The sequence below is a fragment of the Streptomyces parvulus genome (assembly GCF_014648855.1).
GTDB classification, from domain to species: domain Bacteria; phylum Actinomycetota; class Actinomycetes; order Streptomycetales; family Streptomycetaceae; genus Streptomyces; species Streptomyces parvulus.
The window spans coordinates 1-57,671 of record NZ_BMRX01000005.1; the positions used below are offsets into that span (position 1 = coordinate 1).

Here is a 57,671-nt window from a genome sequence, read left to right on the forward strand (position 1 = left end):
CCCACGTGTGGAACCAGACGGCCGGCACGACGACGAGGTACCGCCCGAGCAGGGCGAGAACGGCGTACAGCCCGCGCCCGACGGCGACGAGCCCCGCGCCCACCCCGGCGGCGCACCACACGATCGCCCGCCCCGCCGGAGTCAGCACCCACGTGTGGAACCAGACGGCCGGCACCACGAGCAGCACGTGCCCCAGCACGGCCAGCCCCTTGCCCAGCGGCACGACGGCATACCGCCACACCGCGACCAGCGGCCACACGAAGAGCACCCGCCCCAGCCAGGCCAGTGCCCGCCCCAGGGGACGGAGCACGGTGTCGCGCAGGAGCCGCCCGGCCACGACCAGCAGGTCCCACGCCATGCGCACCGGTACGACCAGCACCAGCACGACGATCCGCACCGGGACGCGGATCGCCGCGGCGACGCACCCCTCCGGGTCCGATCGCCGCGGCGGCGGCTCCTGCGGCGGGCCGGACGTCCGCTTCTCGAGGTCCATACCGGCACAGACGCCGAGACGTCCCGTCCGGATCCGGACGGGACGAAGGAATCGGCCGGTGAATCAGGTGAGGGGGTCGCACCCTCGGAGACGAAGACTCGCGAGACCGACGGCGAGCTGGCCGGTTCCACACGCGCAGTCGAGGACGCGTACGTCGGGCGGCAGAGAGCCCACAACATCGCCGTAGTAGACAGCGGCCGCCTTGGCGGGGATCAACCTGTCGTCCCCGATCAGCCACTACTCCCGGCCGCTGAGACTCCACCGGATTTGGTGGCGCGGCGGCCATCACCCGCCAGGACCGGTGGCGATCGGCTGGGCCGGGTCAGTCGGTAGTCAGCACCATCCGGAAGCGTGCGGCGCCCGACAGCATCTTCTGGTAGGCCCTGTCGGCCTCTGCCAGCGGAAGGGCCTCGACCATCGGGCGAATGCCGTGCAGGGCGCTGAACGCCATGGTGTCCTGCACGTCCTGCGCGGTGCCGGACGGGTGGCCGCGCACGGTCCGGCCGGGCATGATCAGCTGGAGTGGACTGATTCCCAGAGGGTCGGGGCTCACTCCGATGACGACGAGTTCGCCGCGGTGCGTCAGGCCGTCCACCGTGGCCGCAATGGCGTCGGAGCTTCCGGCCGTCGCCAGTACGACTTTGGCGCCACCCAGGGATCGAAGAGCCTCCGCGACCGGTGTCGCGCCGGTGCTGTTGACGTAGTGGTGCGCGCCCAGTTGCCTGGCGAACTCGGCCTTTTCCTCGCCTCGGGCGATGGCCACGGTCTCGAATCCCATGGCCACCGCGTACTGGACGCCCAGGTGACCGAGACCGCCAATGCCCAGGACGGCCACGAGATCGCCGGGCCGGGCGGCGCTGCGCCTCAGGCCGTTGTAAGCCGTGACACCCGCGCACGCCATAGGTCCCGCATCGGACGCCGTCAGGGCGTCGGGGATCCTGGCGAGGGCGTCAATCGGCGCGATCATGGTCTCGGCGAAGCCTCCGTCGTAGGTCATGCCGGGAATCTTGAGGTTGTCGCAGACGATGAAGTCGCCCTGGCGGCAGGGAACGCAGTGACCGCAACTCCCTCCGAACCAGCCCACCGTGACCCGGTCCCCCACGTTCCAGGTGTTCTCCTCGGCTCCTTCGCCCAGTTCCTCGATGCGCCCGGCGGCCTCGTGCCCCGGAACGAGCGGGAATCGCACGCCGGGCATGCCGGCGCCGACGAAGACGGCGTCGCTGTGGCAGATTCCGCAGGCCTCGACGGCAATGCGTACGTGCCGGGGGCCAGGTCGCGGTATCTCACGCTCGACGACTTGGAAGGAACCGTTTGCGGTGTCGACCTGTGCAGCTCGATAGGTGTTCATGCGCTTCTCCGAGTTCGGGACAGCGGCGCGGGACCTTAATGGCGCGAGCACGGGTCGTCCGCGGGGCGACCGCGGCAGGCCCGGACGCGCCTGGCGTGTTGGTGCACACCGGCATGCCGTTCAGCGACTCCAGAGGCCGGAACCCCGCGGCGCTACGACGGCAGTTCGGTGCCGGCCTGCTCACGCACCATGTATTCGGCGTACCAATCAGGCCAATCGGGGTCTTCCGCGCCGATGCGGGCCTCGTGCGCCCCGTGTGCCGCCGCGGCCCGGCGCAGCGCGCTCGACAGATCGTCGGCCGAGGCGAACGTCGTCGTCGCGGGGTCCAGGCGCCCCGGGAGCCGGCCGGTGATCTCCTGCGCGACCCAACCGTTGCCATCCGGGTCGCTGAAGGACAGGAACGAGCCGTAGCTGGTTCGCTGCGGATCCGGGCCCGGCACCCGGGCCTCTGTCCCCGCGTGGTGGAAGACGCCGCCTGCATCGTGGAACACCTCGCTCGGCCCGGCGCCGAGCCGCTTCAGCTCGTCGTGCGCCGCGTCGATGTCGTCCACCACGACGTGCAGGCCCTCGGCCGAGCCTGGAGCCTGTGAGGTGACAGAGGTGCCGAAGATGACGGACGCCGGCGACCCTGGGGGCGTCACCTGGACCACCCGGAAGCTGTCGTCGGTGGCGATGTCCGCGTCCAGCCTCCAGCCCAATCGCGTATAGAAGCCCTTGGCCCGGTCGACATCGGACACCGGCACCACCACGACTTCGAGTTTCATGTCCATGGCTGCCACTTCCTCGGCTCCTGCGAAATGCCGATATGACCAGACTCGCACGGTCAGGCCCGGGCCGCGTCCCACGCGGCTGGGAGAAGGCATGACCTGACTCGGCGAGGCCGGTTGTCGAGGGGCGGCAGCACCGGTGCCTGACTGGGTCAGGCCAATGACAGGTCGCGTCCGGACGCGGTCCGACCATTCCACCGCGCACTCGCATGCCCCGGAATGAGGCCCGGAGGGCTCAGACCCACTCCACCTGGGAGACGATCCCCGCCGCTCCCGGGCCCGGCAGCCGCGTTCGACGCGACGGCACAGGCACCGCGGGACAAGCCTCGAAGCGTCGGCCGCCGCAGCACAGCGCGGCCGGCGTCTCGTCCTCACTCACTCCCGCCAGCACCTCGATCACCCGATCGAGCGCCTGGCCAACCTCAGTGTGTGTGACCACTCGATACGGGCGCCGGACCAGCGTCCTTGACCGTGAGAGGCAGCAGCTTCTTCCCGGTCGGCCCGATCTGGATGGCCGTGTCCATCTGCGGGCATACGCCACCCCCAATCCGCTGCACTGCCGTAGTCACGATCCGTCGATCGCGTTCCGACGCCAGAGTCGCGGCAAGCGCTGCCGCCAGGGCATGGAGGCTCGGTTCCCTGCCCCCAGTTCCACACCGCCGCGCCGGGGCCTCTGCACGGCCTCGACGTACAGAGGCGTCGCCACGATCAGCCGGTGCTGCCACACGTCAGGAGGGAAGTTGCAGAGCACTCGTGCGTGACCGTGCAGGTATGCGGGCCCTTCATAGGTAGTCAGGAGCATGTCGTACGCAGACCGTGCAGCAAACTCCTTGTCACGCCGACTGGTCGCGTGGAGTGTCTCCGGTAGCGACGTGTCGCCTTGCGCTTCCCTCTCGGCCAGGTCCGCAGCCAGGTCGTGCAGCCAGTCAGAACCAGAGCCCATCCGCGTAGGCGATGCGTCGGACTGAGCCAGGACATGTCTCCGAGAACCGCACAGGATGACTTGGACCCCGGCGCATGCGTCACCGCCCCTCCCCATCACACAGGGTGGATCCTCAAACGAGGTGAACGTATAGACGCCCCGGTCGTCGAGTCCCCAGTCACGCAGTCTGGCACCGTGCCTGAAGAAGCCAGCGAACTCCAACCAATCGTGTGGAGCGAGCGACTCGCAGGAGGCCGGCAGACTGGTGTGCGCGTCACACTTCCCACGAACGTGGGCTAACACCTGCTCCAATTTCTGACCAAGACCGGCCTCACCAGTCGGAGTCTCACCTACTGCGACACGCAGGCCCGCGCCGAGAGCAGATACCTCTGTCTCCACGGCCCGATCGGTGAAGTGTGCCTTGTCCCCGGAGAAGAACTCACCCAGCTTCGCTTCCGAAAGGTAGAGCAACTCTTTCACCGCACCTCCAGGCGTACCGCGACAGCGTCTGGCACCCGAAGCCTTCCATGCCATCAACGAGGACGACGAGAGCGCGGTGAGTCCCGCGGCTCTGAGGTACGTCTGCAGAGTGCTTCCACGGCACTCAGCCGACCCGTCTCCTGCGCCGAACAAACCTTGTCACGAACCTACCCATGTGTCGGCAGGTGGCCGTCCGTCCGTCAAACCCACTCCACGTCCGACGAGACGCCCGAGGAGGCGCCAGGCGCCGGCAGGGGTGTCCTCAAAGCCTTCTTCTCCGGTTGCCGCCGATCCCTCTGCAAGCCGAGCGCGGTCAGCACCGCCACCGCATCCGACTCTGTGACGTCAGCCACAGCGTCAGCGATGCGGTGGAGCGGCTCGCTCATCCCACAGCCCCGTTTCCGCTGGTCAGTCGGACTTCTTGACCGTCAGGGGCAGCAGCTTCTTGCCCGTCGGGCCCGTTTGTGGCCATGTGTCGAACTGGGGGCACACCCCGCAGTCGAAGCACGGCGTCCAGCGGCAGTCGTCGACCTCGGTCTCGTCGAGGGCGTCCTGCCAGTCCTCCCAGAGCCACTCCTTGTCGAGGCCGGAGTCGAGGTGGTCCCAGGGCAGGATCTCCTCGTAGCCGCGCTCGCGGGTGGTGTACCAGTCGACGTCCACGTCGGTGGGGGCGAGGGCCTTGTCGGCGCAGGCCATCCATCGGTCGTAGGAGAAGTGCTCGCGCCACCCGTCGAAGCGGCCGCCGTCCTCGTAGACCGCGCGGATGACGGCGCCGAGCCGGCGGTCGCCGCGGGAGAGCAGGCCCTCGACGATGCCGGGCTTGCCGTCGTGGTAGCGGAAGCCGATGGAGCGGCCGTACTTCTTGTCGCCGCGGATCTTGTCGCGGAGCTTCTGCAGACGGGCGTCCGTCTCCTCGGAGGAGAGCTGCGGGGCCCACTGGAAGGGGGTGTGCGGCTTGGGGACGAAACCGCCGATGGAGACCGTGCAGCGGATGTCGTTGGAGCCGGAGACCTCGCGGCCCTTGGCGATGACCCGGGTCGCCATGTCGGCGATCTGGAGGACGTCGTCGTCGGTCTCGGTGGGGAGGCCGCACATGAAGTAGAGCTTCACCTGGCGCCAGCCGTTGCCGTAGGCCGTCGCGACGGTGCGGATCAGGTCCTCCTCCGAGACCATCTTGTTGATGACCTTGCGGATGCGCTCGGAGCCGCCCTCGGGGGCGAAGGTGAGGCCGGAACGGCGGCCGTTGCGGGTCAGCTCGTTGGCCAGGTCGATGTTGAACGCGTCGACGCGGGTGGACGGGAGGGACAGGCCGATCTTGTCCTCCGTGTACCGGTCGGCGAGGCCCTTGGCGACGTCGGCGATCTCGGTGTGGTCCGCGGAGGACAGGGAGAGAAGACCCACCTCCTCGAAGCCCGTCGCCTTCAGGCCCTTGTCGACCATCTCGCCGATGCCGGTGATGGAGCGCTCGCGCACCGGGCGGGTGATCATGCCGGCCTGGCAGAAGCGGCAGCCGCGGGTGCAGCCGCGGAAGATCTCCACGGACATCCGCTCGTGGACCGTCTCGGCCAGCGGCACCAAGGGCTGCTTCGGGTAGGGCCACTCGTCGAGGTCCATGACCGTGTGCTTCGAGACGCGCCACGGGACGCCAGAGCGGTTGGGGACGACGCGGGAGATGCGGCCGTCGGGGAGGTACTCGACGTCGTAGAAGCCGGGGACGTAGACGCCGCCCGTCCGGGCGAGGCGCTGGAGCAGCTCCTCGCGGCCTCCCGGGCGGCCCTCGGCCTTCCAGGCGCGGATGATCGCGGTGATCTCCAGGACCGCCTGCTCGCCGTCGCCGATGACGGCGCAGTCGATGAAGTCGGCGATCGGCTCGGGGTTGAACGCCGCGTGGCCGCCGGCCAGGACGACGGGGTCGTCGATGCCGCGGTCCTTGGACTCCAGCGGGATGCCGGCCAGGTCCAGCGCGGTCAGCATGTTGGTGTAGCCCAGCTCCGTGGAGAAGGAGAGGCCGAAGACGTCGAAGGCGCCGACCGGGCGGTGGCTGTCGACGGTGAACTGCGGGACGGAGTGCTCCCGCATCAGGGCCTCCAGGTCCGGCCAGACGCTGTAGGTGCGCTCGGCCAGCACGCCCTGCTGTTCGTTGAGTACCTCGTAGAGGATCATGACGCCCTGGTTGGGCAGTCCGACCTCGTAGGCGTCGGGGTACATCAGGGCCCAGCGGACGTCGCAGGATTCCCAGTCCTTGACCGTGGAGTTGAGCTCTCCGCCGACATACTGGATCGGCTTCTGCACATGCGGGAGCAGAGCTTCGAGCTGCGGAAACACAGACTTCACAGACTCGGCGGCTTCGGCAGGCATCTCACGGAACCTTCGTGTGCTGACAAGGGGGACCATCCAGCCTAACCCGGCCGGGACGGTCCCCCTTACCGCCCGCCGATCACCGGCGGACCGCGCTCAGGCCGACATGGGCCGTTGCACCGTGATCGACTGGAGCAGCCCGACCGCCATCCACACGGCGAACATGGAGGAGCCGCCGTAGGAGACGAAGGGCAGCGGCAGTCCGGTGACCGGCATGATGCCGAGCGTCATGCCGACGTTCTCGAAGGTCTGGAAGGCGAACCAGGCGACGATCCCGGCGGCGACGACCGTGCCGTACAGGTCGGTGGTCTCGCGGGCGATCCTGCAGGCGCGCCAGAGCACCACGCCGAGCAGGGCGATGATCAGCCCCGCGCCGAGGAAGCCCAGCTCCTCGCCGGCGACGGTGAAGACGAAGTCGGTCTGCTGCTCGGGAACGAACCGGCCGGTGGTCTGCGAGCCCTCGAAGAGGCCGGAGCCGGTCAGTCCGCCGGAGCCGATGGCGATGCGCGCCTGGTTGGTGTTGTAGCCGACGCCCGCCGGGTCGAGGGCCGGGTTGGCGAAGGCGGCGAAGCGGGCGATCTGGTAGTCGTCCAGGATGCCGAGCTGCCACACCGCGAGCGCCCCGGCGGTGCCGGCGCCGAGCAGGCCGAAGACCCAGCGGTTGCTGGACCCGGAGGCGAGCAGGACGCCCAGCACGATGATGACCATGACCATGACCGACCCGAGGTCGGGCATGAGCATCACGATCAGCATGGGCACGGTGGCCAGCCCCAGGGCCTGGAGCACGGTCCGGTGGTCCGGGTGCTGCCGGTCCCCCGCGTCGACGCGGGCGGCGAGCAGCATCGCCATGCCCAGGATGATCGTGAGCTTCACGAACTCCGAGGGCTGGAGGGAGAAGCCGCCGGGCAGCTTGATCCAGGAGTGGGCGCCGTTGATGGTCGAGCCGAGCGGGGTGAGCACCAGCAGGATCAGGAACACGGAGGCGCCGTAGAGGACCGGTACGGCGGTGCGCAGGGCGCGGTGGCCGAGCCAGACGATGCCGACCATCAGGGCGAGCCCGATGCCGGTGTTCAGCAGGTGGCGGGTGAGGAAGTAGTACTGGTCGCCCTGGTTGAGTTCGGTCCGGTTGCGGGTCGCGGAGTAGACGAGCAGCGATCCCAGCAGCGACAGCGCGACGGCGGCCAGCAGTATCGGCCAGTCGAGCCGCCGGGCCATGGAGTCCCGGGCGAAGAGGCGGGTCCAGCCGGCCTTCTCGGGGCCGTATCCGGAGACCTGGAAGCTGTTGGCGCCGGTCATGCGCGTGCCCTCCGGCTTCCCTGTGCGCCGCCGGTGCCGCGCCCGCCCGTGCCGCCGCGGCGCCGGCGGCGCCTGGTGTCGCGGTTCTCGGTGTTCTGGGTGGGCGGGGTGGCTCCCTGCTGCTGCTCCTCGACGGGGGCGTACTCCTCCTCGGGGGAGAGCTTCTCGTCGGGCTGGAGGTCCTTGACGATGTCCTTGGGCATCTTCGGGGCCGGGATGGTCCCGTCGGCCTTGATCGTCGGGAGCTTCGCCTGCGGCTGGGGCAGCAGCGCCTTCTTCTTGTCGATCGCGCCGTCGTCCGCGACGCCGTACAGGGCGTCGTAGATGTTGCGGACGGCGGGGCCGGAGGCGCCGGAGCCCGTACCGCCCTGGGAGATCGTCATGACGATGGAGTAGTCCTTGGTGTACGTCGCGAACCAGGACGTCGTCTGCTTGCCGTGGACCTCCGCGGTACCGGTCTTGGCGTGCATCGGGATCTTGTCCTGCGGCCAGCCGCCGAACCGCCAGGCGGCGGTGCCGCGGGTGGCGACGCCGGCGAGGGCGTCGTCCATCTTGGCCAGCGTGGTCTTGCTTATCGGCAGCTTGCCGTGCGACTCGGGTGCGATCGCGCTGACCTGCTTGCCGTCGGGGCTGACGACCGCCTTGCCGATGCTGGGGTCGTAGAGGGTGCCGCCGTTGGCGATGGCCGCGTAGATGGTGGCCATCTGGATGGGGGTGACGAGGGTGTCGCCCTGGCCGATGGAGTAGTTGATGGAGTCACCGGCGCGCAGCCTGTTGCCCTCGAGGCAGCCCTCGTAGGCGAGCTTCTCGACGTACGAGCCGTCCTTCTTGCCGGTCTTGCACCAGGCGTCCTTGTTGGCCTCCCAGTAGTCCTTCTTCCACTGCCGGTCGGGGACGCGGCCGGTGACCTCGTTGGGGAGGTCGATGCCGGTCTCCTTGCCGAGGCCGAACTGGTGGGCAGCCTTGTAGAAGAAGTCGTTGGGATCCTTGGGCTTCGCGCCGCCGTCCTTCTTCCACTCCTCGTGGGCCAGGCGGTAGAAGACGGTGTCGCAGGACAGCTCCAGGGCGCGGCCGAGGCTGATCGGGCCGTAGCTGGCCGACTCGAAGTTCTTGAAGACCTGGCCGCCGAGGTTGTAGGCGCTGGAGCAGTCGTACCTGCCGTCGAAGTCGTAACCGGCCTCCACGGCGGCGGCCGAGGAGACCACCTTGAAGATGGAGCCCGGGGCCGCCTGGCCCTGGGTGGCGCGGTTGAGCAGCGGGTAGTTGGAGTCCTTGCCGGTGAGCCGCTTGTAGTCCTTGGCGGAGATGCCGCCGACCCAGGCGTTCGGGTCGTAGTCGGGGTTGGAGGCCATGGCGACGACGCGGCCGGTCTTGGCCTCCATCACCACGACGGCGCCGGCGTCGGCCTCGTAGAGCCGGTTGGTGTTGCGGTCCATCTCCTTGCGGGCGGCCTTCATCGCCTCGTTCAGCTCGTACTCGGCGACCCGCTGGACGCGGGCGTCGATGCTGGTGACGAGGTTGGAGCCGGGGGTGCCCGCGTCGGACTCGGCCTCGCCGATGACGCGGCCGAGGTTGTCGACCTCGTAGCGGGTGACGCCGGCCTTGCCGCGCAGCGCCTTGTCGTACTGGCGTTCAAGACCGGAGCGGCCGACCTGGTCGGAGCGCAGGAAGGGCGAGTCGGTGTCCTGGGCCTTCTGCAGCTCCTCGTCGGTGACCGGCGAGAGGTAGCCGAGGACCTGGGCGGTGTTGGACTGGCCGGGCGCGGCGTAGCGGCGTACGGCCATGGGCTCGGCGGTGATGCCGGGGAAGTCCTCGGCGCGCTCGCGGATCTGGAGGGCCTGCTTGACGGTGGCCTCGTCGGTGACGGGGATCGGCTGGTAGGGCGAGCCGTTCCAGCAGGGCTGCGGGGTCTTGGCGTCGCAGAGCCGGACCTTGTCGACGACGTCCTGGGGCTGCATGCCGAGGACGGCGGCGAGCTTGGTGAGGACCCCCTTGCCGTCGTCCTTCATCTTCAGCAGTTCGGTGCGCGAGGCGGAGACCACGAGCCGGGTCTCGTTGTCGGCGAGCGGCACGCCGCGGGCGTCCAGGATGGAGCCGCGGGTGGCGGGCTGGACGACCTGCTGGACGTGGTTGCCGGAGGCCTCCTCGGCGTACTCGTCGCCCTGGCGGATCTGGAGGTACCAGAGCCGGCCGCCGAGGGTGGCGAGGAGGGAGAGGACGAGGATCTGGATGACGACGAGCCGGGTCTGGACGCGGGTGCTGCGGCCGGTCTCGGGAATGTTAGTCATGGGCGCAGCCCATTCGGTCGAGGGCGGTGGTGGGCGACGGGTGGGAGGTGGTCACTGGTCTGCCGCCTCCCCCTCGCGATGTGCTGGTTTCCCCGTGTGCTGCCGCGTCGTCACAGCCGCTTGACCCCCTTGATGCGTCCGGCCCGGGCCACGCGGGCCCGCGCGGTCTTGACCCGTAGCCCGGTGCGCTGTCTGCCGATGCGCAGGCCGGTGCCGCCGGAGAGCCAGCCGGAGGAGATGTCGGGGCTCTGGGCGGCGGCGTTGGTGTCGGCCAGCGGGTCGTTGTCGGCGCGCCGGGCGAGCGCCATGACGCCGGGGACGACGAACGGCGCGAGCAGCAGGTCGTACAGCGCGGCCGTGAACAGCAGGCTGGGCAGGCCGACGTGGCGGGCGGCGGTGTCGCCGACCAGGGCGCCGACACCGGCGTAGAGCAGGGTGGTGCCGACGGCGGCGGCGACGACCACGACCATGGGGCCGGTGGCCGACCTGAGCCTGCCGTTGTCGGGCTTGGCGAGTCCGGCGAGGTAGCCGATGACGCAGAGCACCAGGGCGTAGCGGCCGGCCGCGTGGTCGGCGGGCGGGGCGAGGTCGGCGAGGAGTCCGGCGCCGAAGCCGACGAGGGCGCCGCCGACGTGGCCGTAGACCAGGGCGAGGCCGAGGACGGTGAGGAGCAGCAGGTCGGGGACGGCGCCGGGCAGGTGGAGGCGGGCGAGAACGCTCACCTGGACCACCAGGGCGACGACGACCAGGGCGACGGACAGCAGGATCCGGTTGACGCGCATGGGGTGAGAACTCCTACTGCTCGGTCTGCTCGTTCTGCTCTGTCTGGTCGTTCTGCTGGTCCTGCTGGGACTGCTGGTCCTGCTGCGACTGCTCGTCCTGGCCGTTCTGCGTCAGGCCCTCCGGGTCGGCGCCGGCGGACGGGGTCGCGGTGACCGTCACGGTCGGCGTGGGCTTGGGCTTCGCCTTCTCCGGGAGCACGGTGTCGCGCGGGTCCTTCTGCGGGGCCTGGACGACGACGCCGATGATGTCGAGCTTGGTGAAGCTGACGAACGGGGTGACCTCCAGGATCCGGGTGAGGTCCCCGCCGTTGGGGTCGACGCGGGAGACGGTGCCGACCGGGACGCCGGGCACGAACGGCTTGTCGGCCTGGGAGCCGAAGGTGACCAGGCGGTCGCCCTTCTTGACGTCGGCCTTGCCGTTGAGCAGTTCGACGCGCAGCGGGCGGCTGCCCTGGCCGGCGGCGAATCCGAGTTCGTCGCCGGACTCCATGCGGGTGCCGACGGTGAAGTCCGGGTCGTTGGCGAGCAGCACGGTGGCACTGTTCGGGCCGACGGTGGTGACGCGTCCGACGAGTCCGTCGCCGTTGAGGACGGTCATGTCGCGCTTGATGCCGTCGTTGGCCCCGGCGTCGATGGTGATGGTCCAGGAGAAGCCCTGGGCGGCTCCTATGGCGATGACCTGGGCGCCCTTGATCCCGTACTGCCCGGCCCCGGCCAGGCCCAGCATCTTGTCGAACTGCTTGAGCCGGCTGCGGCCGCGCTCGTCGCTGCCGAGCTTCGCCTTCAGGGCCGCGTTCTGCGTCTCCAGTGCGGCGAGGCGGTCGTGCCGGTCGCCGGAGTCGCGGATGGCCGAGACGGCGTTGCCGACCGGGTCGACCGCGGAGGAGACCCCGTTCTCGATCGGACCGAAGACGTTGGCCGCGGCCTGCCGGGCACCGTCGACCGGGGAGTCCTCCCCACCGCGGATGTCCACCGTGATCAGCGCGAACGCGACGGCGATCAGCAGTACCAGGAGCAGCCGGCTCTCTTTCGTGTCCCTCACGTGCGGCGGCCGTGCCTTCCTCGTCGAAATTCGGGAATCTCGGAATTTACGTGGCGGTGTTCAGGAATTCAGCTGATTCGGTACGTCGCGGTACGTGCGGTGCATCGGGCGCTTCACGTACGTCCGGTACTGGAACCCTCTATATCAACGATCCGCCGCACGAGAGGAGATCGTCTCGTACGGCGGAACCGAAGTGTTACGTCATCTGCGGGGCGAGGCGTCCAGGACCTGCTGGAGCGCCTCGAACTCCTCGACGCACTTGCCGGAGCCGAGCGCTACGCTGTCCAGCGGGTCCTCGGCGATGTGGATCGGCATGCCGGTCTCCCGGCGCAGCCGCTCGTCGAGCCCGCGCAGCAGCGCGCCGCCGCCGGTCAGGACGATGCCCCGGTCCATGATGTCGCCGGACAGCTCCGGCGGACACTTGTCGAGGGTCGTCTTGACGGCGTCGACGATCGCGTTGACCGGTTCCTCGATCGCCTTGCGGACTTCGGCGGCGGAGATGACGACGGTCTTGGGCAGGCCGGAGACCAGGTCCCGGCCACGGATTTCGGTGTGCTCGTCGGAGTCGAGGTCGTACGCGGAGCCGATCGTGATCTTGATCTGCTCGGCCGTGCGCTCACCCAGGAGGAGGCTGTACTCCTTCTTCACGTGCTGGATGATCGCGTTGTCCAGCTCGTCACCCGCGACGCGGATGGACTGGGCCGTGACGATGCCGCCGAGCGAGATGACCGCGACCTCCGTGGTGCCGCCGCCGATGTCCACCACCATGTTGCCCGTGGCCTCGTGGACCGGCAGGCCGGAGCCGATGGCCGCGGCCATGGGCTCCTCGATGATGTGCACCTGCCGGGCGCCGGCCTGGGACGACGCCTCGATGACGGCGCGGCGCTCGACACCCGTGATGCCCGAGGGCACACAGACGACGACCCGCGGACGAGCCAGATACCGCCGCTTGTGGATCTTCAGGATGAAGTAGCGGAGCATCCGCTCGGTGATCTCGAAGTCGGCGATGACGCCGTCCTTCAGCGGACGCACGGCAACGATGTTGCCGGGCGTGCGCCCGATCATCTTCTTCGCTTCGGCGCCGACCGCGAGGATGCCACCGGTGTTGGTGTTGATCGCGACGACGGACGGCTCGTTGAGTACGATCCCGCGACCCCTGACGTACACCAGCGTGTTGGCGGTCCCGAGGTCGACAGCCATGTCACGGCCGATGAACGACATTGAGTTCCCCATCAGGATTCGACTGGCCTTCCCAGGAGCTTTTGAGGGCTTTTCAGGTAGGCGAAGTGGGTGCAGTGACGCGTGGAGGCTTCTATCGTAGACGCGCTTTCGCGAACACTGCGCGAGGGTCTTCGCCATTGTCAGCAGATGGCGCACCGCCTCGCTTGTGGAGACGGGCCAACGGTGGGATCCGTTCCCCCGAACAGGCGCGCATATGCCGCGGGGCGGCCGCTTTCAGGGCGACCGCCCTCCTGCTCCGCCTGGGCCGTTCGACTGACGCGCGGTCAGAAAAAAGGTGGTGCGGCGTGTCCCGGTGCGGGCTCAGACCCGGCCCGGGAAGAAGATCTTCAGCTCGCGCTCGGCGGACTCCTCGGAGTCGGAGGCGTGGATCAGGTTCTCCCGGACGATGACGCCGTAGTCCCCGCGGATGGAGCCGGGGGCGGCGGCGATCGGGTCGGTCGGGCCGGCCAGCGCGCGCACGCCCTCGATGACCCGCTCGCCCTCGACGACCAGGGCGACGACCGGGCCGGACGCCATGAACTCGACCAGCGGCTCGTAGAAGGGCTTGCCCTTGTGCTCGCCGTAGTGCTGCTCCAGGGTCTCGGCGTCCAGGGTGCGCAGTTCCAGCGCGGTGATCTGCCAGCCGGCCTTGCGCTCGATACGGCTGATGATCTCGCCGGTCAGGCCACGACGGACGGCGTCGGGCTTGAGGAGGACGAGGCTGCGCTGCGTCACGAGGGGCTCCCTTGGAGGTGTGCGGTTGTGCGGGTGATGACTGAGGTTACCGGGCGTGTCGCGGCGCCGGTCACACAGCGTCAGCCGCTGCCCCGGGCGCCCGCCGCCGGGCGCTCCGCGACGCCCGTCCCCGGCACCGTCCGGCGCCGGCTCAGGCGGCGTCCGGGGCGGCGGCCTCGCTCTGGGCGGCGAATCTCGCCTTCGCCTCGTCGATCTTGCGCCCGTAGTGCACGGAGGCCCACCACAGGGCCGCGAAGGCGACGCCCAGGAAGAACATCGCCGGGACGACGAAGCCGGAGGCGATCAGGGCGATCTGCAGCGCCCAGCCGAGGGCGACGCCGCCCGGCCGGGTCACGGCGCCGCACAGCGCCACGCACAGGAACATGGCGATGCCGCAGACCGTCCACACCGTCCCCGTGGACAGGTCCGGGTCCTTCATCGCGACCAGGCCGGCGAAGCCGATCACGAAGACCTCGCCGATCAGAGTGGAAGCACAGAGCGTACGCACGGTTTCTCAGCCCCTCCCCAGGAGCAGTCGGGCCTCGCCGACGGTGATGACGGAACCGGTGACGAGCACACCGCCGCCCGAGAACTCGCCCTCCTCCTCGGCCAGCGTGATCGCGGCCTCCAGGGCGTCCGGCAGCCGGGGCTCGACCTGGACGCGGTCCTCGCCGAACACCTCGACGGCGATGCCGGCCAGTTCGTCCGCGTCCATCGCGCGGTGGCTGGAGTTCTGGGTGACGACGACCTCGGCGAAGACCGGCTCGAAGGCCTCCAGGAAGCCCCGCACGTTCTTGTCGCCGCTCGCGCCGACCACGCCGATGAGGCGGCTGAACTCGAACGCCTCCCCGACGGCCTCCGCGGTGACCCGTGCTCCGGCCGGATTGTGGGCGGCGTCCAGCACCACGGTCGGCGAGCGGCGCACCACCTCCATCCGTCCGGGCGAGGCGACGGCGGCGAAGGCCTTGCGGACGGTGTCGACGTCCAGGGGCTCGGGCCGCTGCGCGCCGACGCCGAAGAACGCCTCCACGGCGGCCAGCGCGACGGCGGCGTTGTGCGCCTGGTGGGCGCCGTGCAGCGGCAGGTAGAGCTCGGGGTACTCGCCGCCGAGGCCGCGCAGGGTCATCAGCTGGCCGCCGACGGCGACCTGCCGGGAGACGACGCCGAACTCCAGGCCCTCGCGGGCGACGGTGGCGTTGACGTCGACGGCCTTCTTCAGCAGCACCTGCGCGGCGTCCACCGGCTGCTGGGCCAGGATGACGGTCGCGTCCTGCTTGACGATGCCGGCCTTCTCGGTCGCGATCTCGCCGGGCGTCTCGCCCAGGCGGTCGGTGTGGTCCAGGTCGATGGGGGTGACGACGGCGACGTCCCCGTCGATGACGTTGGTCGCGTCCCAGGAGCCGCCCATGCCGACCTCGACGACGGCGACGTCCACGGGCGCGTCGGCGAACGCGGCGTAGGCCATGCCGGTCAGCACCTCGAAGAAGGACAGCCGGTACTCCTGCTGGGCGTCCACCATCTCGACGTACGGCCTGATGTCCCGGTACGTCTCGACGAAGCGCTCGGCGGAGATCGCGGCGCCGTCCAGGCTGATGCGCTCGGTGATCGACTGCACGTGCGGCGAGGTGTAGCGCCCGGTGCGCAGCTCGAAGGCGCCGAGCAGGGCCTCGATCATGCGGGCGGTGGAGGTCTTGCCGTTCGTCCCCGTGATGTGGATGGAGGGGTACGAGCGCTGCGGGTCGCCCAGCACGTCCATCAGCGCGGCGATCCGGGCGACGGACGGCTCCAGCTTGGTCTCGCCCCAGCGGGTCGCCAGCTCCGCCTCGACCTCGCGCAGGGCCTCGTCCACCTCGGGGTCCTCGGGGCGCCCGGGGACGTCGGCCTGCGGGGGGCCGCCCTGGGTGCGCAGGGTGCGGCTGCCGGCCTCGATGACGGCGAGGTCGGGGTCGCGGGTGGTCTCCTCCGCGATGATCTGCTCGAAGGGGTCAGCGGGGTCGGGCTGGTCGTTGTCGCCGGGGTTGTCACTCACGGGTCCCAGTCTACGGAGGTCGCCCGCGGCGGGGTGGCTGAGGTCCCGTGGCGTGGGACGGCCCGTCGTGGCTTGTCGCGCAGTTCCCCGCGCCCCTGGGGCGCGAAGGCTCCCGGCGCTTGTATGCGCCGGGAGCCTTCATCGACCTACGGCGTTACGCCTGCGGCAGCTTCTCCAGCTGGGACTGGATGCGGGTGATGTCCTCGTCCGCCTTGGTGAGGCGGCCGCGGATCTTGTCGACCACGTTGTCCGGGGCCTTGGCGAGGAAGGCCTCGTTGCCGAGCTTGGCGTTGGCCTGGGCCTTCTCCTTCTCGGCCGCGGCGAGGTCCTTCGCGAGCCGCTTGCGCTCGGCGGCGAAGTCGATCACCCCGGAGAGGTCGAGGGCGACCTCGACGCCCGCGACCGGCAGCGTGGCCGTCGCCTGGAAGGCGTCGCCCTCGGGCTGGAGGCGGAGCAGCTGGCGCACCGCCGCCTCGTGGGCCGCGAGCGGGCTGCCCGCGAGGGTCAGCCGGGCCGGGACGCGCTGGCCGGGCTGGAGGCCCTGGTCGGCGCGGAAGCGGCGGACCTCGGTGATCACCGACTGGACGGTCTCGATCTCCCGCTCGGCGTCGGCGTCCCGGAAACCGGAGTCCGCCGGCCACTCGGCGATCACGACGGACTCACCGCCCGTGAGGGTGGTCCACAGGGTCTCCGTGACGAAGGGGACGACCGGGTGGAGCAGGCGCAGCGTGACGTCCAGGACCTCGCCCAGGACGCGCTTGGAGACCTCGGCCGCCTCGCCGCCGGCCTGGAAGGTGGTCTTGGACAGCTCGACGTACCAGTCGAAGACCTCGTCCCAGGCGAAGTGGAACAGGGCGTCGGAGAGCTTCGCGAACTGGTAGTCCTCGTAGTACGCGTCGACCTCGGCGACCACCGAGTTCAGCCGGGACAGGATCCAGCGGTCGGTGGACGACATCCGCGAGGCGTCCGGGAGCGGGCCCTCGACCGTCGCGCCGTTCATCAGCGCGAAGCGGGTGGCGTTCCAGATCTTGTTGGCGAAGTTCCGGGAGCCCTGGACCCAGTCCTCGCCGATGGGGACGTCGACGCCCGGGTTGGCGCCGCGCGCGAGGGTGAAGCGGAGCGCGTCGGAGCCGTACTTGTCCATCCAGTCCAGCGGGTTGACGACGTTCCCGAAGGACTTGGACATCTTCTTGCCGTTCTGGTCACGGACCATGCCGTGCAGGGCGATGGTGTGGAACGGCGGGGTGCCGTCCATCGCGTAGAGGCCGAACATCATCATCCGGGCGACCCAGAAGAAGAGGATGTCGTAGCCGGTGACCAGGACGGAGTTCGGGTAGAACTTCGCGAGCGACTCGGTCCGCTCCGGCCAGCCCAGCGTGGAGAACGGCCACAGGCCGGAGGAGAACCACGTGTCGAGCACGTCGTTGTCCTGCGTCCAGCCCTCGCCGGCCGGCGCCTCCTCGTCGGGGCCGACGCAGACGACCTCGCCGTTGGGCCCGTACCAGACCGGGATGCGGTGGCCCCACCACAGCTGGCGCGAGATGCACCAGTCGTGGAGGTTGTCGACCCAGTCGAAGTACCGCTTCTCCATCTCCTGCGGGTGGATCTTGACCTTGCCGTCGCGGACGGCGTCGCCGGCGGCCTTGGCGAGCGGGCCGACCTTGACCCACCACTGCATGGACAGGCGCGGCTCGATGGTGGTCTTGCAGCGCGAGCAGTGGCCGACGCTGTGGACGTAGGGCCGCTTCTCGGCGACGATCCGGCCCTCGGCGCGCAGCGCGGCGACGATGGCGGAGCGGGCCTCCAGGCGGTCCAGGCCCTGGAAGGGGCCGTGGGCGGTGATGACGGCGTGCTCGTCCATGACCGCGATGGCGGGCAGGTCGTGGCGCTGGCCGATCTCGAAGTCGTTCGGGTCGTGGGCGGGCGTCACCTTGACGGCGCCGGTGCCGAACTCGGGGTCGACGTGCTCGTCCGCGACGACCGGGATGGAGCGGTCGGTCAGCGGGAGCTTGACCTGCTTGCCGATCAGGTGCTTGTAGCGCTCGTCCTCGGGGTGGACGGCGACGGCCGTGTCGCCGAGCATCGTCTCCGCGCGGGTGGTGGCGACGACGATGGTGTCGTCCCCGTCCCCGTACTTCATGGAGACCAGCTCGCCGTCGTCGTCCTGGTACTCGACCTCGATGTCGGAGATCGCGGTGAGACAGCGCGGGCACCAGTTGATGATGCGCTCGGCGCGGTAGATCAGCTCGTCGTCGTAGAGCCGCTTGAAGATGGTCTGGACGGCCTGCGAGAGGCCCTCGTCCATCGTGAAGCGCTCACGGGACCAGGCGACCGCGTCGCCGAGGCGGCGCATCTGCCCGCTGATCTGTCCGCCGGACTCGGCCTTCCACTGCCAGACGCGCTCGACGAACGCCTCCCGGCCGAGGTCGTGCCGGGACTTGCCCTCCTTGGCCAGCTCCCGCTCGACGACGTTCTGCGTGGCGATGCCGGCGTGGTCCATGCCGGGCTGCCACAGCGTCTCGTATCCCTGCATGCGCTTGCGGCGGGTCAGGGCGTCGATGAGCGTGTGCTCGAAGGCGTGGCCGAGGTGCAGGCTGCCGGTGACGTTCGGCGGGGGGATGACGACGGTGTACGGAGGCTTCACGCTCTTGGCGTCGGCCTCGAAGTAACCCCGTTCCACCCAGCGCTCGTACAGCTTCCCCTCTACCTCGGCCGGCGCGTACTGGGTCGGCAGTTCGGTGGTGGGTGCGGGCTGCGGCTGCTGAGAGTTCTCGGTCACGGGGGTCAGTTTACGGGCGTCACGGCCCTGTCCCGAAACGCGTTTCGTTTGTAACGGTGCGCCCCCCGGTGACCTGCGCACGCCATGTCTGAGTCAGGATGTCGGCATCACGTAAGCATCTGGAGGGGAACCCAGGAATGTCTCACAACCAGCCGGGCCCGTACGGCGGGCAGCCCCAGCAGCCCGGACCGTACGGCCAGCCGGGCCCGTACGGCCAGCAGCCGCCGCAGGCCCCCCAGCCCGGCTACGGCTACCCCCAGCAGTCCCCTCCCCCGCAGCCGGGCTACGGCTACCCGCAGCAGCAGCCGCAGGGCGGCGTCCCGCCGCAGACCCCTCCCTACGGCCAGCAGCCCCCGTACGGCCAGCAGCCGCCCTACGGCCAGCAGCCCTACGGCATGCCCCAGCCCCCGGCGCCGGGCGGCGGCAAGAAGAAGACCGGCCTGATCATCGGCGCCGTGGCGGTCGTCGCGGCGATCGGCGTGGGCGCGTACTTCGTGCTGGGCGGGGGCGGCGGCGCGGGCGGCCTGGAGGACGACGGCGCGCACAAGCTGACGACGCCGGCGACGGTCCTCGGCGACTACAAGCGCGCGAGCGAGGAGTCCGCCGAGACCGACGAGAGCACGGTGGAGGACCTCAAGAAGAGCGGGGTGGAGAACGGCACGAGCGTGACCGGCTTCTACACCACCGCCGACCTGACCGGTTACGACCCCTCGGACCCGGAGACCGCCCCCGACCCGAGCGAGATGGCGACGGCCAAGGGCGTCACCTTCATCGGCGCGTACGGGAAGATCTCCGAGCCGGAGGCCGTACTCGACAAGTTCTTCGCCGAGTTCAAGAAGGAGTCGGAGAAGAACTCCTCCTCGTCCTCAGCCGAGACCGGTGGCGGCGGCAAGGTGGTCGGGGAGCCCGAGTCGGTCGACATCGACGGCGCGGTCATGAAGTGCCAGGGGGTCGAGGGGAAGAACCCGCTGACCAAGAAGCAGAAGACGGACTGGATCTGCGCCTGGTCGGACTACAGCACGATCGCGCTGGTCTCCCCCGGCGATGCCACCAAGGGCGTGACGAAGGACGTCGCCGTGGACATCACCACCAAGCTCCGCAAGGAGATCCGCGTCAAGGCCTGACGCCCGCGGGCGACATGGAAGGGGCCCCGGTCGAGTCGACCGGGGCCCCTTCGGCGTGCGTCGTGCGGGCGGCGGTTACGCCGTCTTCTGCTCGCCCGAGCCGCGTCCGCGCGAATCCCGGGGGATCAGCGTCGGGTTGACGTTGGAGAGGACCACGTCGGCGGTGATGACGACGCGGGCGACGTCCTTGCGGGACGGGACCTCGTACATCACGCCCTGGAGGACCTCCTCCATGATGGCGCGCAGGCCGCGGGCGCCGGTCTGGCGGAGGATGGCCTGGTCGGCGATGGCCTCCAGGGCCTCGCGCTCGAAGTCCAGCTCCACGCCGTCGAGTTCGAAGAGGCGCTCGTACTGCTTGACGAGCGCGTTGCGCGGCTCGACGAGGATCTGGAGCAGGGCCTCGCGGTCCAGGTTATGCACCGAGGTGATGACCGGGAGCCGGCCGATGAACTCGGGGATCATGCCGAACTTGACCAGGTCCTCCGGCATGACCTGCTCGAACTGGTCCTTGGACTCGATCTCCCGCTTGGAGCGGATCTGCGCGCCGAAGCCGATGCCCTTGGCACCCGCGCGGCCCTCGATGATCTTCTCCAGGCCGGCGAAGGCACCGCCCACGATGAACAGGACGTTCGTCGTGTCGATCTGGATGAACTCCTGGTGCGGGTGCTTGCGGCCGCCCTGCGGCGGGACGGAGGCGGTGGTGCCCTCCAGGATCTTCAGCAGGGCCTGCTGGACGCCCTCGCCCGACACGTCGCGCGTGATGGAGGGGTTTTCACTCTTCCGCGCGACCTTGTCGATCTCGTCGATGTAGATGATGCCGGTCTCGGCCTTCTTGACGTCGTAGTCCGCGGCCTGGATCAGCTTCAGCAGGATGTTCTCGACGTCCTCGCCGACGTACCCCGCCTCGGTGAGCGCCGTGGCGTCGGCGATCGCGAAGGGGACGTTCAGCATGCGCGCCAGGGTCTGCGCGAGGAGGGTCTTGCCGGAGCCCGTGGGGCCCAGCAGGAGGATGTTGGACTTCGCCAACTCGATGGCGTCCTCGCGGCCTTGGGCGCCGCCGTTCTCGCCGGCCTGGACGCGCTTGTAGTGGTTGTACACCGCGACGGAGAGCGCCTTCTTGGCCGCCTCCTGGCCGACCACGTAGCTCTCGAGGAACTCGTAGATCTCGCGGGGCTTCGGGAGCTCCTCCCAGCGCACCTCGCTGGTCTCCGCGAGCTCTTCCTCGATGATCTCGTTGCAGAGATCGATGCACTCGTCGCAGATGTAGACACCGGGCCCTGCGATGAGCTTCTTGACCTGCTTCTGGCTCTTGCCGCAGAACGAGCACTTGAGCAGATCGCCGCCGTCACCGATGCGTGCCACGGTGTGCTTCCCCTTCGCCTGGGAGACTCCTGGACGTCGACCTGGCGTCAACGCGCAGCGGACTCCTGGTGCTGCCTTATGTCCGACGGTACCTTGCCCGGCCCCCCGTCCGGGCCCCCCTTGGCACGGTTCGCCTTGACGTGAATCGCGTCAAACCGTGCCAAGGAGCGGCAGACGATACAGCCTCCCGCCTAGCGGAGAGAGGAGTTGTCCATCTTCCGGGTGGTGATGATCTGGTCGATCAGGCCGTAGCTCAGCGCGTCCTCGGCCGTGAGGATCTTGTCGCGCTCGATGTCCTCGCGGATCTTCTCGACCGGCGTGGTGGAGTGCTTGGCCAGCATCTCCTCCAGCTGCGAGCGCATCCGGAGGATCTCGTTGGCCGCGATCTCCAGGTCGGAGACCTGACCGCGGCCGGTCTCGCTGTAGGGCTGGTGGATCAGCACGCGGGCGTTCGGCAGCGCCATGCGCTTGCCCGGGGTGCCGGCGGCCAGCAGGACGGCGGCGGCGGAGGCCGCCTGGCCCATGCAGACCGTCTGGATGTCCGGCTTCACGTACTGCATCGTGTCGTAGATGGCCGTGAGCGCCGTGAAGGAGCCGCCGGGGCTGTTGATGTAGACCGAGATGTCCCGGTCGGGGTCCATCGACTCCAGGCACAGCAGCTGCGCCATGACGTCGTTGGCGGAGGCGTCGTCGATCTGGACGCCGAGGAAGATCACGCGCTCCTCGAAGAGCTTCGCGTACGGGTCGTACTCGCGCACGCCCTGCGAGGTGCGCTCGACGAAGCGCGGGATCACGTAGCGGGACTCGGCGGACGGGCCGGTGTACTCGGCGCGCGTGCGGTCGTACAGGCCGCTGCCGGGGAAGTCGTTCACAGTGTCTCCTGTAAAGGGGCTGAGGCGGTCGGCTCGGGGCGGGGTGCGGCTCAGGCGCCCGTGCCGCCGCCACCCGGCATGCCGGCGGCGGTGGGGATCACGTCGTCGATGAGGCCGTACTCCTTGGCCTCGAAGGCGTCGAACCAGCGGTCGCGGTCCGAGTCGCGGGTGATCTGCTCGACCGACTGGCCGGTGTGCTGCGAGGTCAGCTCCGCCATGCGCTTCTTGGTGTGCAGCAGCCGCTCCGCGTGGATCTTGATGTCCGAGGCGGAACCGGCGAGGCCGGCGGACGGCTGGTGGATCAGGATCTCGGCGTTGGGCAGCGCGAAGCGCTTGCCCGGAGTGCCCGCGCTGAGCAGGAACTGCCCCATGGAGGCGGCGAGGCCCATCGCGATCGTCACCACGTCGTTCTTGATGAACTGCATGGTGTCGTAGATCGCCATGCCGGCCGTGATCGAACCGCCCGGGCTGTTGATGTACAGGAAGATGTCCTTGTCCGGGTCGGCGGCAAGGAGCAGCAGCTGTGCGGTGATCTTGTTGGCAATGTCGTCGTCGACCGGCTGGCCGAGGAAGATGATCCGCTCGCCGAGCAGCCGGTTGTAGACCTGGTCGCCGAGGCCGCCACCGATGGAGGGCTCGCCGGCGGCTGAGGGCATCAGATTCGTCACGTATCCACCTGCTCGTCTTACGACGGCGCCGGGCCGTCTCACGTTTCCCTGCGGGGCTGGAGCCGCTTTCGGAGACTCCCCTGCCCTCGTATTCATGGACCCTAACGCGGGGGGCCTGCGGCGCCATCCCGGTTCCCGCGGTGTTCGCCGGGGGCGTAGCGCCGGGACGGTGCCGATTCGTCGCCGGGCGCGGGCCGCCTGTGGCCGGTCGCGCAGTTCCCCGCGCCCCTGGGTGGGCTGTCCTGCCCCATGCCGAACGGGCCCCGGCGTCGGAACGTCCGGGGCCCGTTTCACATCCGTCGGGGACGGCGCGAGGGTGATCAGCCCTCGGTCTTCTCCTCGGCCTTCTCGTCACCCGACTCGGTGGACTCGGCGGCGGCCTCGGCGGCCTCCGTCTCCTCGTCCTCCTCGTCGTCCAGGTCGACGATCTCGCCGTTGGTGTCCTTGACCGTGGCCTTCTCGACCACGGCGGCCAGGGCCTTGCCGCGGGCGACCTCGCCGACGAGGAGCGGCACCTGGCCCTGCTCGACGACGGCCTGGGCGAACTGGTCGGGGGACATGCCGGAGGAGGCGGCGCGGCGCATGAGGTGCTCGGTCAGCTCTTCCTGGCTGACGTTGAGCTTCTCCTGCTTGACCAGCTCGTCGAGGACGAACTGGGTCTTGATGCCCTTGACCGCGGCCTCGCGGGTCTCGGTCTCGAACTCCTCGGCGGTCTTGCCCTGGAGCTCCAGGTACTTCTCCAGGTCGAGACCCATCTGGCCGAGCTGGTGGTGCTCGAGGTTGTGCTTACGGGTGTTGATCTCGTCCTCGAGGAGCTTCTCGGGGACCGGGACCTCGACCAGGTCGAGCAGCTTGTCCAGCACCCGCTCCTGGGCCTGGGTGGCCTGGTCGTACTGCTTCATGTTGGCGAGGCGCTTGCGGCTGTCGGCGCGCAGCTCCTCCAGGGTGTCGAACTCCGACGCGAGCTGCGCGAAGTCGTCGTCCAGCTCGGGCAGCTCGCGCGCGGCGACCTGGCTGACCTTGACGGTCACCTCGGCCTCCTTGCCGGCCGCCGAGCCGCCCTTGAGCTCGGAGGTGAAGGTGGCCTCGCCACCGGCCTCCAGGCCCTTCACGGCGTCGTCGATGCCTTCCAGCAGCTCCCCGGACCCGATGGTGTAGGAGACGCCGTCGGCGACGCCGTCCTCCAGGACCTCGCCGTCGACCTTGGCCTTCAGGTCGAGGGTGACCACGTCGCCGTCGGCGGCGGCGCGCTCGACCGGGGAGGTGGAGGCGAAGCGCTCGCGCAGCTGCTCCACCGACTTCTCGACGTCCTCGTCGGAGACGTCGACGGCGTCGACCTCGACCTCGATGCCGGAGTAGTCCGGGATCTCGACGGTCGGGCGGACGTCGACCTCGGCGGTGAAGTTCAGCGTCTCGCCGTCCTTCAGCTCCGTGATGTCGACCTCGGGCTGGCCGAGCGGGTTCAGCTCGGCCTCGTTGACCGCGTCGGTGTAGAACTTGGGAAGCGCGTCGTTGACCGCCTCCTCCAGCACCGCACCGCGGCCGAACCGCTGGTCGATGACCCGGGCCGGGATCTTGCCCTTGCGGAAGCCCTTCACCGTGACCTGCTGGTTGATCTTCTTGTACGCCGCGTCGAGGCTGTCCTTGAGCTCCTCGAAGGGCACCTCGACAGTGAGCCGAACCCGGGTCGGGTTCAGGGTCTCCACGGCGCTCTTCACGGTTCGGTCTCCTTGGTGGCTGACTTCTTGGGTTCTGCCGGAACCAGAGAGGCATCCGGCAAATTTCGCCGCCCGGAGACTTCAGACGCTGAGACACACGGGCGTGCAGCTTGCATAGTAACGGCAGCGACTACACGGCCCAAAAGGCGATCACCGGCGCTCGTGCGCGGGGGATCAACGGTGATCGGCCGAGGTGGTCGGGGTGGCGGGATTTGAACCCACGGCCTTCCGCTCCCAAAGCGGACGCGCTACCAAGCTGCGCCACACCCCGTCTGGTGCGACACGTAGGGTACATGCCGCCGGCCACGGGTACCTCAGGGTTTCCCGGCGCCGCGCCCGGCCCGGCGCGGACCGGAAGGGGTGTGCGGTGAGGGGGGCCGACCCGCTACGATGCCTCCAGTGCCGCGGTCACCGACCTGCGGCGCGTGCTGTGCGGGCGTAGCTCAATGGTAGAGCCCTAGTCTTCCAAACTAGCTACGCGGGTTCGATTCCCGTCGCCCGCTCCGAGAGGCCTCCGGCCCGGTCCCCCAGGGGATCGGGCCGGAGGTCTTCGTGCGTCCGGGGGCGGGTCCTAGAACTGGATCGAGTTGATCGTGTCCGCTATCGAGTTCAGGAACCGCTGGATGTCGTCGGCCATGCCGGTCGAGGCCAGGAAGAAGCCGAAGAGGACCGCGACGATGGCCGGCCCCGCCTTGATGGAGCCTCCCCGCAGCAGCACCACCAGGATGATTGCCAACAGCAGCACCACTGACAGTGAAATGGCCACAACTGATCACACCCTCGGTCGGTCCGCTCTCCCGGCCCGGGGGTGCCACACCGCACACCCCCGCCAGAACCATCGTGCCACCAACCGGGCCTCGTCATGCGGCGGGTGACACATCGTCCGGCCGGTTCCGGGTGACTCGGTGCCCCTCGCGGGCGGGCCCACCCCACGATCGCACCGCGTACAGGAATTCGACAGGCCACCCGTACGTGGAATTCCGGACAGTTCGTTTCCATGCCCACACATCGCGTTCGCAGGTAATTCGAATTGTCGCGGGGGCCACAGCGCCGCCCCCATCACAGGGAGATCACAGGATCACCCACGGGTTCCGTAAGGGCATTGAAGGGGACATTCCAGCGGAGTCGCCCGCCGGTCTTATGCGGCGTTTAGTCGTGATGTGTCATGACAAGTGGGGTGCGTCCGCGGCCCGTAGGCGTACGGAGTACCCGGCCATGTGGGTGCCGTCACGCGAACGGCGGCGTCGACTTCCGGGAAATGCGGGGTATCCGAGGGACACCCGTGAGTCGAATAACAGGAATGACGTCGAGGGTTTTACGGAAACACACGGAGAACGCTAGGGTGCCTCAGATGTTCTACGCTGCCCCGTCCCCCACCAGAGCAGCGAGGTCCTGTGACGACTCGCCGAGTTCCCGGCGGGGGGTCGCATGACGAGCTCGCTGCGATCGCACGGTGACCGGAAAACGCCGTCACCTCCGGACCAGCAGACCCAGCGCCCCCAGCCGAGCCGCCAGCGGGACGCGTTCTTCGACAACGCCAAGTACCTGGCGATCGTGCTGGTCGGGATCGGCCACGCCTGGGGTCAGATCCTGGACGGGAACCGGACCGTGGAGACCCTCTACCGGGTCCTGTACACGTTCCACATGCCGGCGTTCATCGTCATCTCCGGCTACTTCTCCCGCAGTTTCGACCTGAGCCCCCGGCGCGTGAAGCGGCTGATCACCGGGGTCGCCGTGCCGTACGTCGTCTTCGAGATCGCGTACACGCTGCACCGCCGCGCCAGCGAGGACCCGCAGAGCGACTTCAGCCTGCTGGACCCCACCTATCTCCTGTGGTTCCTGTGCGCGCTGTTCGTCTGGCGGCTGACGACGCCGATCTGGCAGACGATCCGCTGGCCGCTGCCGATCTCGCTGGCCATCGCGGGGCTCGCCTCCGTGACGCCCAGCATCGGCAACGACCTGAACATGCAGCGGGTGCTGCAGTTCCTGCCGTGCTTCGTGCTGGGTCTCGTACTGCGCCCCGAGCACTTCCGGCTGGTGCGCCGCCGTGCCGCGCGGATCGCCGCCGTGCCGGTCGTCGCGGCGGCCGTGGCCGTCGCCTGGTGGTCGGTGCCGCGCATGGAGACCGGCTGGTTCTACCGCAACGCCGCCATGACCGACACCGGCCTGCCCTGGTGGTCCGGGGCGATCGTGACCATCGCGCTCTTCGGCTGCTCGGTCGTGCTGACCGCCTGCTTCTTCGCCTGGGTGCCGGGCCGCCGCATGTGGTTCACGGCGCTCGGCGCGGGCACGATCTACGGCTACCTGCTGCACGGCTTCCTGGTGAAGGAAGGCAGCTACACGGACTGGTTCAAGCAGCCGCTGCTGGACCAGCCGCTCGGCGAGATCGGGCTCACCGTCCTCGGCGCGGCCGTCGTCACCCTGTTCTGCACCAAGCCGGTCCAGCGGGCCCTGCGGTTCGTCGTGGAGCCCAAGATGGACTGGGCCTTCCGGAGCGACCCCGGGGCGGCCGCCCGCGGACGCGGGGAGCAGGAGAGCAAGGCCCAGCCGCGGCCGGCCGCGGCCGCACCCAGCAGGGAAGACGAGAAGGTCTCCGTCTAGCGGAGCGGTCCGCGGGACCGCTCCGCCCCGGGCCGGGTGCCCGGTTCGACCAGGCCGAGGAGTGCGCGCATCCGCGTGTACTTCTCGGTCAGCCGGGTGCGGGTGGGCCCGTCGAGGACCGCGAGGCGCGCCGGATCCGCGTTGTGCGCCAGGTCCGCCTCCTTGACCAGGGCCGCGCCGGGCGTCGAGAGGATGCGCTCCGCGTACGCCTCGGGGGCCTCCCCCGGCCGCCTGGTGAGGGCGAGGACGATGTCCTTGGTGCGCCGGCTCAGCGCGGCTTCGTTCAGCCATCGCTCGGAGACCGCGTCGTCCTCGACGGCGTCGTGGAGCCAGGCCGCCATGATCTGCTCGTCGTCGCCGCCGCGTCGCCGTACGCCGGCGGCCACGGCCTCCAGGTGTTCGGCGTAGGGCCGGCCGGCCTTGTCGGTCTGGCCGGCGTGGGCCGCCCGTGCGACGGCCTCGACCTCGGCGGGGGTGAGCGGCGGGGCGGACCGCGGGGTACGTGGTGGTGAAGGGGACACGGGGTCCACTGTGTCAGCCGGCCGCCGGCGGCGCCGCCTGGGCCGTCGGGCCCTCGCGGCTGATCAGCAGGAGCGCCCGGTCGTCGTTGACGTCCTTGGCCACCGCCTCGATGAGGTGCCAGGCGGCGCCGTGGAAACCGCCCGCGACGTAGCGGTCGGCCTCGCCGGTGAGCCGGTCGATGCCCTCGGCGATGTCGCGGTCGGAGGTCTCCACCAGGCCGTCCGTGAACAGCATCAGCACGTCTCCGGGCCGCAGCGAGCCCTTCACCTGGTCGAACTGGGCGCCGTCGTACACGCCGAGGAGCGGTCCCTCGGCCGACTTCTCCTCCCAGCGGCCGGTGCCGGCGCTGAGCTGGAGGCCCGGGGGATGCCCGGCGGAGTACAGCTCGTAGTCGCCGGAGTCGAGGTCCAGGACGAGGTGGATGGAGGTGGCGAAGCCCTCGTCCCAGTCCTGGCGCAGCAGATAGCCGTTGGCGGCCGTGAGGAAGGCGTGCGGCGGGAGGCTGCCGAGCAGTCCGCCGAACGCGCCCGACAGCAGCAGGGCGCGCGAGGCGGCGTCCATGCCCTTGCCGGACACGTCGGTGAGGACGACCTCCAGCGTGCGGCCGCCGTTGGTGCGGGCGGCGACGACGAAGTCGCCGGAGAAGGACTGGCCGCCGGCCGGGCGCAGGGCCATCTCCCGGTGCCAGCCCTTCGGCAGCTGGGGCAGCTTGCTCTGGACGCGGATGCGTTCGCGCAGGTCGAAGAGCATGGTGCCGCCGCGCCGCCAGGGGACGCCGACCCGGCTGCGGAACTGGGCGACGAGCAGCCCGAAGAACCCGCAGGCCGCGACGGTCAGGACGACGCCCGGGGTGACCCGGGACGGGCCCTCGGTGTACGGGCCGAGCTGTATGGACTCCACGATCAGCGCGGTGGCCGCCGCCGCGTACAGGCCGAGCAGGCTCGCGGGGCGCAGCAGCAGGCCGCCCGCGACGATCGGGATGACGAGCGCGGACGGTGAGCACCACACGGAGTTCACCATGGTGGTGGCCGCGATGACGGGGACCGTCAGCAGCAGTCCGGCGAGCGCGATCCAGTCCGAGCCGTCACCGCGGAAGTAGTCGACCGCGGATCTGCGCACGCCGACGCGGGCCCGGTGCCACTGCTTCTTCCACCGGGCCGTGAACGTCTCGGCCGCCGCGCGCCGCTGTCGTCCTGCTGCCATTAGTTCGGGACCCTATCCATCGGACCGGCCGCTTGGCACGGGAGGTCCCACTTGTCCCCCGTCCGAGGCCCGACTTCACAGTGAACTTCACGAACGGCCCGCGCGCCGCACCCCTGCGGAAATTGCCTCGCTCCGTTCCGCACCGCCCTGGTACGCATGCCGCATGGAACGCACCACGGGCAGGGACGGCGACGACACGACGAGCGGGCCGCGGGTACTGCGGCGTGAGGAGTGGGACGGCTGGTACGGGTCGCTGATCCGTGCCTTCGGCGGGGTCCCGGAGGCCGACGAGGAGACGGCGCTGTTCCGGGAGCTGACGCGGACCGAGCGCTCGATCGGGGTCCGGGAGGACGGGGACTGGGTCGGGACGGCGGGGGCGTTCGACTTCCGGCTGACCGTGCCGGGCGGGGCGGCGGTGGCCGCGGCCGGCGTGACGATGGTGAGCGTCGCCGCCACGCACCGGCGGCGCGGTGTGCTGACGTCGATGATGCGGCGGCAGCTGGACGACGTACGGTCCTGGGGCGAGGCGGTGGCCGTACTGACCGCCTCCGAGCCCGCGATCTACGGCCGGTTCGGGTACGGCGCGGCGACCTTCCAGGTCAACGCGGAGATCGACACCGACCGGGTCCGGCTGTCGGTGCCGCCGGGCACGGATGACGTACGGCTCGCGTACGCGGCGCCCGCCGACGTGCTCGACGCGTGCGAGGCGGTGTTCGCGCGGCAGGTTCCCGGGCGGCCCGGGATGCTCGCCCGGCGGCCGGGCTGGGACCGGCTGGCGCTGCTCGATCCGGAGAAGGACCGGGACGGCGCCTCGCCGTTGCAGTGCGTGGTCGCCCGCCGGGACGGGGAGGTCACCGGGTACGCGCGGTTCCGGGTGCGGCCGGACTGGGAGCCCGCGGGGCCCAGGGGCACGGTGGTGCTGGACGAGCTGGCGGGGCTGGACGCGGCGACCGAGGCGGCGCTGTGGCGGTTCCTGTTCGACGTCGACCTGACCTCGACCCTGACGGCGCGCGGGCGACCGGTCGACGAGGCGTGGCAGTACCAGGTGTCCGACATCAGGCGGTGCCGGCCGGCCCTGCGGGACGCGCTGTACGTCCGGCTGGTGGAGGTGGGGGCGGCGCTGGCGGCGCGGACCTACCGGGCGCCGGTGGACGTCGTGTTCGAGGTCGAGGACGCCTTCTGCCCCTGGAACGAGGGGCGTTGGCGGCTGAGCGGCGACGCCAAGGGCGCGTCCTGCGAGCGTACGTCCGACGCCCCTGATCTCTCCCTGTCCGTACGGGAGTTGGGCGCCGCCTACCTGGGCGGTGTGGGCCTGGCGTCGCTGGCCGCGGCCGGGCGGGTGCGGGAGGTGCGGTCCGGGGCGCTGGCGGAGGCGTCGGTGGCGTTCGGGTCGGACGTCGCGCCGTGGCTGCCGTACGGCTTCTGAGCGGCGCTCAGTTCTTCTGGCAGGTGGGGCACCAGAAGAGGTTGCGGGCGGCGAGGTCCGCGGTGCGGATCGCGTCGCCGCACAGGTGGCAGGAGAGGCTGGCCCGGCGGTAGACGTAGACCTCGCCGCCGTGGTCGTCGACGCGGGGCGGGCGGCCCATGGCCTCGGGGGTGTGCTCGGGCCGGACGGTGTCGATGCGGTTGTTGCGCACGCCCTCGCGCATGAGGGCGGTGAGGTCGTGCCAGATGGTGTCCCACTCGGCGGGGGTGACGGCCTTGCCGGGCCGGTACGGGTCGATGCCGTGGCGGAAGAGGACCTCGGCCCGGTAGACGTTGCCGACGCCGGCGATCACCTTCTGGTCCATGAGCAGGGCGGCGATGGTGCTGCGGCTGCGGGAGACGCGGCGGTAGGCGGCCTCGGGGTCGGCGTCCGGGCGCAGGGGGTCGGGGCCGAGGCGGTCGTGTATCGCCCGCTTCTCCGGCTCCGTGATCAGTGCGCAGGTGGCGGGGCCGCGCAGGTCGACGTAGGCGGTGTCGTTCACGAGGCGCAGGCGGACGGTGTCCGTGGGCGGGGGCGGCGGGGCGGCGCCGAAGGCGACCTTGCCGAAGAGGCCGAGGTGGATGTGGACCCAGTGGGCGGGTCCGGGGGCGCCGAAGCCGAGGAAGAGGTGCTTTCCGTGGGCCTCGGTGCGGGTGAGCGGGGTGCCGTCGAGGAGGGCGGCGGAGTCGGCGAACTTGCCCTGGGGGCTGGTGACGCGGGGGGCCGGGGCGTCGGTGAAGGCGGCTGCGTAGTCCTGGGCCAGCCGGTGGATGGTGTGCCCCTCAGGCACGGGGGTGTCCTTTCCTGGCCTCGCGCGCCCCGGCGCTCGCGCACCGGGGCGGCGGCACTGCCGGCGCCGTTACTGCTGCGGGTGGTGGGCCGGGATCGGCGGGAGGTCGCCCGTCGTCTCGTAGGAGGACAGCATGTCGATGCGGCGGACGTGGCGCTCGTCGCCGGAGAACGGGGTGGCGAGGAAGGTCTCGACGAACTTCGTCGCCTCGTCGCGCGTGTGCATGCGGGCGCCGACGGCGACGACGTTGGCGTCGTTGTGCTGGCGGCCGAGGGCGGCCGTCTCCTCGCTCCAGGCCAGCGCCGCGCGCACGCCCTTCACCTTGTTGGCGGCGATCTGCTCGCCGTTGCCGGAGCCGCCGATCACGATGCCGAGGGAGCCGGGCTCGGCCGCCGTGCGCTCGGCGGCGCGGAGGCAGAACGGCGGGTAGTCGTCCTGGGCGTCGTAGATGTGCGGGCCGCAGTCGACGGGGTCGTGGCCCGCCGCCTTGAGCCACTCGACGAGGTGGTTCTTGAATTCGAAGCCCGCATGGTCGGAGCCGAGATACACGCGCATGCGACGAGTGTGACATGGGCCCCAGGCGGGGGCCGCGTCGGGTGTCGGCCCTGAAAGGGGCTGGTGAAACTATGGAAGCTCAGGGAAAGCTCAAGTAACGATCCGGATTCAAAGGTTCCCCAATTCGTTCGCCTCCGTTTCACTGGTCCGGCTCGTACACCGCTCGTACGGGAAAGTGCACGACCGGCGCAAAGGAAAACCCCCCATGACTTCGCAGCCGACCTTGACCAAGCCCGAGGACGGGCCGACGGGACCCGGCGAACCCGGGTCCGGGCTTCAGGCAGGGCTCAAGAACCGCCATCTGTCGATGATCGCCATCGGCGGTGTCATCGGAGCCGGACTCTTCGTCGGCTCCAGCTCGGGAATCGCCACCGCGGGCCCCGGCATCCTCCTCTCCTACGCCCTCGTCGGCACGCTCGTGGTGCTGGTGATGCGGATGCTGGGAGAGATGTCCGCCGCCAACCCCACCTCCGGCTCCTTCTCCGCGCACGCGGACCGGGCGCTGGGTCCCTGGGCCGGCTTCTCCATCGGCTGGCTCTACTGGTTCTTCTGGGTCGTGGTCCTGGCCGTGGAGGCGACCGCCGGGGCCGTGATCCTGGAAGGCTGGATACCGGCCGTGCCCCAGTGGGGCTGGGCCCTGATCGTGATGGTGGTCCTGACCGCCACCAACCTCGTCTCCGTCGGCTCCTACGGCGAGTTCGAGTTCTGGTTCGCCGGCATCAAGGTCGTCGCCATCGCCGCCTTCATCGTCGTCGGCGGGCTGGCCGTCTTCGGCCTGCTGCCCGGCGCCGACACCGACCAGGCGGGACTGGCCAATCTGACCGAGCACGGCGGCTTCCTGCCGAACGGCGCGGGCGCGATCCTGACCGGTGTGCTGCTGGTCGTCTTCTCCTTCATGGGCAGCGAGATCCCGACCCTGGCCGCGGGCGAGTCCGAGGACCCGCAGCGCGCCGTCACCAAGGCGACCAACAGCATCATCTGGCGGATCGGCGTCTTCTACCTGGGCTCGATCTTCGTCGTGGTCGCGCTGCTGCCCTGGGACTCGCAGGCGATCGTCGACAAGGGCTCGTACGTGGCCGCCCTGGACTCGCTCGGTATCGCGAACGCCGGTCAGATCATGAACTTCATCGTGCTGACCTCGGTGCTCTCCTGCCTGAACTCCGGGCTCTACACGGCCTCCCGCATGGCCTTCTCGCTCGGCCGGCGCGGTGACGCGCCCAAGGCCTTCGCCCGCACGACCTCGCAGGGCGTGCCGCGGACGGCGATCCTCGTGTCCGTGGTGTTCGGCTTCGTCGCCGTCTTCTTCAACTACGAGTTCCCGGACTCCGTCTTCCTCTTCCTCGTCAACTCCTCCGGCGCCGTGGCCCTCTTCGTCTGGCTGGTGATCTGCCTCTCGCAGCTGCGGATGCGCAGGATCATCGAGGCGGAGGCGCCGGAGAAGCTGGTGGTGCGGATGTGGCTGTTCCCGTACCTGACCTGGGTGGCCGCGGCCGTCATCGTCTTCGTGCTCGGCTACATGCTCACCGACACCGAGAACAACGGCCGCACGACCGTGCTGCTGTCGCTGCTCGTCGCGGCGCTCGTCATCGCCGTCGCCCTGGTCAAGCAGCGGGTCACCGCGCGCAAGGCCGTGGCCGAGCGGGCCGTCGCCGAGAAGGACTGACCCCCGCCCGCACCCCGGGACGCGAAAAAGGGGCTCGCCCGGTCGCAGCCGCGACCGGGCGAGCCCCTTTTCGTGCGCCGCCGCGCGCCTAGCGCTTGCCGGCCAGCTTCCACGCGGCGGGCAGGGCGCCCATCGCGAGCGCGGCCTTCAGCGCGTCGCCGATCAGGAACGGCGTGAGGCCGGCCGCGATCGCGGCGGTGAGGGACATGTCCGCGGCCAGGGCCAGGTACGGCACGCCGACGGCGTAGATGATCGCCTCGCCGAGCAGCATCGTGCCGGCCATGCGCAGCACCGAGCGGTCGGCGCCGCGGCGGGCCAGGGCGCCGACCACCGTGGCGGCGAGCAGCATGCCGAAGACGTAGCCGAGGGAGGGGGCCGCGGTGCCGGAGCCGCCCTCGGCGAACCACGGCACGCCGGCCATGCCGACCAGGGCGTAGAGCGCGAGCGAGAGCAGGCCGCGGCGCGCGCCGAGCGCGGTGCCGACGAGCAGCGCCGCGAAGGTCTGGCCGGTCACCGGCACCGGGGAGCCGGGCACGGGCACCGCGATCTGGGCGGCGAGGCCGGTGAGCACGGCGCCGCCGGCCACGAGCGCAACGTCCCGGACGCGGGAGGAGGGGAGGAGGTCGGCGAGGACCTGCCCGGAACGGACGGTGGCGGTGGGGACTGCGGCGGTGCTCATGGGGACTCCGCGGTGGTGTGGACATGTCGGGACAGCGCGACGCTATCCCAGCGGGCCGGGGGCGATCACCAGCAGCGCCCGACAAAGGCGCGATCGGCGCGTTGGTGGGCTCCCGACAAAGGCGCGGGATACACCCGCTCCCGGGTGACACCGGTCACGGAGTGGATGAGGCGGGCGTCACGGACAAGCGGAATCCCGCATTCGGACGATCACGTTCCGTATCGGCATCGTCCGTATCGTGGGCAGCCGCTGTCGCCCACCCGCCCCACCCCGGAGACTGTGGGCGTTTTTGCCCTGCCCCTCCCCCACGCATCGGACGAGCCGCTCCATGTCCAACAGCACCACCACCGAGGCGTCGCCGCGGACGGACGACGCCGCCCTCTCCCACGGCCTCAAGCAGCGCCACCTGTCGATGATCGCCCTCGGCGGCGTGATCGGCGCCGGGCTGTTCGTCGGCTCCGGAGCCGGCATCGCCGCCGCCGGGCCCTCCATCGTCGTCGCCTACGCCCTCTCCGGCCTCCTCGTGATGCTGGTGATGCGGATGCTGGGCGAGATGTCCGCCGCGTATCCCTCCTCGGGCTCCTTCTCCGCCCACGCCGAGCGGGCGATCGGCCCGTGGGCCGGGTTCACCGCGGGCTGGGCGTTCTGGGTGCTGCTGTGCACCGCCGTCGGCCTGGAGGGCATCGGCGCGGCGCAGATCGTGCACGGCTGGCTGCCGGGCACGCCCGAGTGGGCGTGGGTGGCGCTGTTCATGGTGGTGTTCTGCGGGACCAACCTGGCCGCGGTGAAGAACTTCGGCGAGTTCGAGTTCTGGTTCGCCGCCCTCAAGGTCGGCGCGATCTCGCTGTTCCTGGTGCTGGGCGTGCTGGCGATCGCCGGCGTCCTGCCGGGCACCGACGCCCCCGGCACCTCGCACCTCGGCGACTTCATGCCCAACGGCGGCGACGGCCTGATCATCGGCCTGCTCGCCTCGGTCTTCGCCTACGGCGGCCTGGAGACGGTGACCATCGCGGCGGCCGAGTCGGAGAACCCGGTCAAGGGCGTGGCGAGCGCCGTGCGCACGGCGATGTGGCGGATCGCGCTCTTCTACGTCGGCTCGATGGCCGTCATCGTCACCCTGGTCCCCTGGGACTCCCCCGAGGTGGTCGAGAAGGGCCCGTACGTCGCCGCCCTCGACGAGCTGGGCATCCCGGGCGCCGGCCAGCTCATGAACGTCGTCGTGCTGGTCGCGCTGCTGAGCGCGATGAACGCCAACATCTACGGCGCCTCGCGCATCGGCTACTCGCTGGTCGAGCGCGGCCAGGGCCCGAAGGCGCTCGGCCGGGTGTCGGGAGGGGTGCCCAGGACCGCGGTGCTGGCCTCCTCCCTCTTCGGTTTCGGCTGCGTCCTGCTCAGCTACTGGCGGCCGGACGACGTCTTCTCCTGGCTGCTGAACATGATCGGCGCGGTCATCCTGGTCGTCTGGATCTTCATCGCCGTCGCCCAGCTGCGACTGCGCCGCCGCCTGGAGCGGGAGGCGCCCGAGAAGCTGGTCGTGCGCATGTGGGGCTTCCCGTGGCTGACGTGGGTGGCGCTGGCGGGCATGGCCGCGGTCTTCGTCCTGATGGCCCGCGAGCCCGACACGCGGGTGCAGCTGTACTCGACGGGCGGGATGACGCTGGTCCTGGCGGCCGTCGGCTACGCGCGGCAGCGGCGGCGGGCACGCCGCTAGCGCACCGACCGGTTCTCCCGAAGGCCCCCGCACGCACGCGTGCGGGGGCCTTTCCCGTCCCTTCCGCCCCGCCCCTCCGCGCTTCCGGATCAACCTGCTGCTAGCGTGCACTTGCAAGCCTTTTGCAATAAGAGGTCGGAGGGGATCCGCCATGTCCGTCTACACGCTTCCTGAACTGCCGTACGACTACTCCGCGCTGGCCCCCGTGATCAGCCCCGAGATCATCGAGCTGCACCACGACAAGCACCACGCGGCCTACGTGAAGGGCGCCAACGACACGCTGGAACAGCTCGCCGAGGCGCGGGACAAGGAGTCGTGGGGTTCGATCAACGGCCTGGAGAAGAACCTGGCCTTCCACCTCTCCGGGCACATCCTGCACTCGATCTACTGGCACAACATGACCGGTGACGGCGGCGGTGAGCCCCTGGACAAGGACGGCGTGGGCGGGCTGGCCGACGCGATCGCCGAGTCGTTCGGCTCCTTCGCCGGTTTCAAGGCGCAGCTCACCAAGGCCGCCGCGACGACGCAGGGCTCCGGCTGGGGCGTGCTCGCCTACGAGCCGCTCAGCGGCCGGCTCATCGTCGAGCAGGTCTACGACCACCAGGGCAACGTCGGCCAGGGCTCGGTGCCGATCCTGGTCTTCGACGCCTGGGAGCACGCCTTCTACCTCCAGTACAAGAACCAGAAGGTGGACTTCATCGACGCCATGTGGGCCGTCGTGAACTGGCAGGACGTGGCCAAGCGCTACGAGGCCGCCAAGGCCCGCACCGACGTGCTGCTGCTGGCGCCCTGAGCCCTCCGAGTCGTCCCGCCTCGTGATCGTCTTCTCACCCTTCACGGCGGCGGGCGGAATGAGGGAAGCCCCCGCGAGGACATGACTCGCGGGGGCTTTCCGTGCGCCGGGCGCCGGGCGCCGACGGGAACTGGTGACCGCCGGCCGGCGGAGGCTTCCCGGTGGCGGTGGTTCCGGGTCACAGTGTCCGGCATGGGTCTTCCGAACCGGCGATGCCCCAACTGCGGGGACAGCGACCAGGACTTCCGCCCGCTCGACGGCGCCGAGCGGGCGTACGCGCTCACCCTCGCGCAGGTGTGCAGGGCCGACCTGGGAAAGTACCGGCGCTGTGCACGCGAGGGCTGCGTGCGGGTGCAGTCCTACTTCAGCTGGAAGTCCGGCTTCGACCTGCCGGACTCCTTCCGGCCTACAGGTTGCTGAAGTCCGGGCCCTTGGTGCGGGTCCGCTTGATCTCGTAGAAGCCCGGGACCGAGGCCACCGCGAGGGTGCCGTCCCACAGCCTGGCGGCCTCCTCGCCCTTGGGGGCCGGGGTGACGACCGGGCCGAAGAAGGCGACCTGGCCGCCGTCCGCGCCGGGGACGGCGATGACCGGGGTGCCGACCTCCTGGCCGACCTTGTCGATGCCCTCCTGGTGGGAGGCGCGCAGCTGCGGCTCGTAGGGCGTGTCGTCCCAGTGGTCCATGAGGGACTCGGGCAGGCCGACGTCCTTCAGGGCGGCGGCGACCGTCTCGCGGCCCGGGCCCTGCTCCTGGTTGTGGATGCGGGTGCCGAGCGCGGTGTACAGGTCGCCGAGCACCTCGGCGCCGTGCTCCTCCTGGGCCGCGATGACCACGCGGACCGGGCCCCAGGCCTTGACCTCCAGCATCTCGCGGTACTCGTCGGGCAGCTCGTCGAGCTTGTCCTCGTTGAGCACGGCGAGGCTCATCAGGTGCCAGCGGACCTCGATGTCGCGGACCTTCTCCACCTCCAGGACCCAGCGTGAGGTCATCCAGGCCCAGGGGCACAGGGGGTCGAACCAGAAGTCGACGGGAGTCTTGTCCGACATGTCTCTCCTCGTGAGGCGCACAAGCAGGCTTTTCCGTGGGAACACGGCCGGGCACCCCGCTCATTCCCGGGCTGCCGCATGTCAGGGGCACATGGCAGGATCGGTGCTGTCCGCATACTGAACACATCCGAGGGAGTGCCGCCCGTGCCCGGTGAGAATCTGTCCCGCGACGAGGCCCGGGAGCGGGCCGCCCTGCTGTCCGTCGACGGGTACGAGGTGTCCCTCGACGTGCGCTCGGCCGTCGGCGACGCGGAGGGCGAGGGCCCGCGCACCTTCCGTTCGGTCACCACGATCCGCTTCCGCTGCAACGAGCCCGGCGCGAGCAGCTTCGCCGACCTGGTCGCCCCGAGCGTCACCGCGCTCTCCCTCAACGGCCGCGACCTGGACCCGAGCGAGGTCTTCGACGGCACCCGGATCGCCCTGGAGGACCTGGCCGCCGACAACGAGCTGGTAGTCGACGCCCGGTGCGCCTACTCCCGCACCGGTGAGGGCCTGCACCGCTTCGTCGACCCCGAGGACGGCGAGGTGTACCTGTACACGCAGTACGAGCCGGCCGACTCCCGCCGGGTCTTCGCCAACTTCGAGCAGCCGGACCTGAAGGCGCCGTACCGCTTCGAGGTGCGGGCGCCCGAGGAGTGGACGGTGTGGTCCAACGGCGCGGGGGAACGGGCCGACGGGGTGTGGCGGTTCGCGGAGACGAAGCCGATCTCGACGTACATCACCTGCGTCGTCGCGGGCCCGTACCACTACGTGACGGACTCCTACGAGCGGACCCTGGCGGACGGCACCCGGCTTCAGATCCCGCTCGGGGCCATGTGCCGCAAGGGGCTCGCCCCGCACTTCGACGCCGACGACGTCTTCCTGATCACCAAGCAGGGCCTGGACTTCTTCCACGACCGCTTCGACTACCCGTACCCCTTCGGCAAGTACGACCAGGCCTTCGTGCCCGAGTACAACCTCGGCGCGATGGAGAACCCGGGCCTGGTGACCTTCCGGGAGGAGTACATCTTCCGCGGGAAGGTGACGCAGGCGTCCTACGAGGGCCGCGCCAACACGATCCTGCACGAGATGGCGCACATGTGGTTCGGCGACCTGGTCACCATGGAGTGGTGGGACGACCTGTGGCTGAAGGAGTCCTTCGCGGACTTCATGGGCGCGTTCGCCAACGTCGGCGCGACCCGCTTCGAGAACGCCTGGATCACCTTCGCCAACCGCCGCAAGGCCTGGGCCTACCGCGCCGACCAGCTCCCCTCCACGCACCCGGTCACGGCGGACATCCGCGACCTGGAGGACGCCAAGCTCAACTTCGACGGCATCACGTACGCCAAGGGCGCCTCGGTGCTCAAGCAGCTGGTGGCCTACGCGGGCCAGGACGCCTTCCTGGAGGGCGCGCGCCGGTACTTCAAGCGGCACGCGTACGGCAACACGCGGCTGGGTGATCTGCTGTCGGTCCTCGAGGAGACCAGCGGGCGGGACATGGCGGCCTGGGCCCGCTCCTGGCTCCAGACGGCTGGCGTCAACTCGCTGACCCCGCAGGTGCTGCTGAGCCCCGAGGGCCGCGTCGACGAGCTGGCCGTCGTGCAGGAGGCGGCGGAGTCGCACCCCGAACTGCGCCCGCACCGCGTCGCGGTGGGCCTGTACCGCCGTACCCCGCAGGGCGCCCTCGAGCGGTACGCGCGCGCCGAGGCGGACGTCGAGGGGCCGCGCACGGTCGTCACCGAGCTGGCCGGCGCGGAGGCGCCCGAGCTGGTCCTGGTCAACGACGACGACCTGACGTACTGCAAGACCCGCTTCGACGAGACCTCGCTGGCCACCCTTCGGGAGCACCTGGGCGCGCTGACGGACCCGCTGGCCCGGGCCCTGTGCTGGTCGGCGCTGTGGAACATGACGCGGGACGCGCTGCTGCCGGCCCGGGACTTCATCGCTCTGGTGCTGCGGTTCGCGGGGCGCGAGTCCGGCATCGGTGTGCTCCAGATGCTGCACGCCTGGGCGGAGTCGGCGCTGGTGCACTACGCGGCCCCCGAGTGGCGGGCGACCGGCGCCCGGCTGCTCGGCGAGGGCGCGCTGCGGGAGCTGCGGGACGCGGCGCCGGGCGGCGAGCAGCAGCTCGCGTGGGCGCGGTTCCTCGCGGCGGTGGCGTCCGGCGAGGCCGAACTGCGCCTGCTGCGCAGGCTGCTGGACGGCACCGAGAAGATCGAGGGCCTGGACGTCGACCAGGAGCTGCGCTGGGCCTTCCTCGCCCCGCTCGCGGCGCACGGCGCGGCGGACGAGGCGGTGCTGGCCGCCGAGCTGGCCCGCGACGACACCGCCTCCGGCAAGCGCCACCAGGTGCGCTGCCTGGCCGCCCGCCCGTCGGCGGCGGTGAAGGCGCAGGCCTGGGCGCAGGTCGTGGAGTCGGACGCGCTGTCCAACGCGCTGGTGGAGGCGACCATCGCGGGCTTCGCGCAGCCCTCGCAGCGGGAGCTGCTCGCGCCGTACTCGGAGAAGTACTTCGCGGCGATCGAGCGGGTGTGGGCCGACCGGTCCATCCAGATCGGGATGGACGTGGTGCGGGGACTGTTCCCGTCCTTCATGGACTCCCCGGCCACGCTGGAGGCGACGGACGCGTGGCTGTCCGCGCACGAGGACGCGGCGCCGGCACTGCGCCGCCTGGTCCTGGAGGCACGGGACGACCTGGCGCGGGCGCTGCGGGGGCAGGCGTGTGACAGGGGGTGAGGTGCCTCTTGAGGCACTGATCTCTGGCCAATGATTTGGCGCTCCGTCATCGTTACGGAATCCGGTCAGCGGCAGCCGTAACCCCTGGACCGCACCTCGGCGGACCAGGGGTTTTCGGCATCCGAACACCCGTCCTTTAGGACGGGCTTGTCCTGGTTCGGCGATGAGCGTGTAACAGGGGTTAAGGGAGGGATCGGGCGCGGGAAACCCCGGGGCATGACGCACAACACCCCGCTCTCCCCCCGCCCCCTGCACGACCTGGCGCACGGCCGGCGCCGGCTGATGACGGCCGCCCAGCTCCGGGCGCACGGCGTCTCCGCCGCCGAGGCCAACGAGCGGTGCCGGCCCGGCGGACCCTGGCGCCGGCTGCTGCCGAACGTGGTCCTGCTCCACCCGGGCCCGCCGACCGGCGACGAGCGCCTGCACGCGGTGCTGCTCTACGCCGCGCGGGAGCGCACGGCCGGCGCCGTCCCCGGCGTCACCGCCGCCGTGCCCCTCCAGCCGGGCGGCGAGCACCCGCCCGCCCCCGCCTACGCGGAGGCGATGATCACGGGGCTGGCCGCGCTGACCCTGCACGGCGTCTCGGCCGCTCCACCGCTGCCGTCCCTGGAGGTCATCGACGTGCTGGTGCCGCGGCTGCGCCGGCTGCGGTCGACGGGGTGCGCGCGCATCGTCCGCACGGCCGCGCTGCCCACGCCGCAGGAGGTCACCGGGGTGCCGGTGGCGCCGGTGGCGCGGGCGCTGGCCGACGCGGTGGCGGAGCCGACGGACGCGGAGGCGGTGCGGCGGCTGCTGACCGAGGCGGTGCGCGGCGGGCACTGCGAACCGGCCGCGGTGGTGCGGGAGCTGAACCGGGCGCGGCTGCTGAGCCGGCCGCACGTGGTGGACGCGGTGGACTCGCTGGTCGCCGAGGGGCGGGCGCTGGCCGAGCAGCGCCTGTACCGGATGGTGCGGGAGCACGGCCTGCCCGAGCCGGTCTGGAACGTCGACCTGCGCCTGCCCGGCGGCCCCCACCTGGGCGGTGTCGACGCGTTCTGGCCGGACCAGGGGGTGGCCCTGGAGCTGGACACCCGCGCCCACCGGCAGCAGGAGGACGACGCGGTGTGGGCGGAACATGTGCGCAAGCGGGAGCACTTGGAGCGGCTGGGTATTACGGTCGTGCACCTCACCCCGCGCAAACTGCGGGACTCGCCGGAGCATCAGGCGACCGTCGTACGGACGGCGTTGATGGCGGCGGCGGACAGGGAACCCGCCGCCTATGTCGTGGTGCTGCCCCGGTAGTGACGAAGGGGCGGGCACCAGGAGGGGAGAGGAGGGGCCGCGGGGCACGACGCCCGCGGCCCCTCCTCATGCCGTCGGGATGCCGTCGGGATGCCGTCGGGCCCCGCCGAGGCCGACCCGGCGCCCACCGCGGCGGCGGGCCTCCCGGGAATGTCATGACCCGCCCCTTGTGTCCCTGATGGCGCATGGCGGAAGTACGCCATGACTCCTTCCCGTCCCGGACAACTCTCCCCAAACAGTTATCCCTTGCGTAAAGCTGAGCGGTCGTCCGGGATCGGATTCCGGACTGCCGCGGTCGGGGCCGGTCTGCCCCGGTCGTTCCCGCACGTTCCTTTACCTACAAGGGATGCTGATGACCCACACCCCCCAGCGCGAACCGATACCGGGCAGGAGACGCGCGGCCCGCATCGCCGTGGCCGCGGGCCTCGTCGCCGCGCTCGCCGCGGCCGGGCCGGTGCCCGCCGCCCTCGCCGCCGACGGCCCGGCGGCCGCTCCGCCCACCGACGCCGCCGTCAAGTCCGCGCCCGACAAGCTCGGTTCGGACGACGCGGACCGGCTGGCCGAGGCGAAGGCGGACGGCGAGAAGAACGTCACGATGATGGTCGCCACCGCGCCGGGCGGGACCGAGCGGGTGGCGAAGGACCTGGACGCGGTCCCCGGCGGCAGCGTCGGGCGGACCTACGACGAGCTGGGCTACGTCCGCGCCACCGTCCCCACCGCCCAGGCTGACGCGGCCATCGCCGCCGCCGCGAAGCTCTCCTCCGTGCACGGCATCGACCTGCGCGCGGAGATCCCGCTGGACGACCCGACGCCGAGCGCGGACCGGGCGAAGGGCGCCGAGCACCACAAGGGCCGCTCCTACCCGGCGCCGGACCGCCGCACCCCCGCCGAGAACCCGTACAACCCGTCGTTCGAGACGGGCGCCGTCGACTTCGTGGAGAAGTACCCGAAGGCGGACGGCCGCGGCGTCACCATCGGCATCCTGGACTCGGGCGTGGACCTCGGGCACCCGGCGCTGCGGACCACCACCACCGGCGAGCGCAAGATCGTGGACTGGGTCACCGCCACCGACCCGGTCGTCGACGGCGACCGCACCTGGCGGCCCATGACCACCTCGGTCTCCGGCCCCACCTTCACCTACGGCGGCAAGACCTGGACGGCTCCCGCGGGCTCGTACCGGGTCAGCACCTTCCTGGAGTCGTACACCGCCGGCGGCGACGCGGCCGGCGACGCCAACCGGGACGGCGACACCACCGACTCCTGGGGCGTCCTGTACGACGCGAACGCCGGCACGGTCCGCGTCGACCTGAACGGCAACCACGACTTCGCCGACGACACCCCGATGAAGCCCTACAAGGACGGCTTCCAGGTCGGGTACTTCGGCACGGACAACCCGAAGACGGACGTGGCCGAGCGCCAGCCGTTCGTGGTCGAGATCCGCAAGGACGTCGTCGTCGACGGCGCGGGCACCAAGGCCGACTTCGTCAACATCGGCGTCATCGAGTCCGAGCACGGCACGCACGTGGCCGGACTCACCGCCGCCAACGGCCTGTTCGGCGGCCGGATGGACGGTGCGGCGCCCGGCGCGAAGATCGTCTCCTCGCGCGCCTGCACCTGGAGCGGCGGCTGCACCAACGTCGCGCTCACCGAGGGCATGATCGATCTGGTGGCCAACCGCGGCGTCGACATCGTCAACATGTCGATCGGCGGCCTGCCCGCGCTCAACGACGGCAACAACGCGCGCGCCGCCATCTACACCCGGCTCATCGACGAGTACGGCGTCCAGCTCGTCATCTCGGCGGGCAACTCGGGCCCCGGCGCCAACACCATCGGCGACCCCGGCCTCGCCGACAAGGTGATCTCCGTGGGCGCGTCCATCTCCCGCGAGACCTGGGCCGCCAACTACGGCTCCCAGGTGCGCACCGAGTACGCGATGATGCCGTTCTCCTCGCGCGGCCCGCGTGAGGACGGCGGGTTCACGCCGACGCTGACCGCGCCCGGCGCCGCGGTCAACACCATCCAGACCTGGATGCCCGGCGCGCCGGTCCCGGAGGCGGGCTACGCCCTGCCGGCCGGCTACGGCATGCTCCAGGGCACCTCGATGGCCTCCCCCCAGGCCGCCGGCGCCTCCGCCCTGCTGCTGTCCGCCGCGAAGCAGGCCCGCCTGGACCTCACGCCGGCGAAGCTGCGCACGGCGCTGACCTCGACCGCCGACCACATCAGCGGTGTGCAGGCGTACGAGGAGGGCGCGGGGCTGATCAACGTCCCGGACGCCTGGCGCGCGATCCGCGAGGGCGCCACCGCCCACGAGTACACCGTCCAGGCCCCGGTCGACACCGCGATCGACCAGTTCCTGAAGACCCCGGGCAAGGGCACCGGACTCTACGACCGCGAGGGCGGCCTGAAGGCCGGCGAGCGCAGGACGTACGAGATCACGCTCACCCGCACCACCGGATCCGACCGGGCGGTCCGGCACGAGCTGGAGTTCGAGAACAACGCCGGGCGCACCTTCCGGATCGTCGGACCCGACGAGGTGCGGCTGCCGCTGAACGAGCCGGTGACCGTCAAGGTCGAGGCCCGGCCCGGGTCCGCCGGGCTCAAGAGCGCCATCCTGGAGGTCGACGACCCCCGCACCGAGGGCGTCGACAAGCAGGTCCTCACCACGGTCGTGGTCTCGGCGCCGCTGAAGTACGACGTCTCCGCCAAGGGCTCCGTGCAGCGCAACGCCACCACGTCCTACTTCGTGACCGTCCCCGAGGGCGCGAAGACGCTGGAGGTGGCGATGAGCGGGCTGAAGGACGGGAGCCAGACCCGGTTCATCGCCATCCACCCGTACGGCGTCCCGGTCGACAACACCTCCACGCCGTACTGCTACAACAACTACCTCGACGGCAACGGCTGCCGGCCCGACGTGCGCGCGTACGCCGATCCGCAGCCCGGCGTCTGGGAGATCGAGGTCGAGTCGCGGCGCACCTCGCCGCTGCTGGACAACCCGTACAAGCTGGACGTCACCGTCCTCGGCGCCGTCTTCGACCCGGAGACGGTAACCGTGCCCGAGGCGAAGGCCGGCACGCCGTCCGACGTCTCCTGGAAGGTGACCAACCGCTTCGCCCCGCTGGAGGGCAGACTGACCGGCGGCCCGCTCGGCTCGTCCGAGACGTCCCGTCCGTCCATCGCCCAGGGCGGGACGGCCACCTCCACGGTCGAGGTGCCCGAGGGCGCCGACTCGCTGGACGTCGCCATCGGCGGGGTCTCCGACGCCGCCGCCGACCTGGACCTGACGGTCTACGGCGCGGACGGCGCCGTGGTCGGCCAGTCCGCCGACGGCGACTCCGAGGAGTCCGTCTCCGTCGCGAAGCCGGCCGCCGGCACGTACACCGTCGAGGTCGCCGGCTACTCGGTGCCCTCGGGCAGCACGGAGTACGACTACCGGGACGTGTTCTTCGCCGCGACGCTCGGCTCGGTCACCGTGGACGACGGCGCCTCGGTGCGGCTCGGCACGGGCGCCTCGGCGACGGTCACCGCCCAGGTGACGGCGCTGGCCGCCGCCCCGGAGGGCCGTGAGTTCTTCGGCCGGGTCCAGCTGGTCAACGCCCACGGCACGGCCGCGGGCCTCGGCAGCGTGCGGATCGGGAAGGTCGTGCCGTAGTCCGGTGCGGCAGGCGACGGGCGGGCGCTCCTTCGGCGGTGCCCGCCCTTTCGCCGTCCCGGGGGCCTGCCGGGGCCCTGCCGGGTCAGTCGCAGGTCAGGGTGCGGGACTCGGCGAGGGACGCCCTGATCACGGCGGCTTCGGCGGCGACGGCCCGGCGGCCGGTGATCACGGTGTCCGGGGTGTCCCCGTACCGGGGGATGCCGATGAGCACGCGGTCGCCCCGGGCGAGGCGTGCGGTGGCGTCGTCCAGTACGAAGGTGACCGGTTCGCCGCCCCGCTCCCCCGGTCCGTCCGCCTTGTAGGCGCGGGTGACGTCCAGGGTGATCCGGTGCCGCCCGGTGCCCGGCACGGATTCGGCGCCGGTCACCGTGCCCTCGGCCACCAGCCGGGCGCAGGCGAGGTAGCGGGGGCTGCCGAAGGCGACGCCGGACGCCGCGGAGCCCGCCCCCTCGTCGCCCGCCACGCCCTTGCCGGCCGCGTCGTCAAAGGCCCCGCCCCCGCCCTGCGCCCCCAGCCAGCCGAGGCCCGCCACCAGCGCGCCCGCGCAGGCCACCGCGAGAGCACCGAGGGCCGGGGCGAGGAAGCGCCGGCGCGGACGGGCGGGGGGCGCCTGCCGGGCCCGGAGCCCGGGGGGCGGGTCGGACAGCGCCGTGCCGATGAGCCCCAGCTGTTCCCGCAGCAGCGCCACGTCGGCCGCCGCGGACCCGTACGCGCGCCGGTCCCCGGAGTCCGCGTCCGGCGGCAGCGTCTCGCCGGTGATCGCCGCCATCAGCGCGTCGTACCCGCCGCCGGCGTCGCCGCCGTGCCCCGCGTACCCCTCGGGGTGTTCCTCGGCGGCCATCTCACACCACCTCGTCCTCGTGCAGGCGGGCCCGCAGTGCCCGTACCGCCGTGTGCAGCCTGCTCTTGACCGTGCCCTCGGGGATGCCCAGCTCCTCCGCGATGCCGCGCACCGGCAGGTCGGCGAAGAAGCGCAGTACGACCACCTGACGCTGGATGTCGGGCAGCTCGTCGAGACCCTGGGCGACGGCCAGCGAGAGCACGCTGGTCTCCTCGCCGGAGGGGTGCTCGGCCTGGCGCAGCGCGGCCAGGCGCTCCCCCAGCCGGTCCTGGCGGCGCCGGGCGCGGTGCCAGTCCATGGCCAGGTTGGAGGCGACGACCGCCGCCCAGGCCGACACGTCGCGCGGCGCCTCCCGGCCGCTCGCCGTCCGCTCCAGCAGCCGCAGGCGGACCTGCTGCACCCCGTCCGGCAGGTCGGCCTGCGGCACGCCGCCGAGCGCGAGCACCGCCCGCACCCGGCGCTCCTGAGCCGCGTTCAGCGGGTCGCCGCGTCCGGCGTCCCCCTGCCCGCGGCGGATCCTTCCGCGCAGCACCGCCACCCCTCCCCCGGGCCCTGTCCCCGCGTCCCCCCTATGACGCCGGGGCGGGCCGAAAGGTTCGGCCGGGCGGGCGTCCGGCGGCCAGAGGCGTACGTCACATCGTCGTGTGCGGTGGGGCGGGGTGGGCAGGGGCCCAGCGTGCCGTCCCGTCCCAAGGTTCGGGCACCCGGGGCAAAGGATTGGACAGGCGGGCCGGGCTTCGCCCCATGATGGAAAAGTCTCGGCCGAGCAAAGCGCGCGTGAAGACACGCGCACAACCGGAGAAGGAGTCACCGTGAGGGTCGGAATCGTCGGAGCCACCGGTCAGGTGGGCACGGTCATGCGCAGGATCCTCACGGAGCGCGACTTCCCGGTCACCGAGCTGCGCCTGTTCGCCTCCGCGCGCAGCGCCGGCAAGGAGCTGGACGGCGTGACCGTGGAGGACGCGGCCACGGCCGACTACTCCGGCCTGGACATCGTGCTGTTCTCCGCGGGCGGCGCCACCTCCAAGGCGCTGGCCGAGAAGGTCGCCTCGCAGGGCCCCGTCGTGATCGACAACTCCTCCGCCTGGCGCCGCGACCCCGAGGTGCCGCTGGTGGTGTCCGAGGTGAACCCGCACGCGATCGCGGACCGCCCCAAGGGCATCATCGCCAACCCGAACTGCACCACGATGGCCGCGATGCCGGTGCTGCGCCCGCTGCACGCCGAGGCCGGCCTCGAAGCCCTCGTCGTCGCCACCTACCAGGCGGTCTCCGGTTCCGGTCTGGCCGGCGTGGACGAGCTGTTCGAGCAGGTCCAGAAGGTCGGCGCGGACGCGCCCAAGCTCACCCACGACGGCTCGGCGGTGGAGTTCCCGAAGCCCGACAAGTACGTGGCGCCGATCGCGTACAACGTGCTGCCGCTGGCCGGCTCCATCGTCGACGACGGTCTGCACGAGACGGACGAGGAGCAGAAGCTCCGCAACGAGTCCCGGAAGATCCTGGAGATCCCGGAGCTGAAGGTCTCCGGCACCTGCGTGCGCGTCCCCGTCTTCAGCGGCCACTCGCTCCAGATCAACGCGCGCTTCGCCCGCCCGCTCTCCGTGGCCCGCGCCAAGGAGCTGCTGGCCGGCGCCCCCGGCGTCGCCCTCACCGAGGTGCCGACTCCGCTGGAGGCGGCCGGGCAGGACCCGTCCTACGTCGGCCGCATCCGCCAGGACGAGACCGTGGAGAACGGCCTCGCCCTGTTCGTCTCCAACGACAACCTGCGCAAGGGCGCGGCCCTGAACGCGGTGCAGATCGCGGAGCTGGTGGCGGCGGAGCTGAAGGGCTAGGGCCTGGGGGGCCGACCCCGCCTCACCTCGTAGAGGAAGCAGCCGTACTCGACGGCCCGGACGTGGACGAACTCCACGGCCGGGTCGTCGAACGCTTCCCGGAGGGCGGGATCGAAGTCGCCGGCCCCGCCGGTCAGCCGCCCGCCGAGGATGCGCCCCTCGGCCGAGTAGCGGCGCAGCACGCGGTGGGCGTCGGTGAAGGCGAGGCCGTCCCCGCCGGGCGCCGCGCACTGCTCGGCGAGGGCGTGGACGAAGACCGGGCCCTGCTCGTCGTAGGCGCCCGGGTCGGCGCCCGTCCGGGCGGCCCGGCGGCGCAGGGGGGCGTAGGAGACGAGGGCGATGCTCTCCCCGGGTGCGCTGCGGCGCAGGCAGCAGCGCAGGGGCGAACCGCCCTCGGTGTCGGTGAGCGTCTCGGGGGGCCGGCCCGCGTCGTCGCGGGTGCGCAGTTCCTCCAGGGCGGCCGGCGGGATCGGGTGTGCGGTGTACTGCTGCATGGCCCCAGGCTCGCTCCCGCCCGGCCGGTCCACCGGCGGTAAATGGACATCGCGTTCCGTGCGGGCCACGTGGAAGGATGGCGCAACCGACACATAACGAGGAGATGACCGCGTGCCTGGCACAAACCTGACTCGCGAAGAGGCGCGGCAGCGGGCGACGCTGCTGAGCGTCGACTCGTACGAGATCGATCTCGACCTCACCGGCGCGCAGGAGGGCGGCACCTACCGGTCCGTGACCACGGTGCGCTTCGACGTCGCGGAGGGCGGTGGCGACTCCTTCATCGACCTGGTCGCGCCGACCGTCCACGAGGTGACGCTGAACGGCGACGCCCTCGACGCGGACGAGGTGTTCCAGGACTCCCGCATCGCCCTGCCGGGGCTGCTGCCGGGCCGCAACATCCTGCGCGTGGCCGCGGACTGCGCGTACACCAACACCGGCGAGGGCCTGCACCGCTTCGTCGACCCGGTGGACGACCAGGCGTACCTGTACACGCAGTTCGAGGTGCCGGACGCCCGCCGGGTGTTCGCGTCCTTCGAGCAGCCGGACCTCAAGGCGACCTTCCGGTTCACCGTGAAGGCACCCGAGGGCTGGACGGTCATCTCCAACTCGCCGACGCCCGAACCAAAGGACGGCGTCTGGGCCTTCGAGCCGACCCCGCGCATCTCGTCGTACATCACGGCGCTGATCGTCGGCCCGTACCACTCGGTGCACAGCGTGTACAAGAGGGACGGGCAGTCCGTGCCGCTCGGCATCTACTGCCGCCCCTCGCTGGCCGAGCACCTCGACTCGGACGCGATCTTCGAGGTGACCCGGCAGGGCTTCGACTGGTTCCAGGAGAAGTTCGACTACGCGTACCCGTTCAAGAAGTACGACCAGCTCTTCGTGCCGGAGTTCAACGCGGGCGCGATGGAGAACGCCGGCGCGGTGACCATCCGGGACCAGTACGTCTTCCGGTCCAAGGTGACGGACGCGGCGTACGAGGTGCGGGCGGCGACGATCCTGCACGAGCTGGCGCACATGTGGTTCGGCGACCTGGTCACCATGGAGTGGTGGAACGACCTGTGGCTGAACGAGTCGTTCGCCACCTACGCCGAGGCCGCCTGCCAGGCCGACGCGCCCGGCTCGAAGTGGCCGCACTCGTGGACGACGTTCGCCAACCAGATGAAGACCTGGGCGTACCGGCAGGACCAGCTGCCGTCCACGCACCCGATCATGGCGGACATCAACGACCTGGACGACGTGCTCGTCAACTTCGACGGCATCACGTACGCCAAGGGCGCGAGCGTGCTCAAGCAGCTCGTCGCGTACGTCGGCGAGGACGCGTTCTTCCGGGGCGTGCAGGCCTACTTCAAGCGGCACGCGTTCGGCAACACGCGCCTGTCCGACCTGCTCGGCGCGCTGGAGGAGACCTCCGGCCGGGACCTGAAGACCTGGTCGAAGGCGTGGCTGGAGACGGCCGGCATCAACGTGCTGCGCCCGGAGATCGAGACGGACGCGGACGGAGTCATCACCTCCTTCGCCGTCCGCCAGGAGGCCCCCGCGCTGCCCGCCGGCGCCAAGGGCGAGCCCACCCTGCGCCCGCACCGCATCGCGATCGGCGCCTACGACCTCGGCGCCGACGGCCGGCTGGTGCGCGGCGACCGGATCGAGCTGGACGTCGACGGCGAGCGGACGGACGTACCGGAGCTGGTGGGCCGGGCCCGCCCGGCGGTGCTGCTCCTGAACGACGACGACCTGTCGTACGCCAAGGTGCGCCTGGACGAGCAGTCCCTCGCGGTGGTCACCGAGCACCTCGGCGACTTCACCGAGTCGCTGCCGCGCGCGCTGTGCTGGGCGTCGGCCTGGGACATGACCCGGGACGCGGAACTCGCCACCCGGGACTACCTCTCCCTGGTCCTGTCCGGCATCGGCAAGGAGTCCGACATCGGCGTCGTGCAGTCGCTGCACCGCCAGGTGAAGCTGGCCATCGACCAGTACGCCGCCCCGACCGCCCGCGAGACGCTGCTCGCCCGCTGGACCGAGGCCACGCTGGCCCATCTGCGCGCGGCCGAGGCGGGCAGCGACCACCAGCTGGCGTGGGCGCGGGCGTTCGCCGCGACGGCGCGGACGCCGGAGCAGCTGGACCTGCTGGACGCGCTGCTGGACGGCACGCAGACCATCGAGGGACTGGCCGTCGACACCGAGCTGCGCTGGGCGTTCGTCCAGCGGCTCGCGGCCGTGGGCCGGTTCGGCGGCTCGGAGATCGCGGCGGAGTACGAGCGGGACCGGACCGCCGCCGGTGAGCGCCACGCGGCCACCGCGCGTGCCGCCCGGCCGACCGAGGCGGCCAAGGCGGAGGCCTGGGAGTCGGTCGTGGAGTCCGACAAGCTGCCGAACGCCGTGCAGGAGGCGGTCATCGCCGGCTTCGTCCAGACCGACCAGCGCGAGCTGCTGGCGTCGTACACGGAGCGGTACTTCGAGGCGCTGAAGAGCGTCTGGGACTCCCGCTCGCACGAGATGGCGCAGCAGATCGCGGTCGGCCTGTACCCGGCGGTGCAGGTCTCGCAGGAGACCCTGGACCGCACGGACGCCTGGCTGGCCTCGGCCCAGCCGAACGCGGCCCTGCGCCGGCTGGTCTCGGAGTCCCGTTCGGGCATCGAGCGCGCCCTGCTGGCCCAGGCCGCGGACGCGGCGGCGGCCGGCGAGTAGCGGTCTCCCACGGCGCCGGGGGCGCCCGGGACCGAACGCCGGTCCGGGGCGCCCCCGGCCGTTCTCGGCGGCTCCGCGCCCCGCGACGGCCCCGCGGCCGGCGGCCGCGCTCAGGTGCGGGCGTCCGCCGCCGTGCGGAGCGCGGTGAGGACCGTCGCGACGGTGGCGGCCTCCGCCGCGCCCCGGCGCACGGCCGCGACCACGTGCCGGACGGGGCGGTCGGTGCGCAGTTCGCGCATCGTCACGCCGTCGCGCGGCACGGCGGCCATGCGGGGCACCAGGGCCACGCCCATGCCCGCCTCGACCATCGCGAGGATCGCCGTCCAGCCGGCCGCCGCGTGCCCCCGGTGCGGGCGGAAGCCGGCCGCCTCGCAGGCACCGCGCGTGATGTCGGACCAGGGGCCGCTCGTGCCGAAGATCCACGGCTCGGCGGCGAGGTCGGAGAGGCGCAGGTCCTCGGCGCGGGCCAGCGGGTGGCCGTGGGGCAGCGCGACGTCCAGGGGGTCGGCGAGCAGCGGGACACGCGTGAAGCGCGGGTCGGCGGCGCTCGGCGCCTGCGCGGCCAGCGACAGGGCGAGGTCCACCTCCCCGGCCCCCAGCAGCTCGTAGGCCTCCTGCGCCTCGGCCTCCCGCACCCGCACCGCGACCGCGGGGTGGGTGGCCCGCAGCGCGGTGACGGCCGGTACGACGAGGGCCGGCACGGCGGTGGAGAAGGCACCGACCCGCACCTCGCCCGCCTCACCCCTTACGTAAGCGGCCAACTCGGCTTCGGCCCGCTCCAGTTGCTCGAAGACCGCCTCGGTGTGGCGCAGGACGAGGAGGGCGGCGTCGGTGAGCCGGACCCGGCGGCCCTGGGCCCGCAGCAGCTCCACGCCGAGCTGCCTGGCCAGGTTCGCCAGCTGCTGGGAGACGGCGGAGGGCGTCATGTTCAGCGCCTCGGCCGTCGCCGTCACCGTGCCCCGTTCGCGCAGCGTCCGCAGGATCTGCAGCTTGCGGATGTCCCAGTCGGCCATGGCGGCAACCTATCCGCGCGCGCCTACGGTCACCGACGCGCCCCCGCGCCGAGGACGACGCCCCCGAGGATCAGCGCCATGCAGCCCGCCTGCGCCCAGCCGGTCGGCTCGGCCAGCAGCGCCCAGGAGAGCAGGGCGACGCACACCGGCTGGAGGTAGTAGACGACGCCGGCGCGGGACGGGCCGATCAGGGAGATCGCCCGGTTCCAGGCGAAGAAGGCCACGGCGGAGGAGGCGACGCCGACGTAGAGGAGGGCCAGGACGGTGTCCGGCTCCGGGCTGAACCCGCCCTGCACGGCGAGGCTGACGCCCTGCGCGGGCAGCAGCATGAGCGCGCCGAACAGGAACGTGGTGAACAGGAACCCGGCCCCGTCCAGCCCGGCCGGCCGGCGGCGCAGCAGCGCGCTGTACGACCCGAAGCAGCAGGCGGCGGCGATCATCCACAGGTCCCCGGCCGAGAAGCCCGCCCCGCCCCCGACCAGCAGCAGCACGCCCGCGCAGGCGACGAGCAGCCCCGTCACGCGGCGGGCGCCGAGCCGCACGCCGCCCGCCCGTTCGCAGACCGCCATCAGCACCGGCGACGCCGCCATGATCATGCCCATGTTGGCGGCGGGGGTGGTGACGCCCGCCTGGTTGACCAGGGTGTTGTAGACCGTCACGCCGAGCAGGGAGGCGAGGAGCACGAAGCCGAGGTGGCACCGGACCAGGGCCCGTTGCCGCCAGGCCCGCCGGGCACCGAAGGGGGCCACCACCGCGAGCGCCACCGCCCAGCGCCAGAAGGCGTGCTGGACGGGCGGGACGCTGTCCCCGAGGGCGCGGGAGGCGACGAAACTGCCGGACCAGACGACGGTGGCGAGCAGGGCGAGCCCGAGCCCCAGGGCGACCGGGGCGGCGGGCGTGCCGGGGGTGGGGGCGGCGGCAGAGGTGCGAGGGGGTGTGACGGTCCGGCGGTCGGCTACGGCCACGGAGGTCCTTTCACTGGTCGGCGATCCTGTGCGGCTACCGTCGCAGGCCGGAAACCGTCAGGTCCATCGAATCTTTCCGACCATTCCTTGAAGAGGAACTGAAAGATGGGGCCGTCACCACCTTCCCGGCCGGCTCCCCGCGCGGCGCGAGCTGCCCCGCGAGCGTCGCCCCGAACGCCAGCGCCATGCCGATCAGTTGCACCGGCGTCAGCGTCTCGCCGAGCGCCGCCCAGCCGACGACGGCGGCGGTCAGCGGGGAGAGCGGGCCGAGGAAGGTGACCTGGGTGGCGGAGAGCCGGCCGATGCCGCGGAACCAGAGCCAGTACGCCACCGCCGTGTTGGCCAGCGCCAGGTAGAGGTAGCCGCCGGCCGCCGGGGCGTCGAGGGCGGGCGGGGCACCCTCGGCCAGGAGGGCGACCGGCGCGATGAGCAGCCCGCCCGCGGTCAGCTGCCAGCCGGTGAGGGCGAGCGGGCCCACCCCGTCGGGGCGCCCCCAGCGGCTGGTGAGCACGGTGCCGGTGGACATGGACGCGGCAGAGGCGAGGGCGGCCAGCGCGCCGAGCGCGTCCAGCTCCCCGGCCGACCGCAGCACGACCAGGCTGACGCCGAACGCGGCGGCGACGGCGGTGAGCACCGCACGCGTGGGGGGCCGCTGCCCGAGCAGGAGGGCCGACAGACCGACCACGAAGAGCGGTCCGACCGAGCCGACGACGGCCGCCATGCCGCCCGGCAGCCGGTAGGCGGAGAGGAACAGCAGCGGGAAGAAGGCGCCGATGTTCAGCGCGCCCAGCACCGTCGCCTTCCACCACCAGGCGCCGTGCGGGCGCACCCGGGCCAGGGCCAGGAGCAGCAGACCGGCGGGCAGGGCGCGGGCCAGAGCGGTGAACAGCGGGCGGTCGGGCGGCAGGAACTCGGTGGTCACGGCGTAGGTGGTGCCCCAGGAGACGGGGGCGAGGGCGGTGAGCGCTATGAGGGCGGGACGACCAGTTCGCATGACACTAACTTACTACTAAGCAAGTTTCCGTCAAGCTACTTTCTTGCGGTCGAGTGGAATCCGGCCGATACTCGTGCCATGACCGAGCACCCCGAGCCCTCTCCCGTGCCGCGCAAGGACCCCGTCGACGCGATCGTCGACCAGTGGGCGCGGGTGCGGCCCGATCTGGACACGGCCGCCATGGAGGTGTTCGGCCGCGTCTTCCGGCTGGCCCGCGCGATGGGCGACCGGATGGAGAAGGCGTACGCGCGCTTCGGGATCTCGCGCGGGGAGTTCGACGCATTGGCGACCCTGCGCCGGTCCGGCGAGCCCTACACGCTCTCGCCGCGGCAGCTCTCGGCCACGCTGATGCTCACCACCGGCGGCATGACCGGCCGGCTGGACAAGCTCGAACGGGCGGGGCTGCTGCGCCGCTCCCCCGACCCGCACGACCGCCGGGGTCTCCAGGTCACGCTCACCGAGCGGGGGCTGGAGCTGATCGACGAGGCCGTCGGCGCGGGCCTCGCCGTCCAGACGGAGGCCCTGTCCGCCCTCGACGCTGCGCAGGCCGCCCAGGTGGCCGGTCTGCTCCGGGACCTGCTCGCGGGCACCGAGGAGTAGCGGGCCCCGCGCACGGCGAAGGGCGCCGCCCCGTCACAGGTGTGCGGGGGCGGCGCCCTTCGGTGAAAGCGTTGCGGGGGGTCAGGCCTTCGCGGCGGCCTTCGCCTTCGGCTTGCCCTTTGCCTTGGCCTTGGTGCCGGGGGTGAGCACCCGGTGCTCCGGCTTGGACCGGTCCAGGGCCACCACCAGACCGGCGATGATCGCGAACAGGGCGAGCGGGGCCAGGACGTAGTAGCCCAGCGTCTCGATCACGCTCAGGCCGGTGCCGGGGTCGTCGCCGTCGTCGCGGGTCAGCGCGAGCGCGGGGGACGACATGAGCAGCATCATCAGCGTCGTACCGGCTGCCAGGGCGCCGGCGCGCAGGGCGTTCTTCTTGTCCACGGTGCAAAGTTAGCGAACGGCCGCCGGGACCGCGCGCCCGGGGTGCCCGTACGGGGTCCGATCTGCACACGGCCGCGCGGCTCACCCGTGCCGGTGGCCGCCCTGCTCCCGTACGGCGTCGATCAGGGCGTGCAGACGGGGGGAGGCGGCCAGGTCCTCCAGGGTCACCGGGCGCCCGTCCGCGTCGGCCACGGGGAGCCGCCAGTTCGGGTACTGGTCCCAGGTGCCGGGCAGGTTCTGCGGGCGCCGGTCCCCGACGGCGTCCGGGAGCCAGATGCCGACCATGCGGGCCGGGGTGCGCAGCAGGAAGCGGTGCACGGCCTGGATCTCCGCCTCCTCGGCGGGGGTTCCGGCGTCCCCGCCGGTGCCGTCGAGCAGTCCGAGCCGGGCCAGGACCTCCAGCCACTCGGCGGTGTCCGCGGCGGCCTCCGCGCGTTCCACCTCCAGCGGGCGGGTGAGCAGGCCGAGGCGGTCGCGCAGTTCGACGTGTTCGCCGGTGAGGCGGGCGGCGGTGGACGGCAGGTCGTGGGTGGTGGCGGTGGCCAGGCAGTCGGCGCGCCACCGCTCCGGGGGCAGCGGACGCCCGTCGCCGGTCCAGTCGCGCTCGAACCAGAGCACCGAGGTGCCGAGCACGCCGCGCTCGCGCAGCGCCTCGCGCACGCCGGGCTCGACGGTGCCCAGGTCCTCGCCGATGACGACGGCGCCGGCCCGGGTGGCCTCCAGGACCAGGACGGCGAGCATGGCCTCGGCGTCGTAGTGGACGTACGTGCCCTGGGTGGGCGGGTGGCCCTCGGGGACCCACCAGAGCCGGAACAGGCCCATGACGTGGTCCACGCGCAGCGCGCCCGCGTAGCGGAAGAGCCCGCGCAGGAGAGCGCGGAAGGGCGCGTACCCGGAGTCGGCGAGGCGGTCGGGGCGCCAGGGCGGCAGGCCCCAGTCCTGGCCGAGGGCGTTGAAGGCGTCGGGGGGCGCCCCCACGGACATGCCGCGGGCGAAGTGGTGCCGCTGGGCCCAGGCGTCGGCGCCGCCCGGATGCACGCCGACCGCGAGGTCGTGCACGATCCCGACCGGCATGCCGGCCTCGCGGGCGGTGTGCTGGGCGGCGGTGAGCTGGGTGTCGGTGAGCCAGGTGAGCCGGGAGTGGAAGTCGACGCGGTCCATCAGCTCGGTGCGGGCGCGGTCGGTGGCAGCGGAGCGGGGGTCGCGCAGCTCTTCGGGCCAGCGGTGCCAGTCGGGGCCGTGCACCTCGGCGAGCGCGCACCAGGTGGCGTGGTCCTCCAGGGCGGTGCCCTGCTCGGCGAGGTAGTCGCAGTAGGCGGCGCGGCGGCCGGGGCCGAGGGGGACCTCGTGGAGCAGGTCGAGCGCCCCGCGCTTCAGCTCCCAGACGGCGTCCCGGTCGATGAGGGCGCCGTCGTCCAGTACGGCGGCGCGCAGCCGGTCTGCCTCCCGGGCGAGCGTCCTGGCGCGCTCGGGGTCGGTGACGTACGCGTACTCGGGCACGTCCTCGACGCGCAGGTGCACGGGGTCGGGGAACCGGCGCGAGGAGGGCCGGTACGGGGAGGGGTCGGAGGGGGCGCCGGGCACGGCCGCGTGCAGCGGGTTGACCTGGACGAACCCGGCGCCGAGGGCGCGTCCGGCCCAGTCGGCCAGTTCGCGCAGGTCGCCGAGGTCGCCCATGCCCCAGGAGCGGCGGGAGAGCAGCGAGTAGAGCTGCACGAGGAGCCCGTGGGAGCGGCCGGGAGGCGCCGGCAGCCGGTCGGGCGCGACGATCAGGTGCGCCCGCGCGGTGCGGCCGTCCGGGGCGGTGGCGGTCAGCCGGTGGACGCCGGGCGGCAGCCGCCCGGCGTCCTCGCGGCTCTCGCCCTGCTCGGTGTCGACGCGCAGCCGGGTGCCTTCCGGCAGCGCCGCGAGGGCGGCCGGTTCGGGGCCGCCGCTCCAGACGACGACGGTGGGCGGCAGCAGCCGGGCGCGCAGTTCGCCCTCGCGGGCGTCCAGGGCGGCGCGTACCGCCACGGGCGTGCTCGTGTCCACGTCGAGCGCGGCCAGCGCGAGGGTCACGGCGGTGGCCGAGGCCGGGACCGTGCGGTCCGGGGAGGGGCGGTAGGAGGTGGCGACGCCGTGCAGGGCGGCGAGCCTGGTCAGATCCTCGGGAAGGTCCTCGGCGGGGGGCTCGGCCGGCCCGGCTGCTGGCATCTGTGACCTCTACGACCTCGTCGGTTCGGGAACGGCGAAGGAGGGGCCGCCCTGCTCGGGCACGTCGGCCGTCAGCTCGGGCGAGGACTCACTGGTCAGCGGCACGGCGTCGGCGAACGGCGACTCGCTGGTCAGAGGCTCGGCGTCGGGCAGCGGAGGTTCGCTGGTCAGGGGGGTCTCGGCGCAGCTGCCGGTGGCGCCGAAGACGCAGTAGTGCGGGGTCGCGGAGGCGGCGGAGGGCTCGGCCCAGGGTGTGGACGGCTCCGCCACGGGTTTGGAAGGGGCCGGGAGCAGGAGGGGTGCAGCCACGGAGATCTCCTTTGGTTCGGGCTGTGTTACCAACACGCTTTTGACGGGTTACGGCGCCCCCTACCCAGAAGACGGGCGGACAGGCGCATTGGTACTCACAACGTGTCCCTGGTCACATCTCATGACTTCCAATTACCCATGATCCGGGTGAAAGCAATCCCCCGACCGCCGGGCCGGATCTCCCCTACCCTGACCCTGTGGACCCCTGCACAACCGGAGGAGCCCTGTGACCGTGACCGCCGACAGGCCCCAGATGCTCGTCACCGAGTTCGAGGAACTCGCTCGCCACGCCGACCGGAGCATAGAAGGCGCGCGGCTCGAGTTCATCAACGGACATCTTGGGGGGAAGGCCGTGCCCGACGGCGATCACGGACGTGTCATCCAGTGGCTCACGCGCATCTGCA

Annotated in this window: 47 protein-coding genes, 2 tRNA genes and 2 pseudogenes (1 of these 51 running past the window's edge); 15 read left to right on the forward strand and 36 right to left on the reverse strand. The window is 71.5% G+C overall.

Translation table 11 applies throughout. The features are described from left to right. The 15 genes and pseudogenes from IE108_RS10120 to IE108_RS10180 form a co-directional block, all read right to left on the reverse strand. Positions 1 to 493, reverse strand: a pseudogene (locus IE108_RS10120) (hypothetical protein); the annotation flags it as partial. A gap of 87 nt (positions 494 to 580) precedes the next feature. Next, positions 581 to 727: pseudogene (locus tag IE108_RS34790) on the reverse strand (SAM-dependent methyltransferase); the annotation flags it as partial. 88 nt (positions 728 to 815) lie between these two features. Beyond that, positions 816 to 1,841, reverse strand: coding sequence for an alcohol dehydrogenase (locus tag IE108_RS10125; protein WP_064727859.1), 1,026 nt, complete (start codon positions 1,839 to 1,841; stop codon positions 816 to 818). Positions 1,842 to 1,993: 152 nt separating this feature from the next. Further along, entirely contained in the window at positions 1,994 to 2,611 is a 618-nt protein-coding gene (locus IE108_RS10130) for a VOC family protein (RefSeq protein WP_064727860.1), read from the reverse strand. Between the two features lie 562 nt (positions 2,612 to 3,173). Then, positions 3,174 to 4,064, reverse strand: coding sequence for an SAVMC3_10250 family protein (locus IE108_RS35310; protein WP_064727862.1), 891 nt, complete (start codon positions 4,062 to 4,064; stop codon positions 3,174 to 3,176). 354 nt (positions 4,065 to 4,418) lie between these two features. After that, positions 4,419 to 6,368, reverse strand: a complete 1,950-nt coding sequence (locus IE108_RS10135; RefSeq protein ID WP_064727864.1) for a TIGR03960 family B12-binding radical SAM protein — start codon at positions 6,366 to 6,368, stop codon at positions 4,419 to 4,421. A 96-nt stretch (positions 6,369 to 6,464) separates the two neighbouring features. Beyond that, complete coding sequence (rodA, locus tag IE108_RS10140; protein WP_064727865.1) at positions 6,465 to 7,664, reverse strand: rod shape-determining protein RodA; 1,200 nt, start codon at positions 7,662 to 7,664, stop codon at positions 6,465 to 6,467. After that, the gene (gene mrdA, locus IE108_RS10145; protein ID WP_064727866.1) at positions 7,661 to 9,952 is read right to left on the reverse strand and encodes a penicillin-binding protein 2; all 2,292 of its coding nucleotides are present in this window, start codon (positions 9,950 to 9,952) and stop codon (positions 7,661 to 7,663) included. Before mrdA ends, rodA begins: the two co-directional genes overlap by 4 nt. Positions 9,953 to 10,062: 110 nt before the next feature. Beyond that, on the reverse strand, positions 10,063 to 10,734 hold the full coding sequence (gene mreD, locus IE108_RS10150; RefSeq protein WP_064727867.1) for a rod shape-determining protein MreD: 672 nt from the start codon (positions 10,732 to 10,734) through the stop codon (positions 10,063 to 10,065). A gap of 13 nt (positions 10,735 to 10,747) precedes the next feature. Then, positions 10,748 to 11,776, reverse strand: a complete 1,029-nt coding sequence (gene mreC / locus IE108_RS10155) for a rod shape-determining protein MreC (protein WP_064727868.1) — start codon at positions 11,774 to 11,776, stop codon at positions 10,748 to 10,750. A 201-nt stretch (positions 11,777 to 11,977) separates the two neighbouring features. Next, a complete protein-coding gene (locus tag IE108_RS10160; RefSeq protein ID WP_007449816.1) occupies positions 11,978 to 12,997 on the reverse strand; it encodes a rod shape-determining protein in 1,020 nt (339 codons plus the stop codon). Between the two features lie 321 nt (positions 12,998 to 13,318). Continuing rightward, positions 13,319 to 13,732 (reverse strand): nucleoside-diphosphate kinase, encoded by a 414-nt coding sequence (gene ndk / locus IE108_RS10165; RefSeq protein ID WP_064727869.1) that lies wholly within the window; start codon positions 13,730 to 13,732, stop codon positions 13,319 to 13,321. A gap of 151 nt (positions 13,733 to 13,883) precedes the next feature. After that, positions 13,884 to 14,240: a DUF4233 domain-containing protein gene (locus tag IE108_RS10170; protein WP_064727870.1), complete on the reverse strand. Its 357-nt coding sequence runs from the start codon at positions 14,238 to 14,240 to the stop codon at positions 13,884 to 13,886. A gap of 6 nt (positions 14,241 to 14,246) precedes the next feature. Next, positions 14,247 to 15,761, reverse strand: coding sequence for a bifunctional tetrahydrofolate synthase/dihydrofolate synthase (gene folC, locus IE108_RS10175; protein WP_064727871.1), 1,515 nt, complete (start codon positions 15,759 to 15,761; stop codon positions 14,247 to 14,249). 154 nt (positions 15,762 to 15,915) lie between these two features. Further along, positions 15,916 to 18,540: a valine--tRNA ligase gene (locus tag IE108_RS10180; protein ID WP_064727872.1), complete on the reverse strand. Its 2,625-nt coding sequence runs from the start codon at positions 18,538 to 18,540 to the stop codon at positions 15,916 to 15,918. A 137-nt stretch (positions 18,541 to 18,677) separates the two neighbouring features. Here IE108_RS10180 and IE108_RS10185 point away from each other — a divergent pair, with 137 nt between their 5' ends. After that, positions 18,678 to 19,664, forward strand: coding sequence for a hypothetical protein (locus tag IE108_RS10185; RefSeq protein WP_064727873.1), 987 nt, complete (start codon positions 18,678 to 18,680; stop codon positions 19,662 to 19,664). A gap of 75 nt (positions 19,665 to 19,739) precedes the next feature. Here the strand turns inward: IE108_RS10185 and clpX are convergent, their stop codons facing one another. The 5 genes from clpX to IE108_RS10210 form a co-directional block, all read right to left on the reverse strand. Next, the gene (gene clpX, locus IE108_RS10190; RefSeq protein WP_007449827.1) at positions 19,740 to 21,026 is read right to left on the reverse strand and encodes an ATP-dependent Clp protease ATP-binding subunit ClpX; all 1,287 of its coding nucleotides are present in this window, start codon (positions 21,024 to 21,026) and stop codon (positions 19,740 to 19,742) included. Positions 21,027 to 21,217: 191 nt separating this feature from the next. Continuing rightward, complete coding sequence (locus tag IE108_RS10195; protein ID WP_064727874.1) at positions 21,218 to 21,898, reverse strand: ATP-dependent Clp protease proteolytic subunit; 681 nt, start codon at positions 21,896 to 21,898, stop codon at positions 21,218 to 21,220. Between the two features lie 50 nt (positions 21,899 to 21,948). Next, positions 21,949 to 22,554, reverse strand: coding sequence for an ATP-dependent Clp protease proteolytic subunit (locus IE108_RS10200; protein ID WP_064731751.1), 606 nt, complete (start codon positions 22,552 to 22,554; stop codon positions 21,949 to 21,951). A gap of 332 nt (positions 22,555 to 22,886) precedes the next feature. Next, positions 22,887 to 24,284, reverse strand: a complete 1,398-nt coding sequence (gene tig / locus IE108_RS10205) for a trigger factor (protein ID WP_064727875.1) — start codon at positions 24,282 to 24,284, stop codon at positions 22,887 to 22,889. 194 nt (positions 24,285 to 24,478) lie between these two features. Continuing rightward, positions 24,479 to 24,555: transfer RNA gene (locus IE108_RS10210), tRNA-Pro, on the reverse strand. Between the two features lie 161 nt (positions 24,556 to 24,716). Here IE108_RS10210 and IE108_RS10215 point away from each other — a divergent pair. Then, a tRNA-Gly gene (locus tag IE108_RS10215) sits at positions 24,717 to 24,787 on the forward strand. 68 nt (positions 24,788 to 24,855) lie between these two features. On the opposite strand, the gene IE108_RS10220 is transcribed toward IE108_RS10215, so the two are convergent. Next, positions 24,856 to 25,050 (reverse strand): hypothetical protein, encoded by a 195-nt coding sequence (locus IE108_RS10220; RefSeq protein WP_053130833.1) that lies wholly within the window; start codon positions 25,048 to 25,050, stop codon positions 24,856 to 24,858. Positions 25,051 to 25,712: 662 nt separating this feature from the next. Here IE108_RS10220 and IE108_RS10225 point away from each other — a divergent pair. Next, positions 25,713 to 26,885, forward strand: a complete 1,173-nt coding sequence (locus tag IE108_RS10225) for an acyltransferase family protein (protein WP_064727876.1) — start codon at positions 25,713 to 25,715, stop codon at positions 26,883 to 26,885. On the opposite strand, the gene IE108_RS10230 is transcribed toward IE108_RS10225, so the two are convergent. Continuing rightward, positions 26,882 to 27,406 (reverse strand): HD domain-containing protein, encoded by a 525-nt coding sequence (locus IE108_RS10230; RefSeq protein WP_161341972.1) that lies wholly within the window; start codon positions 27,404 to 27,406, stop codon positions 26,882 to 26,884. The two genes, IE108_RS10225 and IE108_RS10230, sit on opposite strands and share 4 nt — an antisense overlap. Before the next feature lie 13 nt (positions 27,407 to 27,419). Continuing rightward, on the reverse strand, positions 27,420 to 28,610 hold the full coding sequence (locus tag IE108_RS10235) for a PP2C family protein-serine/threonine phosphatase (protein WP_064727878.1): 1,191 nt from the start codon (positions 28,608 to 28,610) through the stop codon (positions 27,420 to 27,422). A 163-nt stretch (positions 28,611 to 28,773) separates the two neighbouring features. Between IE108_RS10235 and IE108_RS10240 the strand changes: the two genes are divergently transcribed. Continuing rightward, positions 28,774 to 30,036 carry a GNAT family N-acetyltransferase gene (locus tag IE108_RS10240; protein ID WP_064727879.1) on the forward strand — a complete coding sequence of 421 codons (1,263 nt, stop codon included), beginning with the start codon at positions 28,774 to 28,776 and terminating at the stop codon, positions 30,034 to 30,036. 7 nt (positions 30,037 to 30,043) lie between these two features. Here the strand turns inward: IE108_RS10240 and IE108_RS10245 are convergent, their stop codons facing one another. Together IE108_RS10245 and IE108_RS10250 are read right to left on the reverse strand one after the other, a co-directional pair. Beyond that, a complete protein-coding gene (locus tag IE108_RS10245) occupies positions 30,044 to 30,865 on the reverse strand; it encodes an Fpg/Nei family DNA glycosylase (protein WP_064727880.1) in 822 nt (273 codons plus the stop codon). A gap of 69 nt (positions 30,866 to 30,934) precedes the next feature. Further along, complete coding sequence (locus tag IE108_RS10250) at positions 30,935 to 31,420, reverse strand: ribose-5-phosphate isomerase (RefSeq protein WP_064727881.1); 486 nt, start codon at positions 31,418 to 31,420, stop codon at positions 30,935 to 30,937. A 205-nt stretch (positions 31,421 to 31,625) separates the two neighbouring features. Between IE108_RS10250 and IE108_RS10255 the strand changes: the two genes are divergently transcribed. Next, entirely contained in the window at positions 31,626 to 33,083 is a 1,458-nt protein-coding gene (locus IE108_RS10255; protein WP_064727882.1) for an amino acid permease, read from the forward strand. 88 nt (positions 33,084 to 33,171) lie between these two features. Here IE108_RS10255 and IE108_RS10260 read toward each other — a convergent pair whose 3' ends face one another. Then, entirely contained in the window at positions 33,172 to 33,762 is a 591-nt protein-coding gene (locus tag IE108_RS10260; RefSeq protein WP_064727883.1) for a biotin transporter BioY, read from the reverse strand. Positions 33,763 to 34,090: 328 nt separating this feature from the next. On the opposite strand from IE108_RS10260, the gene IE108_RS10265 reads away from it, so the two are divergent. From IE108_RS10265 to IE108_RS10275, 3 genes are all read left to right on the forward strand, one after another. Then, positions 34,091 to 35,473 (forward strand): amino acid permease, encoded by a 1,383-nt coding sequence (locus IE108_RS10265; RefSeq protein WP_064727884.1) that lies wholly within the window; start codon positions 34,091 to 34,093, stop codon positions 35,471 to 35,473. Positions 35,474 to 35,624: 151 nt separating this feature from the next. Beyond that, positions 35,625 to 36,266: a superoxide dismutase gene (locus tag IE108_RS10270; RefSeq protein ID WP_064727885.1), complete on the forward strand. Its 642-nt coding sequence runs from the start codon at positions 35,625 to 35,627 to the stop codon at positions 36,264 to 36,266. A 192-nt stretch (positions 36,267 to 36,458) separates the two neighbouring features. After that, complete coding sequence (locus IE108_RS10275; protein WP_159394605.1) at positions 36,459 to 36,686, forward strand: hypothetical protein; 228 nt, start codon at positions 36,459 to 36,461, stop codon at positions 36,684 to 36,686. On the opposite strand, the gene IE108_RS10280 is transcribed toward IE108_RS10275, so the two are convergent. Beyond that, entirely contained in the window at positions 36,673 to 37,311 is a 639-nt protein-coding gene (locus IE108_RS10280; RefSeq protein ID WP_064727887.1) for a mycothiol-dependent nitroreductase Rv2466c family protein, read from the reverse strand. The genes IE108_RS10275 and IE108_RS10280 overlap by 14 nt on opposite strands. Positions 37,312 to 37,455: 144 nt before the next feature. On the opposite strand from IE108_RS10280, the gene pepN (IE108_RS10285) reads away from it, so the two are divergent. From pepN (IE108_RS10285) to IE108_RS10295, 3 genes are all read left to right on the forward strand, one after another. Further along, on the forward strand, positions 37,456 to 40,026 hold the full coding sequence (gene pepN, locus IE108_RS10285; protein ID WP_064727888.1) for an aminopeptidase N: 2,571 nt from the start codon (positions 37,456 to 37,458) through the stop codon (positions 40,024 to 40,026). A gap of 216 nt (positions 40,027 to 40,242) precedes the next feature. After that, positions 40,243 to 41,307: a hypothetical protein gene (locus IE108_RS10290; RefSeq protein WP_064727889.1), complete on the forward strand. Its 1,065-nt coding sequence runs from the start codon at positions 40,243 to 40,245 to the stop codon at positions 41,305 to 41,307. Positions 41,308 to 41,659: 352 nt separating this feature from the next. Further along, on the forward strand, positions 41,660 to 44,956 hold the full coding sequence (locus tag IE108_RS10295; RefSeq protein WP_189397612.1) for a S8 family serine peptidase: 3,297 nt from the start codon (positions 41,660 to 41,662) through the stop codon (positions 44,954 to 44,956). 85 nt (positions 44,957 to 45,041) lie between these two features. Here the strand turns inward: IE108_RS10295 and IE108_RS10300 are convergent, their stop codons facing one another. Next, a complete protein-coding gene (locus IE108_RS10300) occupies positions 45,042 to 45,800 on the reverse strand; it encodes a hypothetical protein (RefSeq protein ID WP_064727891.1) in 759 nt (252 codons plus the stop codon). A gap of 1 nt (position 45,801) precedes the next feature. Next, the gene (locus tag IE108_RS10305) at positions 45,802 to 46,338 is read right to left on the reverse strand and encodes an RNA polymerase sigma factor (protein ID WP_107420153.1); all 537 of its coding nucleotides are present in this window, start codon (positions 46,336 to 46,338) and stop codon (positions 45,802 to 45,804) included. Between the two features lie 274 nt (positions 46,339 to 46,612). Here IE108_RS10305 and IE108_RS10310 point away from each other — a divergent pair, with 274 nt between their 5' ends. Further along, positions 46,613 to 47,629, forward strand: coding sequence for an aspartate-semialdehyde dehydrogenase (locus tag IE108_RS10310; RefSeq protein WP_064727892.1), 1,017 nt, complete (start codon positions 46,613 to 46,615; stop codon positions 47,627 to 47,629). Here the strand turns inward: IE108_RS10310 and IE108_RS10315 are convergent. Then, a complete protein-coding gene (locus IE108_RS10315; RefSeq protein WP_064727893.1) occupies positions 47,626 to 48,123 on the reverse strand; it encodes a DUF1203 domain-containing protein in 498 nt (165 codons plus the stop codon). The two genes, IE108_RS10310 and IE108_RS10315, sit on opposite strands and share 4 nt — an antisense overlap. Positions 48,124 to 48,235: 112 nt before the next feature. Between IE108_RS10315 and pepN (IE108_RS10320) the strand changes: the two genes are divergently transcribed. Beyond that, positions 48,236 to 50,812, forward strand: coding sequence for an aminopeptidase N (pepN, locus tag IE108_RS10320; protein WP_064727894.1), 2,577 nt, complete (start codon positions 48,236 to 48,238; stop codon positions 50,810 to 50,812). Between the two features lie 110 nt (positions 50,813 to 50,922). On the opposite strand, the gene IE108_RS10325 is transcribed toward pepN (IE108_RS10320), so the two are convergent. Genes IE108_RS10325 through IE108_RS10335 form a run of 3 tightly spaced genes read right to left on the reverse strand, consistent with a single transcriptional unit; the run spans position 50,923 to position 53,784 of the window. Next, positions 50,923 to 51,825 (reverse strand): LysR family transcriptional regulator, encoded by a 903-nt coding sequence (locus IE108_RS10325; RefSeq protein WP_064727895.1) that lies wholly within the window; start codon positions 51,823 to 51,825, stop codon positions 50,923 to 50,925. 29 nt (positions 51,826 to 51,854) lie between these two features. Beyond that, positions 51,855 to 52,790, reverse strand: a complete 936-nt coding sequence (locus IE108_RS10330) for a DMT family transporter (protein WP_064727896.1) — start codon at positions 52,788 to 52,790, stop codon at positions 51,855 to 51,857. 34 nt (positions 52,791 to 52,824) lie between these two features. Then, positions 52,825 to 53,784, reverse strand: a complete 960-nt coding sequence (locus tag IE108_RS10335; protein ID WP_064727897.1) for an EamA family transporter — start codon at positions 53,782 to 53,784, stop codon at positions 52,825 to 52,827. 78 nt (positions 53,785 to 53,862) lie between these two features. Here IE108_RS10335 and IE108_RS10340 point away from each other — a divergent pair, with 78 nt between their 5' ends. Then, positions 53,863 to 54,384 (forward strand): MarR family winged helix-turn-helix transcriptional regulator, encoded by a 522-nt coding sequence (locus IE108_RS10340; RefSeq protein WP_064727898.1) that lies wholly within the window; start codon positions 53,863 to 53,865, stop codon positions 54,382 to 54,384. Between the two features lie 81 nt (positions 54,385 to 54,465). On the opposite strand, the gene IE108_RS10345 is transcribed toward IE108_RS10340, so the two are convergent. The 3 genes from IE108_RS10345 to IE108_RS10355 all read right to left on the reverse strand — a co-directional run bounded on the left by IE108_RS10345 (position 54,466) and on the right by IE108_RS10355 (position 57,273). After that, a complete protein-coding gene (locus IE108_RS10345; protein ID WP_064727899.1) occupies positions 54,466 to 54,765 on the reverse strand; it encodes a hypothetical protein in 300 nt (99 codons plus the stop codon). An 81-nt stretch (positions 54,766 to 54,846) separates the two neighbouring features. After that, on the reverse strand, positions 54,847 to 56,958 hold the full coding sequence (gene malQ / locus IE108_RS10350) for a 4-alpha-glucanotransferase (RefSeq protein WP_064727900.1): 2,112 nt from the start codon (positions 56,956 to 56,958) through the stop codon (positions 54,847 to 54,849). Between the two features lie 9 nt (positions 56,959 to 56,967). Further along, positions 56,968 to 57,273, reverse strand: a complete 306-nt coding sequence (locus IE108_RS10355; protein ID WP_064731753.1) for a hypothetical protein — start codon at positions 57,271 to 57,273, stop codon at positions 56,968 to 56,970. Between the two features lie 220 nt (positions 57,274 to 57,493). Here IE108_RS10355 and IE108_RS10360 point away from each other — a divergent pair, with 220 nt between their 5' ends. Then, positions 57,494 to 57,671: the 5' portion of a Uma2 family endonuclease gene (locus IE108_RS10360; protein WP_064727901.1), read on the forward strand. Its footprint extends 407 nt past the window's final position; the window shows 178 of its 585 coding nt (coding positions 1–178); the start codon lies at positions 57,494 to 57,496; its stop codon lies beyond the right edge, outside the window.

Bases quoted from the DNA above. Each gene is read 5' to 3' on its own strand.
- IE108_RS10125 (WP_064727859.1), bottom strand. From the start codon at position 1,841: ATGAACACCTATCGAGCTGCACAGGTCGACACCGCAAACGGTTCCTTC.
- IE108_RS10130 (WP_064727860.1), bottom strand. From the start codon at position 2,611: ATGGACATGAAACTCGAAGTCGTGGTGGTGCCGGTGTCCGATGTCGAC.
- IE108_RS35310 (WP_064727862.1), bottom strand. From the start codon at position 4,064: ATGGCATGGAAGGCTTCGGGTGCCAGACGCTGTCGCGGTACGCCTGGA.
- IE108_RS10135 (WP_064727864.1), bottom strand. From the start codon at position 6,368: ATGCCTGCCGAAGCCGCCGAGTCTGTGAAGTCTGTGTTTCCGCAGCTC.
- rodA (WP_064727865.1), bottom strand. From the start codon at position 7,664: ATGACCGGCGCCAACAGCTTCCAGGTCTCCGGATACGGCCCCGAGAAG.
- mrdA (WP_064727866.1), bottom strand. From the start codon at position 9,952: ATGACTAACATTCCCGAGACCGGCCGCAGCACCCGCGTCCAGACCCGG.
- mreD (WP_064727867.1), bottom strand. From the start codon at position 10,734: ATGCGCGTCAACCGGATCCTGCTGTCCGTCGCCCTGGTCGTCGTCGCC.
- IE108_RS10160 (WP_007449816.1), bottom strand. From the start codon at position 12,997: ATGTCGTTCATCGGCCGTGACATGGCTGTCGACCTCGGGACCGCCAAC.
- IE108_RS10185 (WP_064727873.1), top strand. From the start codon at position 18,678: ATGTCTCACAACCAGCCGGGCCCGTACGGCGGGCAGCCCCAGCAGCCC.
- IE108_RS10200 (WP_064731751.1), bottom strand. From the start codon at position 22,554: ATGCCCTCAGCCGCCGGCGAGCCCTCCATCGGTGGCGGCCTCGGCGAC.
- IE108_RS10225 (WP_064727876.1), top strand. From the start codon at position 25,713: ATGACGAGCTCGCTGCGATCGCACGGTGACCGGAAAACGCCGTCACCT.
- IE108_RS10235 (WP_064727878.1), bottom strand. From the start codon at position 28,610: ATGGCAGCAGGACGACAGCGGCGCGCGGCGGCCGAGACGTTCACGGCC.
- IE108_RS10240 (WP_064727879.1), top strand. From the start codon at position 28,774: ATGGAACGCACCACGGGCAGGGACGGCGACGACACGACGAGCGGGCCG.
- IE108_RS10250 (WP_064727881.1), bottom strand. From the start codon at position 31,420: ATGCGCGTGTATCTCGGCTCCGACCATGCGGGCTTCGAATTCAAGAAC.
- IE108_RS10255 (WP_064727882.1), top strand. From the start codon at position 31,626: ATGACTTCGCAGCCGACCTTGACCAAGCCCGAGGACGGGCCGACGGGA.
- IE108_RS10260 (WP_064727883.1), bottom strand. From the start codon at position 33,762: ATGAGCACCGCCGCAGTCCCCACCGCCACCGTCCGTTCCGGGCAGGTC.
- IE108_RS10265 (WP_064727884.1), top strand. From the start codon at position 34,091: ATGTCCAACAGCACCACCACCGAGGCGTCGCCGCGGACGGACGACGCC.
- IE108_RS10270 (WP_064727885.1), top strand. From the start codon at position 35,625: ATGTCCGTCTACACGCTTCCTGAACTGCCGTACGACTACTCCGCGCTG.
- IE108_RS10275 (WP_159394605.1), top strand. From the start codon at position 36,459: ATGGGTCTTCCGAACCGGCGATGCCCCAACTGCGGGGACAGCGACCAG.
- IE108_RS10280 (WP_064727887.1), bottom strand. From the start codon at position 37,311: ATGTCGGACAAGACTCCCGTCGACTTCTGGTTCGACCCCCTGTGCCCC.
- IE108_RS10290 (WP_064727889.1), top strand. From the start codon at position 40,243: ATGACGCACAACACCCCGCTCTCCCCCCGCCCCCTGCACGACCTGGCG.
- IE108_RS10295 (WP_189397612.1), top strand. From the start codon at position 41,660: ATGACCCACACCCCCCAGCGCGAACCGATACCGGGCAGGAGACGCGCG.
- IE108_RS10300 (WP_064727891.1), bottom strand. From the start codon at position 45,800: ATGGCCGCCGAGGAACACCCCGAGGGGTACGCGGGGCACGGCGGCGAC.
- IE108_RS10315 (WP_064727893.1), bottom strand. From the start codon at position 48,123: ATGCAGCAGTACACCGCACACCCGATCCCGCCGGCCGCCCTGGAGGAA.
- IE108_RS10325 (WP_064727895.1), bottom strand. From the start codon at position 51,825: ATGGCCGACTGGGACATCCGCAAGCTGCAGATCCTGCGGACGCTGCGC.
- IE108_RS10335 (WP_064727897.1), bottom strand. From the start codon at position 53,784: ATGCGAACTGGTCGTCCCGCCCTCATAGCGCTCACCGCCCTCGCCCCC.
- IE108_RS10340 (WP_064727898.1), top strand. From the start codon at position 53,863: ATGACCGAGCACCCCGAGCCCTCTCCCGTGCCGCGCAAGGACCCCGTC.
- malQ (WP_064727900.1), bottom strand. From the start codon at position 56,958: ATGCCAGCAGCCGGGCCGGCCGAGCCCCCCGCCGAGGACCTTCCCGAG.